The 53,546-nt window shown below is 69.8% G+C and carries 56 protein-coding genes and 1 riboswitch (1 of these 57 running past the window's edge); of the genes, 19 read left to right on the top strand and 37 right to left on the bottom strand.

All coding sequences use genetic code 11. The features are described from left to right. The 5 genes in view from BLP62_RS05905 to nadC are tightly spaced (at most 25 nt apart) and all read right to left on the bottom strand, a layout consistent with a single transcriptional unit that may run on beyond the window. Positions 1 to 279, bottom strand: the 5' end (the start) of a protein-coding gene (locus tag BLP62_RS05905) for an L-aspartate oxidase (RefSeq protein ID WP_093006825.1). It extends 1,203 nt beyond the left edge of the window; 279 of the gene's 1,482 nt are visible here — the first part of the coding sequence; it begins with the start codon at positions 277 to 279; its stop codon lies beyond the left edge, outside the window. After that, positions 279 to 1,202, bottom strand: a complete 924-nt coding sequence (nadA, locus tag BLP62_RS05900; RefSeq protein WP_420918352.1) for a quinolinate synthase NadA — start codon at positions 1,200 to 1,202, stop codon at positions 279 to 281. The genes BLP62_RS05905 and nadA overlap by 1 nt, the downstream gene beginning before the upstream one ends. 1 nt (position 1,203) lies before the next feature. Beyond that, positions 1,204 to 1,620 (bottom strand): type II toxin-antitoxin system VapC family toxin, encoded by a 417-nt coding sequence (locus BLP62_RS05895; RefSeq protein ID WP_093006821.1) that lies wholly within the window; start codon positions 1,618 to 1,620, stop codon positions 1,204 to 1,206. Continuing rightward, positions 1,604 to 1,852, bottom strand: coding sequence for a ribbon-helix-helix domain-containing protein (locus BLP62_RS05890; protein WP_093006819.1), 249 nt, complete (start codon positions 1,850 to 1,852; stop codon positions 1,604 to 1,606). The genes BLP62_RS05895 and BLP62_RS05890 overlap by 17 nt, the downstream gene beginning before the upstream one ends. Positions 1,853 to 1,877: 25 nt before the next feature. Then, complete coding sequence (gene nadC, locus BLP62_RS05885; RefSeq protein ID WP_093006817.1) at positions 1,878 to 2,726, bottom strand: carboxylating nicotinate-nucleotide diphosphorylase; 849 nt, start codon at positions 2,724 to 2,726, stop codon at positions 1,878 to 1,880. Between the two features lie 61 nt (positions 2,727 to 2,787). Between nadC and BLP62_RS05880 the strand changes: the two genes are divergently transcribed. Continuing rightward, positions 2,788 to 4,764, top strand: a complete 1,977-nt coding sequence (locus tag BLP62_RS05880; protein ID WP_093006815.1) for a thioredoxin domain-containing protein — start codon at positions 2,788 to 2,790, stop codon at positions 4,762 to 4,764. A gap of 298 nt (positions 4,765 to 5,062) precedes the next feature. Next, on the top strand, positions 5,063 to 5,815 hold the full coding sequence (locus BLP62_RS05875; protein WP_093006813.1) for a LamB/YcsF family protein: 753 nt from the start codon (positions 5,063 to 5,065) through the stop codon (positions 5,813 to 5,815). A 26-nt stretch (positions 5,816 to 5,841) separates the two neighbouring features. Here the strand turns inward: BLP62_RS05875 and thiD are convergent, their stop codons facing one another. The 7 genes from thiD to thiE are packed head-to-tail and all read right to left on the bottom strand — an operon-like array spanning position 5,842 to position 11,771. Next, positions 5,842 to 6,618 (bottom strand): bifunctional hydroxymethylpyrimidine kinase/phosphomethylpyrimidine kinase, encoded by a 777-nt coding sequence (thiD, locus tag BLP62_RS05870; RefSeq protein ID WP_093006811.1) that lies wholly within the window; start codon positions 6,616 to 6,618, stop codon positions 5,842 to 5,844. After that, positions 6,615 to 7,916, bottom strand: coding sequence for an MFS transporter (locus BLP62_RS05865; protein ID WP_093006809.1), 1,302 nt, complete (start codon positions 7,914 to 7,916; stop codon positions 6,615 to 6,617). Before BLP62_RS05865 ends, thiD begins: the two co-directional genes overlap by 4 nt. Before the next feature lie 4 nt (positions 7,917 to 7,920). After that, positions 7,921 to 9,228 carry a phosphomethylpyrimidine synthase ThiC gene (thiC, locus tag BLP62_RS05860; protein WP_093006807.1) on the bottom strand — a complete coding sequence of 436 codons (1,308 nt, stop codon included), beginning with the start codon at positions 9,226 to 9,228 and terminating at the stop codon, positions 7,921 to 7,923. Further along, complete coding sequence (locus BLP62_RS05855) at positions 9,215 to 10,153, bottom strand: NAD(P)/FAD-dependent oxidoreductase (RefSeq protein ID WP_093006805.1); 939 nt, start codon at positions 10,151 to 10,153, stop codon at positions 9,215 to 9,217. Before BLP62_RS05855 ends, thiC begins: the two co-directional genes overlap by 14 nt. 8 nt (positions 10,154 to 10,161) lie before the next feature. Continuing rightward, positions 10,162 to 10,968, bottom strand: coding sequence for a thiazole synthase (locus BLP62_RS05850; protein ID WP_093006803.1), 807 nt, complete (start codon positions 10,966 to 10,968; stop codon positions 10,162 to 10,164). A 1-nt stretch (position 10,969) separates the two neighbouring features. After that, the gene (thiS, locus tag BLP62_RS05845; RefSeq protein WP_093006801.1) at positions 10,970 to 11,164 is read right to left on the bottom strand and encodes a sulfur carrier protein ThiS; all 195 of its coding nucleotides are present in this window, start codon (positions 11,162 to 11,164) and stop codon (positions 10,970 to 10,972) included. Beyond that, positions 11,151 to 11,771 (bottom strand): thiamine phosphate synthase, encoded by a 621-nt coding sequence (gene thiE, locus BLP62_RS05840; protein ID WP_093006799.1) that lies wholly within the window; start codon positions 11,769 to 11,771, stop codon positions 11,151 to 11,153. Before thiE ends, thiS begins: the two co-directional genes overlap by 14 nt. A 70-nt stretch (positions 11,772 to 11,841) precedes the next feature. Then, a riboswitch (TPP riboswitch) is annotated at positions 11,842 to 11,951 on the bottom strand. A 244-nt stretch (positions 11,952 to 12,195) separates the two neighbouring features. Here thiE and BLP62_RS05835 point away from each other — a divergent pair. The 7 genes from BLP62_RS05835 to BLP62_RS05805 are packed head-to-tail and all read left to right on the top strand — an operon-like array spanning position 12,196 to position 18,537. Beyond that, positions 12,196 to 13,953, top strand: a complete 1,758-nt coding sequence (locus BLP62_RS05835; protein ID WP_093006797.1) for a nitrite/sulfite reductase — start codon at positions 12,196 to 12,198, stop codon at positions 13,951 to 13,953. An 11-nt stretch (positions 13,954 to 13,964) separates the two neighbouring features. Then, positions 13,965 to 14,726: a uroporphyrinogen-III synthase gene (locus BLP62_RS05830; RefSeq protein WP_093006851.1), complete on the top strand. Its 762-nt coding sequence runs from the start codon at positions 13,965 to 13,967 to the stop codon at positions 14,724 to 14,726. After that, a complete protein-coding gene (locus tag BLP62_RS05825; protein WP_093006795.1) occupies positions 14,723 to 15,373 on the top strand; it encodes a precorrin-2 dehydrogenase/sirohydrochlorin ferrochelatase family protein in 651 nt (216 codons plus the stop codon). The genes BLP62_RS05830 and BLP62_RS05825 overlap by 4 nt, the downstream gene beginning before the upstream one ends. After that, the gene (locus tag BLP62_RS05820) at positions 15,361 to 16,029 is read left to right on the top strand and encodes a phosphoadenylyl-sulfate reductase (protein ID WP_093006793.1); all 669 of its coding nucleotides are present in this window, start codon (positions 15,361 to 15,363) and stop codon (positions 16,027 to 16,029) included. The genes BLP62_RS05825 and BLP62_RS05820 overlap by 13 nt, the downstream gene beginning before the upstream one ends. Then, on the top strand, positions 16,030 to 16,770 hold the full coding sequence (locus tag BLP62_RS05815) for a sulfite exporter TauE/SafE family protein (RefSeq protein ID WP_093006791.1): 741 nt from the start codon (positions 16,030 to 16,032) through the stop codon (positions 16,768 to 16,770). It abuts the gene before it with no gap. Beyond that, positions 16,763 to 17,485, top strand: a complete 723-nt coding sequence (gene cobA, locus BLP62_RS05810; protein WP_093006789.1) for a uroporphyrinogen-III C-methyltransferase — start codon at positions 16,763 to 16,765, stop codon at positions 17,483 to 17,485. Before BLP62_RS05815 ends, cobA begins: the two co-directional genes overlap by 8 nt. 2 nt (positions 17,486 to 17,487) lie before the next feature. After that, the gene (locus BLP62_RS05805) at positions 17,488 to 18,537 is read left to right on the top strand and encodes a sulfate adenylyltransferase (protein WP_093006787.1); all 1,050 of its coding nucleotides are present in this window, start codon (positions 17,488 to 17,490) and stop codon (positions 18,535 to 18,537) included. On the opposite strand, the gene BLP62_RS05800 is transcribed toward BLP62_RS05805, so the two are convergent. Next, positions 18,515 to 19,555: an Atu2307/SP_0267 family LLM class monooxygenase gene (locus tag BLP62_RS05800; protein WP_093006785.1), complete on the bottom strand. Its 1,041-nt coding sequence runs from the start codon at positions 19,553 to 19,555 to the stop codon at positions 18,515 to 18,517. The genes BLP62_RS05805 and BLP62_RS05800 overlap by 23 nt on opposite strands. Positions 19,556 to 19,641: 86 nt before the next feature. Here BLP62_RS05800 and BLP62_RS05795 point away from each other — a divergent pair, with 86 nt between their 5' ends. Beyond that, a complete protein-coding gene (locus tag BLP62_RS05795; RefSeq protein WP_093006783.1) occupies positions 19,642 to 20,550 on the top strand; it encodes an NADPH:quinone oxidoreductase family protein in 909 nt (302 codons plus the stop codon). Here BLP62_RS05795 and ppdK read toward each other — a convergent pair. Both ppdK and BLP62_RS05785 read right to left on the bottom strand, forming a co-directional pair. Further along, positions 20,547 to 23,144, bottom strand: a complete 2,598-nt coding sequence (gene ppdK / locus BLP62_RS05790; RefSeq protein ID WP_093006781.1) for a pyruvate, phosphate dikinase — start codon at positions 23,142 to 23,144, stop codon at positions 20,547 to 20,549. The two genes, BLP62_RS05795 and ppdK, sit on opposite strands and share 4 nt — an antisense overlap. 67 nt (positions 23,145 to 23,211) lie before the next feature. Continuing rightward, a complete protein-coding gene (locus tag BLP62_RS05785; protein WP_093006779.1) occupies positions 23,212 to 23,688 on the bottom strand; it encodes a thioredoxin family protein in 477 nt (158 codons plus the stop codon). Between the two features lie 174 nt (positions 23,689 to 23,862). Between BLP62_RS05785 and BLP62_RS05780 the strand changes: the two genes are divergently transcribed. Beyond that, positions 23,863 to 25,023: an MFS transporter gene (locus tag BLP62_RS05780; protein WP_093006777.1), complete on the top strand. Its 1,161-nt coding sequence runs from the start codon at positions 23,863 to 23,865 to the stop codon at positions 25,021 to 25,023. A 22-nt stretch (positions 25,024 to 25,045) separates the two neighbouring features. Beyond that, a complete protein-coding gene (locus BLP62_RS05775) occupies positions 25,046 to 25,978 on the top strand; it encodes a DcrB/PsbP domain-containing protein (protein WP_093006775.1) in 933 nt (310 codons plus the stop codon). Here the strand turns inward: BLP62_RS05775 and BLP62_RS05770 are convergent. From BLP62_RS05770 to hpaI, 14 genes are all read right to left on the bottom strand, one after another. Further along, entirely contained in the window at positions 25,963 to 26,769 is an 807-nt protein-coding gene (locus BLP62_RS05770) for an SDR family NAD(P)-dependent oxidoreductase (protein ID WP_093006773.1), read from the bottom strand. The two genes, BLP62_RS05775 and BLP62_RS05770, sit on opposite strands and share 16 nt — an antisense overlap. A 28-nt stretch (positions 26,770 to 26,797) precedes the next feature. Continuing rightward, a complete protein-coding gene (locus BLP62_RS05765) occupies positions 26,798 to 27,220 on the bottom strand; it encodes a thioesterase family protein (protein ID WP_093006771.1) in 423 nt (140 codons plus the stop codon). Next, the gene (locus tag BLP62_RS05760) at positions 27,220 to 28,554 is read right to left on the bottom strand and encodes a phenylacetate--CoA ligase (RefSeq protein WP_176758153.1); all 1,335 of its coding nucleotides are present in this window, start codon (positions 28,552 to 28,554) and stop codon (positions 27,220 to 27,222) included. The genes BLP62_RS05765 and BLP62_RS05760 overlap by 1 nt, the downstream gene beginning before the upstream one ends. After that, positions 28,511 to 28,921, bottom strand: coding sequence for a hydroxyphenylacetyl-CoA thioesterase PaaI (gene paaI / locus BLP62_RS05755; protein ID WP_093006767.1), 411 nt, complete (start codon positions 28,919 to 28,921; stop codon positions 28,511 to 28,513). Before paaI ends, BLP62_RS05760 begins: the two co-directional genes overlap by 44 nt. Continuing rightward, positions 28,918 to 29,643, bottom strand: a complete 726-nt coding sequence (locus tag BLP62_RS05750; RefSeq protein WP_093006765.1) for an ABC transporter ATP-binding protein — start codon at positions 29,641 to 29,643, stop codon at positions 28,918 to 28,920. The genes paaI and BLP62_RS05750 overlap by 4 nt, the downstream gene beginning before the upstream one ends. Beyond that, positions 29,640 to 31,388, bottom strand: coding sequence for a branched-chain amino acid ABC transporter ATP-binding protein/permease (locus tag BLP62_RS05745; protein WP_093006762.1), 1,749 nt, complete (start codon positions 31,386 to 31,388; stop codon positions 29,640 to 29,642). The genes BLP62_RS05750 and BLP62_RS05745 overlap by 4 nt, the downstream gene beginning before the upstream one ends. Further along, complete coding sequence (locus BLP62_RS05740) at positions 31,388 to 32,365, bottom strand: branched-chain amino acid ABC transporter permease (RefSeq protein WP_093006760.1); 978 nt, start codon at positions 32,363 to 32,365, stop codon at positions 31,388 to 31,390. The genes BLP62_RS05745 and BLP62_RS05740 overlap by 1 nt, the downstream gene beginning before the upstream one ends. A gap of 3 nt (positions 32,366 to 32,368) precedes the next feature. Further along, on the bottom strand, positions 32,369 to 33,541 hold the full coding sequence (locus tag BLP62_RS05735) for an ABC transporter substrate-binding protein (protein ID WP_093006757.1): 1,173 nt from the start codon (positions 33,539 to 33,541) through the stop codon (positions 32,369 to 32,371). A gap of 129 nt (positions 33,542 to 33,670) precedes the next feature. After that, a complete protein-coding gene (gene hpaD, locus BLP62_RS05730; protein WP_093006755.1) occupies positions 33,671 to 34,627 on the bottom strand; it encodes a 3,4-dihydroxyphenylacetate 2,3-dioxygenase in 957 nt (318 codons plus the stop codon). Next, on the bottom strand, positions 34,615 to 35,079 hold the full coding sequence (hpaC, locus tag BLP62_RS05725; RefSeq protein WP_093006753.1) for a 4-hydroxyphenylacetate 3-monooxygenase reductase subunit: 465 nt from the start codon (positions 35,077 to 35,079) through the stop codon (positions 34,615 to 34,617). The genes hpaD and hpaC overlap by 13 nt, the downstream gene beginning before the upstream one ends. Continuing rightward, positions 35,076 to 36,527 carry a 4-hydroxyphenylacetate 3-monooxygenase, oxygenase component gene (gene hpaB, locus BLP62_RS05720; protein WP_093006751.1) on the bottom strand — a complete coding sequence of 484 codons (1,452 nt, stop codon included), beginning with the start codon at positions 36,525 to 36,527 and terminating at the stop codon, positions 35,076 to 35,078. The genes hpaC and hpaB overlap by 4 nt, the downstream gene beginning before the upstream one ends. 10 nt (positions 36,528 to 36,537) lie before the next feature. Continuing rightward, positions 36,538 to 38,085 (bottom strand): 5-carboxymethyl-2-hydroxymuconate semialdehyde dehydrogenase, encoded by a 1,548-nt coding sequence (gene hpaE, locus BLP62_RS05715; RefSeq protein WP_093006749.1) that lies wholly within the window; start codon positions 38,083 to 38,085, stop codon positions 36,538 to 36,540. Next, positions 38,082 to 38,822, bottom strand: coding sequence for a fumarylacetoacetate hydrolase family protein (locus BLP62_RS05710; RefSeq protein WP_093006747.1), 741 nt, complete (start codon positions 38,820 to 38,822; stop codon positions 38,082 to 38,084). The genes hpaE and BLP62_RS05710 overlap by 4 nt, the downstream gene beginning before the upstream one ends. Continuing rightward, positions 38,819 to 39,715, bottom strand: a complete 897-nt coding sequence (hpaI, locus tag BLP62_RS05705; RefSeq protein WP_093006849.1) for a 2,4-dihydroxyhept-2-ene-1,7-dioic acid aldolase — start codon at positions 39,713 to 39,715, stop codon at positions 38,819 to 38,821. Before hpaI ends, BLP62_RS05710 begins: the two co-directional genes overlap by 4 nt. Positions 39,716 to 39,861: 146 nt before the next feature. Here hpaI and BLP62_RS05700 point away from each other — a divergent pair, with 146 nt between their 5' ends. Together BLP62_RS05700 and BLP62_RS05695 are read left to right on the top strand one after the other, a co-directional pair. Next, positions 39,862 to 41,235, top strand: a complete 1,374-nt coding sequence (locus BLP62_RS05700) for a PucR family transcriptional regulator (RefSeq protein WP_093006745.1) — start codon at positions 39,862 to 39,864, stop codon at positions 41,233 to 41,235. Between the two features lie 22 nt (positions 41,236 to 41,257). Continuing rightward, on the top strand, positions 41,258 to 41,683 hold the full coding sequence (locus tag BLP62_RS05695) for a hypothetical protein (protein WP_093006743.1): 426 nt from the start codon (positions 41,258 to 41,260) through the stop codon (positions 41,681 to 41,683). Between the two features lie 27 nt (positions 41,684 to 41,710). Here the strand turns inward: BLP62_RS05695 and BLP62_RS05690 are convergent, their stop codons facing one another. The 7 genes from BLP62_RS05690 to serA form a co-directional block, all read right to left on the bottom strand. Continuing rightward, complete coding sequence (locus BLP62_RS05690) at positions 41,711 to 42,490, bottom strand: hypothetical protein (RefSeq protein WP_093006741.1); 780 nt, start codon at positions 42,488 to 42,490, stop codon at positions 41,711 to 41,713. Then, positions 42,487 to 43,170: an ABC transporter ATP-binding protein gene (locus tag BLP62_RS05685; protein ID WP_093006739.1), complete on the bottom strand. Its 684-nt coding sequence runs from the start codon at positions 43,168 to 43,170 to the stop codon at positions 42,487 to 42,489. The genes BLP62_RS05690 and BLP62_RS05685 overlap by 4 nt, the downstream gene beginning before the upstream one ends. A 10-nt stretch (positions 43,171 to 43,180) precedes the next feature. Further along, the gene (locus BLP62_RS05680) at positions 43,181 to 44,377 is read right to left on the bottom strand and encodes an ABC transporter permease (protein WP_093006737.1); all 1,197 of its coding nucleotides are present in this window, start codon (positions 44,375 to 44,377) and stop codon (positions 43,181 to 43,183) included. After that, positions 44,378 to 45,070 (bottom strand): outer membrane lipoprotein-sorting protein, encoded by a 693-nt coding sequence (locus BLP62_RS05675; RefSeq protein WP_093006735.1) that lies wholly within the window; start codon positions 45,068 to 45,070, stop codon positions 44,378 to 44,380. It lies immediately after the preceding gene. After that, complete coding sequence (locus BLP62_RS05670) at positions 45,071 to 46,255, bottom strand: ABC transporter permease (protein ID WP_093006733.1); 1,185 nt, start codon at positions 46,253 to 46,255, stop codon at positions 45,071 to 45,073. It abuts the gene before it with no gap. Next, positions 46,252 to 46,695 carry a GbsR/MarR family transcriptional regulator gene (locus tag BLP62_RS05665; protein ID WP_093006731.1) on the bottom strand — a complete coding sequence of 148 codons (444 nt, stop codon included), beginning with the start codon at positions 46,693 to 46,695 and terminating at the stop codon, positions 46,252 to 46,254. Before BLP62_RS05665 ends, BLP62_RS05670 begins: the two co-directional genes overlap by 4 nt. 93 nt (positions 46,696 to 46,788) lie before the next feature. After that, positions 46,789 to 48,354, bottom strand: coding sequence for a phosphoglycerate dehydrogenase (serA, locus tag BLP62_RS05660; RefSeq protein WP_093006729.1), 1,566 nt, complete (start codon positions 48,352 to 48,354; stop codon positions 46,789 to 46,791). Between the two features lie 98 nt (positions 48,355 to 48,452). On the opposite strand from serA, the gene BLP62_RS05655 reads away from it, so the two are divergent. The 4 genes from BLP62_RS05655 to BLP62_RS05640 all read left to right on the top strand — a co-directional run bounded on the left by BLP62_RS05655 (position 48,453) and on the right by BLP62_RS05640 (position 51,719). Continuing rightward, complete coding sequence (locus BLP62_RS05655) at positions 48,453 to 49,295, top strand: DegV family protein (protein WP_093006727.1); 843 nt, start codon at positions 48,453 to 48,455, stop codon at positions 49,293 to 49,295. Next, a complete protein-coding gene (locus tag BLP62_RS05650) occupies positions 49,270 to 50,121 on the top strand; it encodes a DegV family protein (protein WP_176758152.1) in 852 nt (283 codons plus the stop codon). The genes BLP62_RS05655 and BLP62_RS05650 overlap by 26 nt, the downstream gene beginning before the upstream one ends. A gap of 2 nt (positions 50,122 to 50,123) precedes the next feature. Then, complete coding sequence (gene dtd, locus BLP62_RS05645; RefSeq protein ID WP_093006723.1) at positions 50,124 to 50,582, top strand: D-aminoacyl-tRNA deacylase; 459 nt, start codon at positions 50,124 to 50,126, stop codon at positions 50,580 to 50,582. An 84-nt stretch (positions 50,583 to 50,666) separates the two neighbouring features. Further along, positions 50,667 to 51,719, top strand: coding sequence for a fatty acid desaturase (locus BLP62_RS05640; protein WP_093006721.1), 1,053 nt, complete (start codon positions 50,667 to 50,669; stop codon positions 51,717 to 51,719). Here BLP62_RS05640 and purH read toward each other — a convergent pair. Then, complete coding sequence (gene purH / locus BLP62_RS05635; RefSeq protein WP_176758151.1) at positions 51,691 to 53,181, bottom strand: bifunctional phosphoribosylaminoimidazolecarboxamide formyltransferase/IMP cyclohydrolase; 1,491 nt, start codon at positions 53,179 to 53,181, stop codon at positions 51,691 to 51,693. The two genes, BLP62_RS05640 and purH, sit on opposite strands and share 29 nt — an antisense overlap. A gap of 118 nt (positions 53,182 to 53,299) precedes the next feature. Between purH and BLP62_RS05630 the strand changes: the two genes are divergently transcribed. Continuing rightward, positions 53,300 to 53,546 (top strand): helix-turn-helix domain-containing protein (locus BLP62_RS05630; RefSeq protein WP_143004339.1); only part of this gene is annotated, 247 nt, incomplete at its 3' end.

The following is a 53,546-nucleotide window of genomic DNA, read 5'->3' as shown; positions in this document are numbered from 1 at the left end:
CCTCTCCAGGTGGCGGGGGGCCTCCTCCAGGATGGAGCGGGCCACCCCTTCCTCCACCAGGCCCCGGCCGGCCACGAGGGTGTCCCGGAGGTGGGCCTCGAGGTCCTCCTCCCCCACGGGGAAGGCCACCCCCCCTTGGGCCCAGGGGGTGGAGCCTGCAGGGAAAGGGTCCTTGCTCACGAGGAGGACCCGGGCCCCCCTCTCCTCCGCGGCCAAGGCGGCGTAGACCCCCGCCACCCCGGCGCCCAGGACGAGGAGGTCGGCGCTGCGGCGCTCCATCACCCCACGGCCACCATGGCCTCGAGGGCCCGGCGCGCCCTTCTCGCCACCTCCTCGGGCACCCGGACCACGTGGCGCATCTCCTTCAAGGAGAGGTAGACCTTCTCCAGGGTGATCCGCTTCATGTACTCGCACACGGCGTCGGGCTTCACCGGGAAGAAGGCTTTTTCCGGGGCCTCTTTCTTGAGGCGGTGGAGGATCCCCACCTCCGTGGCCACCACGAACTCCCGGGCCTCCGCCCCCTTGGCGTAGCGCACCATCCCCTCCGTGGAGAGCATCTTGGCGTCGGGCTTGAGGTAGAGGCATCCGCTGCCGCAGCCGCACTCCGGGTGGATGAGGAACTCCGCCCCCGGGTGGGCTTCCAGGAGGGCCTTCAGGTGCTCCTCCCGGATCCCCGCGTGCACGTGGCACTCCCCGGGGAAGAGGTCCAGCCTCCTCCCCGTGACCCGGGCCACGTGGGCCCCCAGGAACATGTCGGGGACGAAGTAGATGGGCCGGTCCTGGGGAAGCCGGGAGACCACCTCCACGGCGTTCGCGCTCGTCACGCAGACGTCCGCCAGGGCCTTGACCTCGGCCTTGGTGTTCACGTAGGCCACCACGATCCCGTCGGGGTGCTTTGCCTTCCAGGCCAGGACGTCCTCGGGCCGGAGGCTGTCAGCGAGGGAGCAGCCCGCCTCCAGGTCGGGCAGAAGCACCGTCTTCTCGGGGTTCAGGATGGCGGCGGTCTCCGCCATGAAGTGGACGCCGCAGAAGACGATGACCTCGGCCCGCGTCCTTTGGGCCTCCCGGGCGAGGCCTAGGGAGTCCCCCACGAAGTCCGCCACCTCCTGCACCTCGGGAAGCTGATAGGAGTGGGCCAGGATGACGGCGTTCCGCTCCCGCTTGAGCCTGAGGACCTCTTGCGCCAGGGCTTCCCCACGCATCCTACCCATTATGCAGGGCCTCCCCTACGGAGACGAAGCCCTGTTCCCAGAAGTGCTCGTCGTAGGCGAAGGCCTTTTCCAGCCGCCTTTCCCGCATGAAGAGGAAGCTCGTCCAGTCCACCAGGCTCACCTCCCGCCTGCCCGAGGCGAGGAGGGCCGTGAGGGCGGCGCGGTGTAGGGCCTCCTCCACGGGCGCTACCTCCACCACCCCCATGAGGTCGTGGACCAGGACCCGGACCGCCTCCACGCCGAGCCGCCTTTGGACCAGGGCCACGCTCTCCACCACCACGTAGGCGTGGGTTTTCAGCGGCCATCGGGCCTCGAGGAGCTCCCGGAAGGTCCGGGCGGCCTCCTGGTGGTGGGCGTCGTCCCGGTCCAGAAGGGCGTAGAGGGCCGAGGTGTCAAGGAAGACGGCCAAAAGCCTCCTCCAGATACCGGTCGTGGGCCTCGCTCACATCCCCTTGGCCGGAGGCGAAGCGGCCCAGGGCGAGGAGGGCCCGCCTGGCCTTGTCCTCGTAGCCCTCCTCCTCCTCCAAAAACCGCTCCACTGCCCGGCGCACCAGCTCCGCCAGGGAAACCCCTTCCGCGCGGGCCTTGGCCTTGAGCCGTGCCCACTGGGCCTCGGTGAGCTGCACCTGGGTGCGCACCATGCCATCATGGTAGCACATGTTGCCATCATGGACGCACCACCAGAAGGGAGAGGTCCAAGGCCTTGGCCGAGTGGGTGAGGGCCCCTACGGAGATGTAGTCCACCCCGGCCTCCGCCGCGGCCCGCGCCCGCTCCAGGGTCATGTTCCCGCTCGCCTCCAAGGGCACCCGCCCCCCCACGCGGCGCACCGCCTCCCTTAGGGCCTCGAGGGGGAAGTTGTCCAGGAGGATGAGGTCGGCCCCGGCCTCCAGGGCCTCCTCCAGCTCGGCGAGGTCCCGGACCTCCACCTCCACCTTGAGGTAGTGGGGGGCGCGGGCCTTGGCCCGCCGCACCGCCTCGCCCACGCTCCCCGCCGCCCGGACGTGGTTCTCCTTGAGGAGGATCCCGTCAAAGAGGCCATAGCGGTGGTTCCTCCCCCCGCCCACCCGCACGGCGTACTTCTCCAGGGCGCGAAGCCCCGGGGTGGTCTTGCGGGTGTCCAGGATCTGGGCCTTGGTGCCCGCCAGGGCCTCCACGTAGGCCCGGGTCAGGGTGGCGATCCCGGAGAGGCGTTGCAGGAGGTTGAGGGCGAGCCTCTCCCCGGCGAGGATGCCCCGCAAGGCCCCCCGGATCCGGGCCACCTCCGTTCCCTCCGCCACCCTCGCCCCCTCCGCCACCAGGGGGGTGAAGGCGGTGCGTGGGTCCGCGAGGGCGAAAACCCGCTCCGCCACCCCAAGCCCCGCGAGGACGCCCCCCTCCTTGGCGAGGATCACGGCCTCGCCCTCGAGGTCCTCCGGAACCACCAGGAGGCTCGTGAGGTCCCCGTGCCCCAAGTCCTCCTGGAGCCAGGCCTTTAGGGCTTCCTCCAAGCCGGTTTCCCAAAAGGCTTCGCCCATCACGCCCCCATTGTAAGAAAGGGGTCCTTCCCCTTGGCCCCCCCGCCTTAGCCTGAAGGGGATGGGAAACCGCCTAAAGGCCGCCCGCAGCCCCTACCTCCTCGCCCACGCGGAAGACCCCGTGGACTGGTACCCCTTCGGCGAGGAGGCCTTCCAAAAGGCGCAAAGGGAGAATAAGCCCATCTTCCTCTCCGTGGGCTACGCCGCCTGCCACTGGTGCCACGTGATGCACCGGGAAAGCTTCCAGGACGAGGAGGTGGCCCGCCTCCTCAACGCCCACTTCGTCCCGGTGAAGGTGGACCGGGAGGAGCGCCCCGACGTGGACGCCGCTTACATGCGGGCCCTCCTTAGCCTCACCGGCCAGGGGGGCTGGCCCATGAGCCTCTTCCTCACCCCCGAGGGCAAGCCCTTCTTCGGGGGCACCTACTTCCCCAAGGAGGACCGGATGGGCCTTCCCGGCTTCAGGCGGGTCCTTTTGGCCGTGGCCGAGGCCTGGGCGGGGAAGCGGGAGGCCGTCCTGGAAGAGGCGGAGCGGCTGACCCGGGCCCTCTGGAAAAGCCTCACCCCGCCCCCCGGCCCCCTTCCCGAGGGCGCGGAGGAGGAGGCCTTGGACCACTTGGAGCGGGCCTTTGACCCCGAGTGGGGAGGGTTTCTCCCCGCCCCCAAGTTCCCCCAGGGGCCCCTCCTCCTCTACCTCCTGGCCCGGGCCTGGGAGGGGGAGGAAAGGGCGGGGGCCATGCTCCGGAAGACCCTCCGAGCTATGGCCCTGGGGGGCCTCTATGACCAGGTGGGCGGGGGGTTCCACCGCTACAGCGTGGACCGCTTCTGGCGGCTACCCCACTTTGAGAAGATGCTCTACGACAACGCCCTCCTCGTCCGGGTCTACCTTGGAGCCTACAAGCTCTTTGGCGAGGACCTCTTCCTCCGGGTGGCCCGGGAGACCCTGGACTGGCTCCTTTCCATGCAGCGCCGGGAGGGCGGCTTCCACAGCGCCTTGGACGCGGAAAGCGAGGGGGAGGAGGGGCGCTACTACACCTGGACCGAGGCGGAGCTTAGGGAGGCCCTGGGGGAGGACTTCCCCCTGGCCCGGCGCTACTTCGCCCTGGGGGAGGACCTGGGAGAGAGGTCCGTCCTCACCGCCTGGGGCGAGGCCGAGGTGAGGCAAGCCCTGGGGGAGGGGTTTTTCGCCTGGCGGGAAGGGGTGCGGGCGAAGCTGCAAGGGGCCCGTAGGCGGCGCATGCCTCCCGCCTTGGACGACAAGGTCCTGGCCGACTGGTCCGCCCTGGCGGTTAGGGCCCTGGCGGAGGCGGGGAGGCTTTTGGGGAATGGAGCCTACCTGGAGGCCGCCCGGAAGGGAGCCCACTTCCTCCTGGAGAGGATGGCCAGGGAAGGCCTCCTCCGCCACGTCTGGCGGGAGGGGGACCTGGGGGAAGAAGCCTTCCTGAGCGACCAGGCCTTCGCCGCCTTGGCCCTTTTGGAGGTCTACGGGGCCACGGGGGAATGGCCCTACCTGGAGCAAGCCAGGCTCCTGGCGGAGAGGGCTTGGGAGGCTTTCGGCCCACACCGGGCCTCCCAGGGGCTTCCCCTCCCCGCCGCCGAGGTGGAGGAAGGGGCCATCCCCACGGGGGAAAGCGCCCTGGCCGAGGCCCTTTGGCGCCTGGCAGGCCCTTTGGCCGAGGAGCGGTACCGGGAGTGGGCGCGGGAGCTTCTAGAGGCCAAAGCGCTTTGGCTTTCCCGCCACCCCCATGCCCTGCCGGGCTTTCTCCTCTCCCGCCGCCTCTTGGAGGAGGGCTCCGAGCTCATCCTCCCCCTTCCCTCCGCCCTGGCGGGGGAGGCGCTAAGGCTTTACCTCCCCCTCACCCAGGTGGTCTTAGGGCCAGAGGAAGCCCTTCCCTCCTTAAAGGGCAAGGCCGCGGGGAAGGCGTACCTCTGCCTTCGCGGGGCTTGCCGGAGGCCGGTTGAGGACGTGGAGGGGCTTCTTGGGGAGCTGGGCTTGGTGTATGGAGGGGGACAATCTAGTGATTTTTTTCACGATTAAACCTGCTCGTGCCTTTTGTCCCCACAAACGCATTCAGAACCCCGGCCAAAAGAACACCGGCCGGCCCACACCCCCCAAAGTGCGTCCTTCCCATCCTCTTACTGGTCCTGGGCTCCATCTACCTGGGGATGGCCACCCCCACGGAGGCGGCGGCCATCGGGGTGGCGGGGGCGCCCTGAACCGGGAGCTTTCCCTGGACACCTTCCGCCAAAGCCTCCTCGGGGCAGAGCGAGGCCTGCCTGGAGGTCGCCCTTCCCCACGGGGCCAAGGTGGCGCTTAAACTTTGAAAGGAGGCGGTATGACGGTGGACCTGAACGCGGACGCGGGCGAGTCCTACGGGGCCTTCGCTTACGGGCACGACCGGGAGATCTTCCCCCTGGTCACCTCGGCGAACCTGGCCTGCGGCTTCCACGGGGGAAGCCCGGGCCGGATCCTGGAGGCGGTGCGCCTGGCCAAGGCCCACGGGGTGGCCGTGGGGGCGCACCCGGGCTTTCCCGACCTCGTGGGCTTCGGCCGAAGGGAGATGGCCCTTTCCCCGGAGGAAGTCTACGCCGACGTGCTCTACCAGATCGGGGCCCTCTCCGCCTTCCTCAGGGCGGAGGGCCTTTCCCTCCACCACGTGAAGCCCCACGGGGCGCTTTACCTCAAGGCCTGCCGCGACCGGGAGACGGCGAGGGCCATCGCCCTGGCGGTGAAGGCCTTTGACCCGGGGCTTCCCCTCGTGGTCCTCCCGGGGACGGTGTACGAGGAGGAGGCGCGGAAGGCGGGGCTAAGGGTGCTCCTCGAGGCCTTCCCTGAAAGGGCCTACCTGCGAAACGGCCAGCTCGCTCCCCGCTCCATGCCGGGTTCCTGGATCACCGACCCTGAGGAAGCGGCCCGGAGGGCCTTGCGCATGGTGCTGGAGGGGAAGGTGGAGGCCTTAGACGGCGGAGAGGTGGAGGTGCGGGCCGAGACGCTTTGCATCCACGGAGACAACCCCAACGCCCCCGAGGTGGCGAGGGCGGTGCGGAAGGCCCTGGAGGAGGCGGGGGTGGAGGTGCGGGCCTTCTGAGGCCACCCCGGGAAAACGCGGGGCGCTTAAGCCCAGTGGTCCAAAGGCCCGTGGCCCTGGCCCAGGGAAGGCGCCGTCTTCAGGGCCCGGGTGAGGTAGGCCTTGGCCTCGGCCACCGCCTCCGCCAAGGGCCTCCCCTTGGCGAGGAGGGCGGCGATGGCGGCGGAGAGGGTGCAACCGGTGCCGTGGGTGTTGCGGGTTTGGACCCGGGGGGCAGAGAAGCGCAAGACCCCTTCCCGAGTGGCCAAAAGGTCCACCGCCCTTTCCCCCTCCAGATGCCCCCCCTTGAGGAGGACAGCCTCGGGGCCCAGTCCCAGGAGGGCCTTGGCGGCCTCCTCCGCCTCCTCCAGGGTGCGGATGGAATGCCCCAGGAGGGCTTCGGCCTCGAGGCGGTTCGGGGTAATGAGGGCCGCCAGGGGGAAAAGCCTCTCCTTGAGCGCCCTCACCGCCTCCGGGGCGAGGAGGGGGTCCCCGCTTTTCGCCACCATCACCGGGTCCACCACCAAGGGCCGGACCCCGAAGCGCCCCACCGCCTCGGCCACGGCCTCCACGATGGCCACGTCCCCCAAGGCCCCCGTCTTGGCGGCGTGGAGGGGGAAGTCCTGGACCACGCTCTCTATCTGGGCGTAGACCACCTCGGGGGGCAGGAGGTGCACCCGTTGCACCCCCAGGGTGTTCTGGGCGGTGACCAGGGTGAGGGCGCTCGTCCCGTAGACCCCGAAGCGGAAGAAGACCTTGAGGTCCGCCTGCACCCCTGCCCCGCCCCCCGAGTCGGAGCCCGCGATGGTGAGGGCCACCCTCATGCTTCCTCCAAGGACCGGCCCCGGGTCTCCACCCCCACGGCGAAGGCGAAGACCCCGGCGAGGAGAAGAAGCCCCCCGTGGAGGGCCAAGACCCCGCCCGGACCCAAAAGGGGGAGGAGGGCTCCGGTGGCGTAGGGGGCGAGGATCCCCCCCACCCGGCCCACCGCCGCCACGAAGCCCGCCCCGCTTCCCCTAAGCGCCGTGGGGAAGAGCTCCGGGGTGTAGGCGTAGACCGCCCCCCAGGCCCCCAGGTTGAAGAAGGCGAGGAGCGCCCCGAAAAGGAGCACCTCCCCCGGGGAGGAAGCCCGGGAGAGGAGCCAGGCGAAGAGGGCGGAAAGGCCCAAAAACCCCACGAGCACGGGCCGCCTCCCCCAGCGCTCCACCAAGAAGGCCGCCGCGAGGTAGCCCGGCACCTGGGCCAAGGTGATGAGGAGGACGTACTCCAAGGAGCGCACCAGGGTGTAGCCCTGGGCCACGAGGAGGGAGGGGAGCCAGATGAAGGCCCCGTAGTAGCCCGCGTTCAGGGCGAACCAGGCGAGGGCGAGGAAGAGGGTGCGCCGGAGGAGGGGCGGGCGGAAGAGGGCCCCGTAGGGGAGGGGGCGCGGGGCGGGCTCGGGGCGAGGCTCGGGCAGGGGCCCGGGAAAGGCCCGCTCCCAGGAGGCCACCAGGGCCTCCGCCTCCGCCGCCCGGCCCCGGGCCACGAGCCAGCGGGGGGACTCAGGGAGGGAAAGCCTCAGGTAGGCGGCGTAAAGGGCGGGAAGGGCCCCGGCGAGGAAGGCGGCCCGCCAGCCGAAAGCGGGCACCAGGAGGTAGCCCATGAGGGCGGCGAGGAGCCACCCCACGGCCCAGAAAGCCTCGAGGAGGACCACCATCCGCCCCCGGTGGGCCTTGGGGCTAAACTCCCCCATGAGGCTTGCCGCCACGGGAAGCTCCGCTCCTAGCCCAAGCCCCGTGAAGAAGCGGAAAACGAAAACCCAAGGGAGGCTTGGGGCCAGAGCGGTGAGGAGGCTTCCCAGCCCGGCGAGGAAGAGGCTATACCCCACCACCGCCTTCCGGCCGAACCGGTCGGCGAGCCTTCCCCCGAGGAGGGCCCCAAAGAGCATCCCTAGAAGCCCCACGCTCCCCAAAAGCCCCGCCCCCACCGGGTCCAGGCCGAACTCCCGGGAAAGGGCGGGCAGGGTGAAGCTGATGAGCCCCACGTCCATGGCGTCCAGGGCCCAGCCGAACCCGAGGAGGAAGAGGAGCCTAAGGTGGGGCCTCCCCAAGGGCAGGCGTTCCAGACGGGCGAGGGCGTCCATGGCCTCAGGCTACCGGAAGCTCCATCCGCCCCTTCCCCTTGAGCACCGCCTCCACCAGGTTCATGGGGCAGAAGGGGCCGCACATGCTGCAGGCCTTGGTCTTGGAACCCCGTTCCTCCTTGAGGCGCCTCGCCTCCTCGGGGAAGAGGGCGAGGGCGAACTGGCCCTCCCAGTCCAACCGGTAGCGGGCCTCGGACATCCTCCGGTTCCTCTCCAGGGCCCTTTTGTTCCCCCGGGCCACGTCGGCGGCGTGGGCGGCGATCTTAAAGGCGATCACCCCTTGCTTCACGTGCTCAGGGGTGGGCAGGCCCAGGTGCTCCGCTGGGGTGAGGTAGCAGAGCATGTCCGCACCCCACCACCCCGCCAAGGCCCCGCCGATGGCCCCGGCGATGTGGTCAAACCCCGCGGCGGTGTCCACGGGAAGCATCCCCAGGATGTAGAAGGGGGCGTGCCCCGTGAGCTTCTTCTGGATCTGGACGTTGGCCGCCACCTCGTTCAAGGGGATGTGCCCGGGGCCTTCCACCATGGCCTGGACCCCAGCCCTCCTGGCCCTTTCCACGAGCTCGCCGATGGTGAGGAGCTCTGCGATCTGGGCCCGGTCGGTGCTGTCGGCGAGGGAGCCTGGCCTCAGGCCATCCCCTAGGGAGAGGGTCATGTCGTAGGTGCGGGCGATGGAGAGGAGGTCGTCAAAGCGGGCGTAGAGGGGGTTTTCCTCGCCGCGGTGGAGCATCCAGGCGGCCATGAGCCCCCCGCCCCGGCTCACGATGCCCGTGGTGCGGGGGCTATTCCGGTAGACCTCGAGGTTCCTCAGGGTCACCCCCACGTGCACGGTGATGTAGTCCACCCCCTCCTTGCCGTGCTCCTCAATCACCTGGAAGAGCTCGTCCGCCGACATGTCAAAGAAGTTCTTGCGCCTAGCCGCCCGAAACTCCGCCTCGTAGATGGGCACGGTGCCCAAGGGGACGGTGGCCACCTCCAGGATCCGCTTGCGGATCGCCTTGAGGTCTCCCCCGGTGGAGAGGTCCATGAGGGTGTCTGCCCCGTACCGGATGGCCACCCTGGCCTTCTCCACCTCCTCCTCCACGTCCACGTAGTCGTAGGAGGTGCCCAGGTTGGCGTTCACCTTGACGGAAAGCCCCTCCCCGATCCCCTTGAAGTCGGTGAGGGTCGTGTGGTTGGGGTTCCTGGGGATGACGATCCGGCCTGCCGCCACCCCTTCCCGCACGAACTCGGGGGAAACCCCCTCCTTCTCGGCCACGTAGGCCATCTCCTCGGTGATCTTCCCTTTCCTCGCCGCCTCAAGCTGCGTCATCTTCCACCCCCAAAAGCCCTAAGAGCCTCTTTGCCGTCCAAGGGGCGAGGAGGACCCCGTTCCTCCCGTGCCCCACGGCCGCGTACACGCCTTCCCCCACCTCGCCCACGAAGAGCTCCCCCACGGGTCTATACCCCCAGACCACCCCCCTAAAGCGGGCCCCTTCCAAGAGGGGAAAGCGCTCGTGGGCGTAGTCCGCAAGCCACCTGAGGCCGAAGAGGTCCACCCCCTCTTCCCACCCCTCCCTCTGCGTGGCCCCCACGTAGACCCCGCCCTCCCGGGAGAGGAGGTACCCCTCCCCGGCGAAAAGGGGCCCGGGCGGGGCCTCGCCCTCTAGGAGCAACGCCTCCCCCTTGAGGGGCCTGACCCTTAGGCCGAACCTCCCTCCCCAGGCCCCCACGGAGAGGAGGACGAAGCGGGCCCTAAGGGCCCCTTCCCCCCAATAGACCCTCCCCCCCTCCACCCCCTCCACCTCGGCCCGGAGGTAGGTGCCCCCTAGGTCCTGGAAGGCCTGGAGTAGGGCCTCCCGAAGCCTCCTGGGGTGGACGAACCCCCCGGGGAAGCGCCTCGCCCCCAAGGTCCCCCGGACCGGGTAGGGGGAGGGGGCCTCCGCCTCCCAGGCCTCCTTTTCCGAGGGGGTGAGGGCCGCCACCCAGGTGCCGGAAAAGGCCGCCTCCACCTCGAGGCCCCTTTCCTTAAGCTCGGCGAGGAGCTCGGGGTAGCGGGCGAGGCCGTATAGCCCCGCCTCCAGAAGCTCCCCCGAAAGCCCCTCGGGGTAAGGGGCGAGCATCCCCGCGCTCGCGAAGGTGGCGGCCCCGGGCCTCTCCGCGTCCAGGAGGGCCACGGCCACCCCCCGCTTGGCGAGCTCGTAGGCGGCGAGGACCCCGATGATCCCCGCCCCCACCACGGCCACGTCCGCCCTCATGGCTCCTCCTACTGGGGCCCCCGACCGGGCGCAAGCCCGGTCGGGGTAAAAGGCACCCCCTCCACCGGGCTAGAGGGGCTTGCCGCCTCCTTAGGCCGCATGGGCCCCGCGAGGTAGGCCTTCCTCCCCGCCTCCACCGCAAGCCGGAAGGCCTCGGCCATGGCGGGGGGGTCTTGGGCCTCGGCGATGGCGGTGTTCACCAAGACGGCGTCCAGGCCGAGCTCCATCACCTCGGCCGCGTGGGAGGGGAGGCCGAGCCCCGCGTCCACCACCACCGGGGGAAGGCTTGCCTTCTCCCGGGCGAAAAGCTCCAGAAGGGCCCTCGTCCGCACCCCCCAGCCCGAGCCGATGGGGGCGGCGAGGGGCATCACCGTGGCCGTGCCCAAGGCGGCGAGCCTTTTGGCGAGGACGAGGTCCGGCCCCATGTAGGGGAGGACGAGGAAATCCTCCTCCAAAAGCCTCTCCGCCGCCTTCAGGGTCTCCAGGGGATCGGGGAGGAGGTAGGTGGGGTCGGGGATGACCTCGAGCTTCACCCACCTCTCCCCGGTGAGGAGGCGGCCCAGCCGGGCGAGGCGCACCGCCTCCTCGGCCGTGCGGGCCCCGGCGGTGTTGGGGAGAAGCCTAACCCCCTCCAAAGCCTCCAGAAGCCCCACGTGCCCCGGGGCCTTGAGCTCCACCCGCCTCACGGAGACCGTGACCACCTCGGCCCCCGCGGCGGCGATGGCCTCCCGCATCACCCCGAAGTCCTTGTACTTGCCGGACCCCAGGATGAGGCGGCTTTTGAGCTCTACGGGACCCACCTTCCAGGTGTCCATGCTAGCCCCCCTGCATCAGGGCCACCACCTCCACCACGTCCCCGTCCCGCAAGGGGCGGTCCGGGGCCTCGAGGCCCAAGAAGGCCTCCCCGTTGAGGAGGACGGCGACCCCCTTAAGCTCCACGCCGAGCTCCTCCAAGACCTCCTTGAGGGTCTTTCCCTCCAAGGGCTTGGGCTCCCCGTTAAGCCACACCATAAAGCCTCTCCCTAAGGGCGCGGGCCGCCCGCTCGGGGTCAGGGGCATCCAGGATGGCCCGGACCACCACGATGCGCCTGGCCCCGGCCTCTAGGACCCGGTCCAGGTTCCCCAGGTCAATCCCCCCGATGGCGTACCAGGGCTTCTCCCCCAGGTTCTCCGCCGCCCAGCGCACGTAGGCGAGCCCCGCGGCGGGCCTGCCCGGCTTCGTGGGGGTCTCCCACACGGGGCCTACGGAGAGGTAGTCCACCCCCTCCTCCAGGGCCCGCAGGGCCTGCTCCGGGGCGTGGGTGGAGCGGCCCACCATCCCGCGGAAAAAGCGCCGCGCCTCCTCGGGGGTAAGGTCACCCTGCCCCAGGTGCACCCCGTCCGCCCCCAGGAGGGCGGCGAGGTCGGGGCGGTCGTTCAGGAAGAAGGGCACCCCGTGGCGCCGGGCGAGGGCGAGCATCCTCTCCCCGAGCTCCAAAGTAGGCCGCGCCTCCCAGTCCTTGGCCCTGAGCTGCAAAACCTCCACGCCGCCCGCCAAGGCCCTTTCCGTGCGGTCCAGGGTCTCCGCAAAGGTCCAACCGGGCCTTGGGGTCACCACCAGGTAGAGCCTTCCAAGCAACCTTTCACCCCCCCTAGGCCAGCGGGAAAGGCCCACGCGGCCCGAAGGGGGCTAGGTTTTGGGGGATTCGGGTCTTCCGCATAGGCTTCCCTCCGCCGGCATTACCCGGATCAGGTTCCAAGGGTTGCTGGGAGAAACCCAGCTCTCAGCCCTTCCATTCGGGCACCCCTAGCCTGCCCCCCCACTATAGCACGCCCCGAACCTGGGAAGGCAAGCCAGGCCACACTAAGCGTCCACGCCGCTGCCCTAGGGGACGGCGCACGGCGGGCCCTCCCGCTCCCGGGCGGCAGGGGCGCTGCTCCTGAGGGCCCTCCTCACCGCCAGCGGCCTCGCCAGGGGGCCTTATACCCTTGACTTTCATGTGCTCAATGGTATACCATTCCCACCAACCCCCTGGACCGGGGGTCGGAGTTGGAGGTGAGGGATGGCAGGGCCTGTGGAAAGGTTCAGCGGCGCGCGCCTGGACCCGGCGGCGGAGGCGGAGATCCGGTACCTGGAGGCCATGATCGCCCGCCTCGAGGCCGGGGAGGAGGACCCCGAGGACTTCCGGGTCTTCCGGCTCAAAAACGGCATCTACGGCATCCGGGGCCGCCCCGAGCACCACATGATCCGCATCAAGCTCCCCGTGGGGCGGATCACCCCCGAGGGCCTCAGGGTTCTCGCGGACGTGGCCGAGGGCTATGCGGAAAACCGCCTGGCCCACGTGACCACCCGCCAGGCGGTCCAGCTCCACCACGTCCACCGCCGGGACGTGCCCAAGGTCCTGAGGGCGGTGAACGCCGTGGGCCTCACCACCCGCGAGGCCTGCGGCCACTCCATCCGGGCCATCACCTGCTGCCCCTACGCCGGCGTCTCCCCCGAGGAACCCTTTGACGTGACCCCCTACGCCGAGGCCGCCTACCGCTACTTCCTCCGCCACCCCGTGGGGCAGAACCTCCCCCGGAAGTTCAAGATCGCCTTTGAGGGGTGCGCCACGGACCACGCCCGCACCCCCATCCACGACATCGGGGTGGTGGCGGCCTTGGAAGGGGGAAAACGGGGGTTCCGCGTCTACGTGGGCGGGGGCTTAGGGGCCGCCCCCATGAGCGCCGAGCTTTTGGAGCCTTTTACCCCCGAGGAGGACCTCCTCCCCACCATGCTGGCCATCGTCCGCCTCTTTGACCGCTACGGGAACCGCAAGGTCTTGACCCAGGCCCGGCTCAAGTTCCTGGTGAAGAAGTGGGGGATCGCCGCCTTCCGGGAGGCGGTGCGGGAGGAGAGGCGCCTCGTCAAGCTCACGGCCACGGGGGAGGACCTTAAGGCCTGGGCCCCGCCTCCAGAGCCCGAGCCTCCAAGGCTTCCCAGCCCGCCCAAAAAGCCCTTCTCCTTTGCCCCCGGCTTTGACGCCTGGCGGCGCACCAACCTCTTCAAGCAGAAGCAGGAGGGCTTTTACACCGTCACCGTCCGCCTCCCCTTGGGGGACATCACCCCGGAGGGGCTCCGGGCCCTGGCGGCCATCGCCGAGACCTACGCCGCCGAGGTCCGGAGCGCCATCAGCCAGAACCTCCTCCTCCGCTTCGTCCCCGAGGAGGCCCTGGGAGGGCTCTACGAGGCCCTTTTGGAGGCGGGGCTCGCCTGGCCTGAAGCCCACACCCTCCTGGACATCACCCGCTGCCCCGGGGCCGACACCTGCAACCTGGCCATCACCCGCTCCCGGGGGCTCGCCCAGGCCCTCGAGGCCCACCTCTCCGCCCTCCCCCTGGCCCAGGACCCGGGGGCCAAGGCCATCGGCGTCAAGATCTCCGGCTGCCCCAACTCCTGCGGCCAGCACCACATCGCCGACATCGGCTTCTACGGCTCAAGCCGCAAGGTGGGAGAGAGGGAGGTGCCCCACTACGTCCTCCTCCTGGGCGGGAGGACCCGGGAGGGGGAGGCCCGCTTCGGGCAGGTGGTGGGGAGGATCCCGGCGAGGCGGGTCCCCGAGGCGGTGGAGAGGATCCTAAAGCGCTACCTGGAGGAAAGGCAAAACGGGGAAAGCTTCCAGGCGTACCTGGACCGGGTGGGGGCGGCCTCCTTCAAGCCCCTCCTCCAGGACCTCCAGGAGGTCCCCCCCTACGAGGAGGCCCCCGAGTTCTACCAGGACCTGGGGGCGGAAGGAGAGGCCTTCAGCGTGCAGCTCGGGCGCGGGGAGTGCGCCGTTTAAAGGAGGACGCCGTGCGCGTGGCCTACGCGGGACTCAGGCGAAAGGACGCGTTTAAAGCCCTGGCGGAGAAGCTCGGCTTCACCCCCCTCCTCTTTCCCGTCCAGGCCACGGAGAAGGTCCCCGTCCCCGAGTACCGGGACCAGGTCCGGGCCCTCGCCCAAGGGGTGGACCTCTTCCTGGCCACCACCGGGGTGGGGGTGAGGGACCTCCTGGAGGCGGGCAAGGCCCTGGGTCTGGACCTGAAAAAGCCCCTGGAGGGGGCCCTCCGCCTGGCCCGGGGGGCCAAGGCGGCGCGGGCCCTCAAGGAGGCGGGCCTTCCCCCCCACGCCGTGGGGGACGGCACCTCCCAAAGCCTCCTCCCCCTCCTTCCCCAAGGAGGAGGCGTGGCCGCCCTCCAGCTTTACGGGAAGCCCATCCCCTTCCTGGAAAACGCCCTGGCGGAACGGGGCTACCGGGTCCTTCCCCTCATGCCCTACCGCCACCTCCCGGACCCCGAGGGCCTCCTCCGCCTCGAGGAGGCCGTCCTCGGAGGGGAGGTGGACGCCCTCGCCTTCGTGGCCGCCATTCAGGTGGAGTTCCTCTTTGAGGGGGCGAAGGACCCCGAGGCCCTGAGGGAAGCCCTCAACACCCGGGTCAAGGCCCTCGCCGTGGGCCGGGTCACCGCCGACGCCCTAAGGGAGTGGGGGGTCAAGCCCTTCTACGTGGACGAGGCCGAGCGGCTGGGAAGCCTGCTCCAGGGCTTCAAACGCGCCCTGCAGAAGGAGGTGGCGTGACCTACTTCCCCCTGATGCTGGACCTAAAGGGCCGCCCCGTCCTCCTCATCGCCGGGGGGCCCGAAACCCCCGTGAAGCTCAAGGCCCTCCTCGAGGCGGGGGCGCGCGTCACCGTCCTCGCCGAAGAGGACCCCTTCGGCCTGGAGGCGCTGGAACGGGAAGGCAAGATCCGCTGGCTCAGGCGGGGCTATCGGGAAGGGGACCTGGAAGGCCACTTCCTGGTGGTGAGCCACCCCAAGGACAAGGCCATCCACCCCAGGGTCAAGGCGGAGGCCGACCGGAGGGGCGTCTTCCTCGTGGCCGTGGACGACCCCCAGAACGCGAGCGCCATCCTCCCCGCCGTCCTCAGGCGCGGGGAGCTCTTGGTGGCCCTCTCCACCTCGGGGGCCGCCCCCGCCCTCGCCGTGCGGCTCAAGGAGCGCCTGGCGGGGCTTTTCCCCGAGGCCTACGGGGAGCTCGTGGCCTTCCTCCGCACCCTGAGGCCCAGGATCGCCCAAATCCCGAGCTTTGAGGAAAGGAAGCGCCTCTGGTACCGCATCGTGGACCAGGCCCTGGAGGAGCTGGACCTAGACCCCAGGGAGGGCCTAGGGAGAGCCAAGGAGAAGGCCGAGGAGGCCCTAAAGGAGGTGGCGGCATGGACAAGGTGAAGGCGGCCCGGAGCCTGATCCAAGAAGCCCTGGCCCAAAGCCGAAACCCCTGCTTCACCTGCAGCTTCCAGGCGGAGGACGTGGTGGTCCTCCACCTCCTCCTCAAGGAAAAGCCCGAGATCCCCGTCCTCTTCCTGGACACGGGCTACCACTTCCCCGAGGTCTACGCCTACCGGGACGAAATGCGAAAAAAGCTCGGCTTCCGCCTCCTCAACCTCACCCCAAGCCTCTCGCGGGAGGAGCAGGAAGCCCGCTACGGCAGGCTCTACGAGACCGACCCCGGCCGCTGCTGCGCCCTCCGCAAGGTGGAGCCCCTCTTCGCCGCCCTGGAGGCCTACGATACCTGGTTCACGGGGCTTAGGCGGGAGCAGTCCCCCACCCGCGCCCACCTCCAGCCCTTGGAAGAGGCTGTCCTCCCCTCGGGCCACCGCCTGAAGAAGGTGAACCCCCTCTACGACTGGACGTTTAAGGAGGTCTTCGCCTACCTGGCCGTGCAGGACCTCCCCTACCTCCCCCTCTACGACCAGGGCTACCTCTCCATCGGCTGCGCCCCCTGCACGGCGAAGCCCTTAGACCCCTCGGACCCCCGCTCGGGCCGCTGGGCGGGAAAGGGCAAGCTGGAGTGCGGCATCCACCTGCACGGCAAGGAGGGGTAGATGGCCTTTCTTCTGGGCTTTCTCATCGCCTTCGCCATCGGGGTCACGGGGGTGGGGGCGGGGACGGTTACGGCGCCCCTCCTCATCCTCGCCCTGGGGCTTCCCCCGGAGGTGGCCGTGGGCACGGCCCTCCTCTTCGGCTTCCTGGTGAAGATCCCCGCGGGAGGGGTCTACCTCCTCAAGGGGCAGGTGGACCCCAGGGCGCTTTTCCGGCTCCTTTTGGGCGGGGTCCCGGGGGTGCTTCTGGGAAGCCTCCTCCTCACGCAGCTCAAGGGGGCGAAGGACCTCGTCCTCCTCCTCGTGGGCCTCACCGTGGTCCTCTCGGCGGGGCTTGGGCTTTGGCGGGGCCTGAAGGGGGTCGGACGAGGGAGGGAAAGGCCTTGGCTTCTCCCCCCGGCGGCCTTCGGCATCGGCCTCGAGGTGGGCTTCTCCTCCGCCGGGGCCGGGGCCTTGGGGACCCTTCTCCTCCTCCACGCCACCCGGCTTTCCCCCCAGAAGGTGGTGGGCACCGACCTCCTCTTCGGCCTCGTCCTCGCCCTCCTGGGGGGCGGGGTCCACCTCGCCTTCGGCCAGGTGGCCCCAGGCCTCCTCCTCGCCCTGGCCTCGGGCGGGGTGGCGGGGGGGCTTCTCGGGGCCCTCTTCGCCACCCGGCTTCCCAAGGAGCCCTTAAGGCTCGCCCTCCTCCTCTGGCTCCTCTTCGTCGGAGGCCAGCTCATCTACCGGGGGGTGGCCCATGGGTAGGGTCTACCTGGTGGGGGCGGGCCCCGGGGACCCGGAGCTTTTGACCCTCAAGGCCTACCGCCTCCTCAAGGAGGCCCCCGTGGTCCTCTACGACCGGCTCGTGGACGAGAGGGTCCTCGCCCTCGCCCCCGGGGAAAAGGTCTACGTGGGCAAGGAGGAGGGGGAGAGCGCCAAGCAGGAAGGGATCCACCGCCTCCTCCTCCGCTACGCCCAGGCCCACCCCTTCGTGGTCCGCCTCAAAGGGGGCGACCCCATGGTCTTCGGCCGGGGCGGGGAGGAGGGGCTTTTCCTCCTCCGGCACGGCGTCCCCGTGGAGGTCGTCCCCGGGGTGACGAGCCTCCTCGCCTCCGGGCTTCCCCTCACCCACCGGGGCCTCGCCCACGGCTTCGCCGCGGTCTCGGGGGTCTTGGAGGGGGGAGGCTATCCGGACCTCAGGCCCTTCGCCCAGGTCCCCACCCTGGTGGTCCTCATGGGGGTGAAGCGGAGGGTCTGGATCGCCAAGGAGCTCCTCCGCCTGGGACGGGACCCTAGGGAGCCCACCCTCTTCGTGGAGCGGGCCTCCACCCCGAAGGAGCGCCGCGTCCTCGCCGCCCTCGAGGAGGTGGCCGGAGGAAAGGTGGCGGTGGAGGCCCCCGCCCTTTGGATCCTGGGCGAGGTGGTGCGCGTGTTCGCCGAGAAGGAAGCGCCTGTGGACGCTTTGGCCCTGGGAGGTTAGCCGTGGTGGAAACCCTTCCCGCTTTGGAGATCGGCGAGGACGAGAGGCTGGACCTGGAGAACCTGGCCACGGGGGCCTTCCTCCCCGTCAAGGGCTTCATGACCCGGGAGGAGGCCCTAAGCGTGGCCCACGAGATGCGCCTTCCCACGGGGGAGGTCTGGACGATCCCCCTCCTCCTCCAGTTCCGGGAAAGGCCCAGGGTAGGCCCGGGGGACACCGTGGCCCTCCTCCACAGGGGGGAACGGGTCGCCCTCCTCCACGTGGCCGAGGCCTACGAGCTGGACCTAAAGGCCCTCGCCCGGGCCGTCTTCGGCACGGAAAGCGAGGCCCACCCCGGGGTGGCCCGGCTCTACGGCAAGGGCCCCTACGCCCTGGCGGGCCGGGTGGAGGTCCTAAAGCCCAGGCCCCGCACCCCCCTGGAGAAGACCCCGGAGGAGGTGCGGGCCTTCTTCCGGGAAAGGGGCTGGCAGAAGGTGGTGGCCTTCCAGACGCGCAACGCCCCCCACCGGGCCCACGAGTACCTCATAAGGCTCGGCCTGGAGCTTGCCGACGGGGTCCTGGTCCACCCCATCCTCGGGAGCAAGAAGCCAGACGACTTCCCCACGGAGGTCATCGTGGAGGCCTACCGGGCCCTGATCAGGGACTTCCTTCCCCAGGAGCGGGTGGCCTTTTTCGGCCTCGCCACCCCCATGCGCTACGCCGGGCCCAAGGAGGCGGTCTTCCACGCCCTGGTGCGCAAGAACTTCGGGGCCACCCACTTCCTGGTGGGCCGGGACCACGCCGGGGTGGGGGACTTCTACGACCCCTACGCCGCCCACCGGATCTTTGACCGGCTTCCCCCCTTGGGGATTGAGATCGTCAAGGTGGGGGCGGTCTTCCACTGCCCCTTGTGTGGCGGCATCGCCTCGGAGAGGACCTGCCCCGAGGGCCACCGGGAGAAGCGCACGGCCATCAGCATGACCAAGGTCCGGGCCCTCCTCCGGGAGGGAAAGGCCCCGCCCCCGGAGCTCGTCCGGCCGGAGCTTTGGCCTATCCTCCGGCGGGGGGTCTGAGGGCCCGCTCCACCCGGGGCAGGACCTCGGTGCCCAAAAGCTCAATGGCCCTGAGCACCCGGGCGTGGGGCAGGGTGCCCACGGAAAGCTGCAGGAGAAGCCTTTCCGGCCGGAAGAGCTCGTGCCAGTAGAGGACCTTCTCCGCCACCCGCTCAGGGTCGCCGATGAAGTCGGCCCCCTCGAGGGTCCTGGACCAGGCGAAGTACTCCGGGGTGAGGGGCCGCCACCCCCTTTCCCGCCCGATCTTGTTCATCACCTGGAGGAAGGCGGGAAGGGCCAAGCGGAAGGCCTCCTCGTCGTCCTCGGCGAGAAAGCCGTGGGCCGCGAGGGCGAGCCTCGGGGTGTGGCCGTGCTCCCGGGCGGTCTTGCGGTAAAGCTCCACGAAGGGGAGGAAGCGCTTGGGGCTTCCGGCGATGATGCCGAGGACCAGGGGAAGCCCGAGCCTGCCCGCCCGCACCGCCGACTCCGGGCTTCCCCCCGCCGCCACCCAGAGGGGCAGGGGGTTCTGCTTGGGCCTGGGGTAGACCCCGAGGCCGGGGATGGGCTTGGTGAACCGCCCCCCGGGCCAGAAGACCTTCTCCTCCTCCCGGAGCTTGAGGAGGAGGGCGAGCTTCTCCTCAAAGAGGGCCTCGTAGTCCTCGAGGTTGTAGCCGAAGAGGGGGAAGGACTCCACGAAGGAGCCCCGGCCCACCCAAAGCTCCGCCCTTCCCCCCGAGAGGAGGTCCAGGGTGGCGAACTGCTGGAAGACGCGGATGGGGTCGTCGGAGGAGAGGACCACCACGGCGCTGGAGAGGCGGATCCGCTTCGTGCGGGCGGCGATGGCGGCGAGGACCACCGCCGGGGCCGAGACCACGTACTCCTCCCGGTGGTGCTCCCCCACGGCGTAGACCCCAAGCCCCACCCCTTCCGCCAGCTCCGCCTCCTCCAGAAGGCGCCTAAGCCGCTCCTCGGCCGTGGGGGGGCGGCCGAGGTCGGGGTCCAAGGTGCGCTCGCCAAAGGTGTAAAGCCCAAGCTCCATGGCCTAAGGGTAGGCCAGGGCTTTATTTCTTAAAGTATGTGGGGCCACCCTTCCCCCCCGGGCGCACGAAGGGGTAGACTCCCCCCATGAAGGCCTGGGTGCTAAAGCGGCTTGGCGGCCCCCTGGAGCTAACGGAACTGCCCGAGCCCGAGGCCAAGGAAGGGGAGGCGGTCCTTCGGGTGGAGGCGGTGGGCCTCAACTTCGCCGACCACCTGATGCGCCTTGGGGCCTACCTCACCCGGCTCCACCCCCCCTTCGTCCCGGGGATGGAGGTGGTGGGGGTGGTGGAGGGAAGGCGCTACGCCGCCCTCCTCCCCCAAGGCGGCCTCGCCGAGCGGGTCGCCGTCCCCAAGGGGGCCCTCCTCCCCCTGCCCGAGGGCCTCTCCCCCGAGGAGGCCGCCGCCTTTCCCGTCTCCTTCCTCACCGCCTACCTGGCCCTGAAGCGGGCCCAGGCCCGGCCCAGGGAAAAGGTCCTGGTCCAGGCGGCGGCGGGGGCCTTGGGGACGGCGGCGGTCCAGGTGGCCCGGGCCATGGGCCTCCGGGTCTTGGCCGCGGCCTCGAGGCCCGAGAAGCTCGCCCTCCCCCTCGCCCTGGGGGCCGAGGAGGCCGTGACCTACCCCGAGGTGCCGGAAAGGGCCAAGGCCTGGGGCGGGCTGGACCTGGTGCTGGAGGTGCGGGGCAAGGAGGTGGAGGAAAGCCTCGGCCTCCTCGCCCACGGGGGAAGGCTCGTCTACATCGGGGCCGCCGAGGGGGAGGTGGCCCCCATCCCGCCCCTCCGCCTCATGCGCCGCAACCTGGCCGTCTTTGGCTTCTGGCTCACCCCCCTCCTGCGGGAGGCCGCCCTGGTGGAGGAGGCCCTGGGCTTCCTCCTCCCCAGGCTTGGGCGGGAGCTTAGGCCCGTGGTGGGCCCCGTCTTCCCCTTCGCCGAGGCGGAGGCCGCCTTCCGGGCCCTCCTGGACCGGGGGCACACGGGGAAGGTGGTGGTGCGGCTCTAGGCGGGCTCGGGCGCCCGGGAAAGCCCCGCCTGGGCCGCGGCGAGGCGGGCGGTGAGGACCCGGAAGGGGCTCGCCGAGGTGTAGTCCAAGAGGTCCGCCACGAAGCGGACGCTCCCCGCCTCCCCCCCGTGCTCCCCGCAGAGGCCGAGCTTGAGCCTGGGGTTCGCCCGCCTCCCCTCCTCCGCCGCCATCCTGAGAAGCCGCCCCACCCCCTTCTCGTCCAGGCGCTCCGTGGGGTCAAAGGGGAAAAGCCCCTCCTCCACGTACCGGGGGAGGAACTTCCCCGCGTCGTCCCGGGAGAGGCCGAAGGCCATCTGGGTGAGGTCGTTGGTGCCGAAGCTGAAGAAGTCCACCAGGGGGGCGATCTCGGCGGCGAGGAGGGCGGCCCGGGGGGTTTCCACCATGGTGCCGAAGGGGATGGGGCCATACTTCCGGAAAAGCTCCTCGGCGAGGGCCCGCGCCCTCGCCACCTCCTTGGGGTCGGCCACCAGGGGGACCATGACCTCGGGCCTGGGGTCGTGCCCCGCCTCCTTGAGCTCCCTCGCGGCCTCGAGGAGGGCCCTAAGCTGCATGCGGAAGACGGCGGGCCTGAGGAGGAGGAGCCTCGCTCCCCGGAACCCCAGCATGGGGTTCGCCTCCTTTAGGGCCTCCGCCCGCTTGAGGAGGCGCCCCGCCTCCTCGTCCCCCTCCTCCGCCCGGCGGGCGAGCTCCTCCAGGGGGGGGAGGAACTCGTGAAGCGGCGGGTCCAGAAGGCGCACCGTGACGGGGAGGCCGTCCATGGCGAGGAGGATCCCCTTGAAGTCCTCCTTCTGGAAGTGGAAGAGGCGCTCCAGGGCCTCGGCCTCCTCCTCGGGGGTCTCCGCCAGGATGAGGCGGCGCACCCAGGGAAGGCGCTCTTCCTGGAAGAACATGTGCTCCGTGCGGCAAAGGCCGATGCCCTCAGCCCCGAAGGCCCTGGCCCTTCGGGCGTCCTCGGGGGTGTCGGCGTTGGCCCTGACCCCGAGGCGCCGATGGGGCTCGGCCCAGGCGAGGAGCTTTTCCAAAAGGGCCTCCCCTGCGGCCTCCACCAGGGGCACCGCCCCCAGGTACACCTCCCCCGTGCCCCCGTCCAGGGTGAGGAGGTCCCCCTCCCGGATCTCCACCCCTTCCGCTAGGGCCCGGCCCTCCTCGGGGAAGACCCTAAGGGCCTCCGCCCCCACCACCGCGGGCACCCCGAGGCCCCGGGCCACCACCGCCGCGTGGGAGGTGAGGCCGCCCCGGGCGGTGAGGATCCCCTTGGCGAGGTACATCCCGGTGATGTCCTCGGGGGTGGTCTCGGGGCGCACCAGGATGGCGGGAAGCCCCTGGGCGTGGAAGCGCTCCACGGCCTCGTTGGTGAAGGCGGCGTGGCCCACCGCGGCCCCGGGGCTTGCGGGGAGGCCCTTGAGGAGGGGCTTTGGGGCCTTGTCCCGGTCCACGCTGGGCCGGAGGAGGCCGGGGAGGGCGTTGGCCTCCACCCTCATGACCGCCTCCTCCCGGGAGATGAGCCCCTCCTCGGCCATCTCCACGGCGATCCGCACCGCCGCCTGGGCCGTGCGCTTGCCCGAGCGGGTCTGGAGGAGGAAAAGCCTTCCCCACTCCACGGTGAACTCAAAGTCCTGCATGTCCCGGAAGTGCCGCTCCAGCTTCTCCGCCACCTGCAGGAGTTCCCGGTAGAGCTCGGGGGCGTAGTCCTGGAGGCGGGCCAAGGGCTCGGGGGTGCGGAGGCCCGCCACCACGTCCTCCCCCTGGGCGTTCCTCAGGTACTCCCCGTAGAGGCCCTTCTCCCCGGTGGCGGGGTTGCGGGTGAAGCCCACCCCGGTGCCCGAGTCCTCCCCCAGGTTGCCGAAGACCATGGCCTGGACCACCACCGCCGTGCCCAGGTCCTCGGGGATGCCGTAGATGCGGCGGTAGGTCCTGGCCCTGGGGTTCAGCCAGCTTCTGAAGACGGCCTCTATGGCCCCTTGGAGCTGGGCCCAGGGGTCCAGGGGGAAGGGGATGCCGCGGGCCTCGAGGTGGCGGAGGTAGCGGAAGGCCAGCTCCTCCAGGTCCTCGGGCCCAAGGGCCGCGTCCGTCTCCACTCCCCTTTTCGCCTTGAGGGCGGAGAGCATCCCCTCAAAGACCTCGGGCCCCTCCCCCAAGACCACCTCCCCGTACATGGCGAGGAGCCTGCGGAAGCTGTCCCAGGCGAAGCGGGGGTTGCCCGTGGCCCGGGAGAGGGCCTCCACCCCCTCCAGGGTGAGGCCGAGGTTGAGCACGGTGTCCATCATCCCGGGCATGGAGACCGGGGCCCCGCTCCGCACGGAAACGAGGAGGGGAGGGGCCTTCCCCTCCCCTTGGCCAAAGCGCTTGCCCGTTAGGCCCTCGAGGGCCGCCATCCCCGCCCGTACCTCCTCCCAAAGCCCCGGCACCTCCCCCGCCTTCAGGTACTGGCGGCAGGCCTCCGTGGTGACGATGAAGGCCGGGGGGACGGGCAGGCCCGCCCCCGCCATCTCCGCAAGGCCATGGCCCTTGCCGCCCAGGAGGTCCCGGGAAAGCCCCCGGGCCTCGGAGAGCAAGTAGACGCGTTTCGCCATGCTCCCAGTCTGGCCCCACCCGTGGAAGCGTGGAAAGGTGTAGCCAAGGGAAAGCTACACCGTTCGCCTAAGGGGAAAGGAGGGCCCGCCACTCGGCGAGCATGGCCTCGGCGAAGCGGGGAAAGGCCCCGTGGTAGGCGAGGAGGAGGGCCTTCGGGGAAAGCCCCTCCGCCCTCTTCTCCCGCAGGAAGGCCCGGGCCGCCTCGGGGGGCCCGTGCCAGCGGGCGAGCTCCCCATAGGCCCCGTCCAGGAAGACCACGGTGGGGACGATGCGCTTCCCCTCCTTGGCGTAGGCCTCGGCGAGGTCGGGGTTCTCGTCCCGGAAGAAGAAGCGGACCTCGAGGGGAAGCCGGGCGAGAACGGGGATGGCCTGGACGGAGTCCGGGCACCAGTCCTCCACCAGGGCGAGGGCCCTTTGGGCCCTTGGAAGCGGCGCGAGGGGAGGAAGCCCGGCGTAGAAGGCCTCCACCTGGTCCCGGTTCCTCCGCAGGCGGGGAAGGAGCCCCTCGTAGGGGAGCCCCTCCAGGTAGCGGGCCTCGAGCATGGCCCCATCCTCCTGGGCCTAAGGGAAAGGCGCAAGGAGGCCCCTCACCCTGGAGGGGCTAAGTGCCCGCGCCTTGATTTCGCCACATGGGACGCCGGGGGTAGGGCTTTGCGAAGGCTCTTTTGGGGCCCCCGCTCTGGCGCAAGCCAGCGCGGGGTACTTAGACTGGCCCCCATGGACCGGAGGCTCCTCGCCCTCCTCTCCGGGGTCCTCCTCGGCACGGTGAGCGAAAGCAGCCTGGCCCCGGCCCTCCCCGTCCTGGAGCGGGCCTTCGGGGTGGGGCCGGAGGCGGCCCAGGGGGTGGTCTCCCTGGGGCTTTTGGGGGCGGCCCTGGCCTACCTCCCCCTGGCGGGCCTCGCCGGGCGGGTGGGGGCGGCGAGGCTCTTCCGCACCGGGCTAGTCCTCCACGCCCTCTTGGCCCTCCTCCTCGCCCTGGCCCCAAGCCTCTTGGCGCTCTACCTCCTCCGCCTCCTCCAGGGGGTGGCCACGGCCATGGTGGTGGGCCTGGTGCCTGGGCTTGCGGCGAACGCCTTCCCCAAGGCCCGGGGCTACGCCCTGGGCATGGTGGCGAGCACCGTGGCCGCGGGCACCCTCCTGGGCCCGGCCCTCGGGGGGCTCGCCGCGGGGTGGGGGCTTCCCTATGTCTTCCTCCTTCCCCTCCCCGCCGCCTTCCTCGCCCTCCTCCTCTCGGGGAACCTCCCAGAGCTTCCCAGGCAGGAGGGCACCCTCCCAGGCCTCCTCCGGGCGCCCGGGTTCCTCCCGGCCCTCCTCGCCACCGGCCTCTACTTCCTCCACACCCTGGGGACCACCGTGGCCCTCGCCTTCCACCTGGGAAAGGAGGGCTTCTCCCCGAGGGCCATCGGGGGCCTCCTCCTCCTCGGGCCCTTGGAGCTCCTCCTCCTCGGGGCCTGGGCGGGGCGGAGGGCGGACCGGATGGGCTACCGCCGGGTGGCCCTCCTCGGGGCCTACCTCCTCGTGGCCGCGGGCCTGGCCTTCGCCTTTCTACCCCTCCTCCACCCCTTTTGGGGAAGCGCCCTCGCCCTTCTCCTCCTCGGGGTGGGGCGGGCCCTCTTCCAGGCGGCGAACAACGCCCTCGTCCTCTCCCTCGCCCCCAGGGGGACGGAGGGCCTCGCCTCGGGGGCCCTCTCCGTGGCCCGGGCCCTGGGCCAGGCCCTGGGGAGCGCCCTCGCCGGGGGAAGCCTTGGCCTGTTCTACCGCCTCCTTCCCGGCCACGGCCTGGCCTTCGCCGCCACCGCGCTTCTCCTCACGGCCCTCATGGGGCTTGCCGCTTACGGAATGCGGGGGTTTAAGGAACCTGTAAGGCCCTCTTCCTAGGCTGAGGGTGAGGAGGCGAGGTATGGAAAAACCCCGCGTCCAAATCCTTTGGCCTAGGAGGGGACGGGACTGGCTTCTCCTCCTTTTGGGAACCGTTCTGGCGCTGGGCATTCTGGGAAAACTCCTTCCCGAAAGCCCCTCCGAGGTTCAGGTGGGGGTGGTTCGGCTTAAGGTGCCCGCGGGTTGGGAAGTCCGGGAGGTTCAAGGGGGTTATGCCCTCCTGAGCCCCTTGGAAGGAGGGGGGGACCGCTTCCGGGAAAACCTCACCCTTTTGCGGGAACCCCTTCCCAAGCCCCTTTCCACCCCGCAGTACGCCCAGGTGGTGGCCCAGCGCAACGCCCAAGGCCTCGAGGGGTTCGTCCCCGGAAAGCTAGCCCCGGTGCGGCTTGGAAACGCGCAGGCCGTGGCCTTCAGCGCCCGGGGAAGCTACCAGGGGCGGCCCCTGGAGTTCTTGGTTTACGCCTTCGTCCTGGGCCAAGAGGGATACCAGATCACCCTGACCGCAGAACCCGGGAAACTCACGGGCCTTTGGGACGCCGTCCAGGGGGCCCTGGCCACGGTCCAGCTACCCCCTGAAGCTCTGGCTCCCGGGAGCACCCCCTCCATGAGCCCAGGAAGCCCCTCCCCCATCCCAGCCCCCGGTTCCAATCCCTGGGAAGGCTACCCGGCGGGGCCAAACCCCCCTGGGATTCCAGGCCCAGAAACCCCCTTTTCTGTTCCAGCACCCGAGTCCTCCCCCTGGGGGGAGTACCCCGAAGGCCCCTACGGGCCTGCAGGGGACTTCTGGGAAAGCTGGCAGGAAGGGGAGAACTTCAACACCTGGATGGCGGAGGAGTGGAGCCAGCTCCTTTCTGGGGAAACCCCAGAACCCACGTACCAGGACGAGGCCGGAAACCTCTATTGGGAAGGCCCTTCAGGCCTCCTCCATGAGTGGGGGGACTATAGCAACGAGTAAACAAGCAAGTGGGCCATCCGCCGCTGGACGATCCGGGCAGCCAGGGCGGGGCTTAGGCGATGGAGGAGGTCCATGGTCTGGGCGTCCCGGCCCAGGAGCACCCGGAAGGCGTCCCGTTCCACGGCGTCCAGGAGGCGCTTGGCCGCCACCTCGGGCTCGAGGACAGGCACCTTCGCCCCCTCCGCCCTCGGGGCTTCCACCCCCGAGTGCTCGGCGATCCCCGTGCGCATGGCCCCGGGCAGGACCAGGGTGACGCGCACCGGGGTTCCCTGAAGCTCCGCCCAAAGGGCCTCGGTGAGGAGCATCACCGCCGCCTTGGAGGCCCCGTAAAGGGCCTGCCCCGGCACGGGCACGAAGGCCCCCATGCTGGAGACGTTCACCAGGTGGGCCTCGGGGCGCTTGAGGAGCCTGGGCAGAAAGGCCCGGGTCATGTGGAGGGTACCCCAGAAGTTCACCCGCATCACCCGCTCCATGGCCGCCTCGTCCAGGTCCAAGAGGCGCTTAAAGGGCTGGATGATGCCGGCGTTGTTGATGAGGCCGTCCACCTGGCCATGAGCCCTCTCCACCTCCTCGGGCAGGGCCGCCACCTTCTCCTTGTCGGTGATGTCCAGGGGGTGGAGGCTTAAGCCCTCCCCTAAGCTTCCCGCCTTGGCCCGGGTTTCTTGGAGGCCCTCCGCCCTGAGGTCCACCGCCGCCACCCTCGCCCCCCGCCTTAAAAGCTCCAAGGCCAGGGCCTGGCCCAGGCCGCTTCCCGCGCCGGTGACCACCACCACTTTCCCCGCCAGGCGCATGGCCTCAGTCTACACCGCGGGGGTAGGGCTAGGGCGACTGGAGGGCCTCCCAGCGCTCCTTCAGGCGGCGAAAGAGGGCCTCCACCTTGGCCTTGGGGAGGATCACCTGTTCCGTGCGCCCCACCCCGATGAGGTCCCCGAGCTCGTTGTAGGCTTCCACCCGCGCGTGGACCCGGTTCCCCTCGGTTTTCTCGTGGCGGGCCACGATCCTCACCCGCATCCCGGGGAGGGCGGAGGCCAGGTGCCGGGCCTCCACGTAGCTCCCGATCCCCTCCTCCCCCTCCTCCAGAAAGGGGAGGATGATCTTGCGCCCGGCGAGCTCCATGTGCTTGACCATCCAGTAGGTGGCGTAGACGGGGTGCACGGGGCCCAGCTCCTCAAAGCGCACCGTCATCTCGGGGGTGACCACGGTCTCAAAGACCGCCTCGTAGCCTTCGGGGATGGGACGCATCACTTCCTCAGGTCCAGGACCCGCCTGAGCTTCCCCCCCTCGCTCCTTGGGGCCTGGCCCGGGGGGAGGAGGGTGACCTTCATGGTGACGCCGATGTTGTCCTTGATCTTGCGGGCGATCCGCTCCCTTAGGGCGTGGAGCCGATGGTCCGCCTCAATGACCTCGTCGGAGAGGGCCTTCTGGCCGATCTCCCGGAAGAAGGCCTCGGAGACCTCCACCTTGAGCTCGGCCTCGTCCAGGGTGCCCTCCCGCCGCACCACGATCTGGTAGTAGGGCTCCACCTCGGGGATGTCCAAAAGCACCGCCTCCACCTGGGTGGGGTAGACGTTCACCCCCCGGATGATGAGCATGTCGTCGGTGCGGCCGAGGATGGGCCCCATGCGCACGTGGGTGCGGCCGCAGGTGCAGGCCTCGTAGGTGAGGAAGGTGAGGTCCCCGGTCCAGTAGCGGAGGAGGGGCATGGCCTCCTTGGTGAGGGTGGTGAAGACCAGAACCCCCACCTTCCCCTCGGGGAGGGGCTCTCCGGTTTCCGGGTCCACCACCTCGGGGAGGAAGTGGTCCTCCCAGATGTGGCTGCCCTGGCGCTCCTCCACGCACTCGTTGGAAACCCCGGGGCCGATGATCTCGGAGAGGCCGTAGATGTTGGTGCTCCTCACCCCAAGGCCCTCGTCCACCTGCTTCCTGATGGCCTCGGTCCAGGGCTCGGCGCCAAGGACGGCGTACTCCAGGGAAAGCTCCTCCGGGGAGACCCCCCGCTTTCGGAACTCCTCCGCCAGGGTCTGGGCGTAGGAGGGGGTGCAGGAGATCACCTCGGGGCGGAAGTCCTGGATGAGCATCACCTGCCTTTCCGTCATCCCCCCGGAGACCGGCACCACCGTCATCCCCAAGGCCTCCGCCCCCCCGTGGAGGCCGAGGCCCCCGGTGAAGAGGCCGTAGCCGTAGGCGTTGTGGAGCATCATCCCGGGCCTCGCCCCGGCCGCGGCCAAGGAGCGGGCCACCACCTCGGCGAAGACCTCGAGGTCGGCCCTGGTGTAGCCCACCACGGTGGGCTTGCCGGTGGTGCCGCTAGAAGCGTGGATCCTCGCCACCTCCTCCCGGGGCACGGCGAAGAGGCCGAAGGGGTAGTGGTCGCGGAGGTCCGTCTTCTTGGTGAAGGGGAGTTTGGGGAGGTCCTGAAGGCCCCTAAACCGCTTGGGGTCCACCCCGGCCTCGTCAAGTAGCCTCCGGTAGAAGGGAACCCGCTCGTAGACGTAGGCCACCACGCGGCGAAGCCTTTCTTCCTGAAGCGCCCTAAGCTTCTCCCTGGGCAGGGTTTCCAGTTCCGGCTGGTACATCATCCCCATCACCTCCCAAGCGAAAGACCGTTCCCGTGAAAAGGGCCACGAGCTTCCCTTCGGAGACCACCTCCACCCGGTAGGTGGCCGTGCGCCGGGAGAGGTTCACCTCCGCCGCCCTCGCCTCCACCCTCGCCCCCGCCCCAAGGGGCCGGAAGTAGTCCATGCGGCAGGAGAGGGCCACCGCAGGCCCCCGGGAGTTGCTGGCCAGGGCGAAGGCGCTGTCCGCCAGGGCGTAGAGGAAGCCCCCGTGGGCGGTGCCGTGGAGGTTCAGGTGGGCCTCCCCCACCTCCCCCGCCACCACCGCCTCCCCCGGGGCGAGGCGGAGGACCTTTAGGCCCAAGGCCTCCATGAAAGGGTCCCTCACCCCTCCTCCACCTCCCGCGCCAGGCCCAGGTAGGCCTCCACCACCCGGGGGTCTTGGCGAAGCTCCTCCGCCTTCCCCTCCAGCACCGCCTCCCCCGCCTCCACCACCAGCCCCCGGTCCGCCAAGGAAAGGGCCACCTTGGCGTTTTGCTCCACGAGGAGGAGGGTCACCCCCTCCCCCTTGAGCTCCCCCAGGATCCGGTAGATCTCCCGCACCATCAGGGGGGCGAGGCCCAAGGAGGGCTCGTCCAGGAGGAGGAGGCGGGGCCGGGCCATGAGGGCCCGGCCGATGGCGAGCATCTGCTGCTCCCCCCCGGAAAGCGTCCCCGCGGGCTGGCGCCTCCGCTCCAGAAGCCTCGGGAAAAGGCGGTAAACCCGCTCCAGATCCTCCCGGAGGCCCTTCCGCAGGCGGGTGAACCCCCCGAGGAGGAGGTTGTCCTCCACGGAAAGGCCGGGGAAGAGGGCCCGCCCCTCCGGGACGAGGACCACCCCCCGCTGGAGGAGAGCCTCGGGGGTCCTATGGGAGAGGGGCTCCCCCTGAAGGCGCACCTCCCCCTCGGCCCGGGCGAGGCCCAAGAGGCCCCGGAGGAGGCTCGTCTTCCCCGCCCCGTTGGGCCCGATGACGGCCAGGGCCTCTCCCGCCTCCAGGGCCAAGGAGACCCCCCGCACCGCCTCCAGGGCCCCGTAGCGCACCGTGAGGTTTCGCACCGCAAGAAGGCTCATGCCGCCTCCCCCAGGTAGGCCGCCCGCACCAAGGGGTTCCTCTGCACCTCCTCGGGCGTCCCCTCGGCGATCTTCTCCCCGTAGTTCATCACCACCACCCGGTCCGCCAGGCCCATGATGAGGTCCATGTCGTGGTCCACGATAAGCACGGTGTAGCCCTCCCGGGCGAGGGCCTTCAGGAGGCGGGCGAGCTCCCGCTTTTCCCCCGCCCTAAGCCCCGCCGCCGGCTCGTCCAGAAGGAGGACCTCCGCCCCCGAGGCGAGGAGGCGGGCGATCTCCAAGAGGCGCTGCTGCCCGGCGGTGAGCCTGGCCGCAGGCTCCAGGGCAAGCCCTTCCAGGCCCACCCGCTTCAGGGCCCGGTAGGCGGTGGCCAGGGCCCGCGCCTCCTCCTCCCCGTGGAGGCCCAGAAGCACCCGGGAAAACCCCGCCCGGGTCCGGGCGTAGGTGCCCAAGGCGGCGTTTTCCAGCACGGAGAGTTCGGGGAAGAGGTGGGGGTGCTGGAAGGTCCGCCCCAGGCCCAGGGGATGGATCCGGTGAGGGGGCAGGCCGGTGATCTCCTTCCCGAAGAGGAACACCCTCCCGCCGTCCGGGGGGATGGCCCCGGTGAGGAGGTTGAAGGTGGTGCTCTTCCCCGCCCCGTTGGGGCCGATGAGGGCGAGGATCTCCCCCCGCCTCAAGGCGAAGAACACGCCGTTCACCGCAAGGAGCCCTCCGAAGGCCTTCCTGAGGCCTTGGGCCTCCAAGACCACCTCCCCCCGGGCGCCGGAAGGGGCGGGAAGGGGTAGGGGCTCGGCCCGGGGAAGGCTTCCCTCCTTTCTGGGCAAAAAGCGGGCCAGGAGGGGGAAAAGCCCCTGGGGGGCGAGAAGGAGGATCCCCGCCAGCACCAGGCCGTAGGCGATGGTCTCGTAGTTCCCCTGGCGCCCAAGGAGGAGGGGCAGGAGGTCCTTGAGCCAGTCCTCCAGGCCCGTGAAGAGGGCCGCCCCCAGCAAAACCCCGGGGATCGTCCCCACGCCCCCGGCCACGGCCATCACCAGGTACTTGATGGAGGCCTCGAGGGAAAAGGGCGTGGGGTTCACGAAGCGCAGGAAGTGGGCGTAGAGGAAGCCCGCCAGGCCCGCCATGGCCCCCGCCAGGAGGAAGGCCTTGAGGCGCAGGGCCGCCGGGTCCACCCCGAAGCTCGCCGCCGCCAGGGCATCCCCCCGCAGGGCGAGAAGGGCCCGGCCCAGGCGGCTAAAGCGCAGGTTGTGGAGGGCGAGCACAGCGAGGACCAGGACCAAAAGGCTAAGCAGGCCGTAGCGGAAGGCGTTGTCCAGGGGAAACCCCAGGAGGACCAAGGGGGGGAGGTCCGTGAGCCCCGTGTGCCCCCCGGTAAGCCCCACCAGGTTCCCCGCCAGGATGTAGAGGGCCACCTGCCAGGCGATGGTGGAAAGGGGGAGGAAGTGCCCCTTAAGCCGCACGGTGAGCCCCCCGAGGACCAGGGCCAAAAGCAGGGAAAGGGCGAGCCCCGCCGCCAGGCCGAACCAGGGGGAAAGCCCCGCCTTCACCGTGAGGAGGGCGGTGGCGTAGGCCCCCATGCCCATGAAGGCCGCCTGGGCGAAGCTGGTCATGCCGGCGAGGCCCGTGAGGACGTAGAGGGAGAGGGCCACCAGGCCCGAGAGGGCGAAGAAGTTGAGGAGGGTCAGGTAGAAGGGAAAGGGGGCGAGGAGAAAGGGCAGAAGGAGCAGGAGAAACCAGCCGTAGCGCATCACTCCTCCACCGCCCGCGCCCTGAGGCTCTGGAAGAAGAGGGCGGGCACCAGGAGCAAGAAGACCAAGGCCTCCTTGTAGGCGCTGGCGTAGAAGCTGGTGAAGCTCTCAAAGAGACCCACCAAGAGCGCCCCCAGAAAGGCCACCGGATAGCTCAAAAGCCCCCCCAGAATCGCCGCCACAAAGCCCTTGAGCCCCAGCATGAAGCCCATGAAGTAGGCGGCGTTGATGAGGGGCGCGAGGAGAAGCCCCGCAAGGGCCGCAAGAAGGCTCGCGATGGCGAAGGCCACCATCCCCGCCTCCTCCGGACGGATGCCGCAAAGCCTCGCCCCGAGCCGGTTCTCCGCCGCCGCCAAGAGGGCCTTCCCAAAGAGGGAAAGGCGGAAGAAGAGGTAAAGCCCCCCCACGGCCAAAAGGGCGAAGAGGAGGACGAGCACCCCCTGCCAGGAGAGCCCCGCCAAGACCTCCCCCGAAAGGAGAGGCTCGGGGCGGTACTGCTCCGGCCCAAAGAAGACGAGGCCCAGGCCCTGGTAGGCCACGTGGAGCCCCACGGCCATGATGAGGTAGGCGAGCACCGTGGCCTCCCTAAGGGGTTGGAAGAAGACCCGGTAGCTGGCCACCCCGAGGTAGACCACGAGGAAAATGGCCGCGGGGTAGGCGAGGGCGGGGCTTCCCCGGGCGAGGAGGAAGAGAAGAAGAAGCCCCACCCCTCCCAGGAGAGGGAGCCCCCGGCCCCTTCCCCGCTCCAAAAGGGCCCAAAGGGCCCCCAGGGCCAGGGCGAGGCCCAGGGTCCCAGGAAGCTTCCCCCCTTGGAGCCAGACGAGGGAGAGGGGGGCGAACATCATGAGCTCCCCGATGGGCACCAGGATCACCCGGGTCACGGCGAAGACGAGGACCATGGCCACGGCCAGGAGGCCGTAGATCACCCCGTTTTGCAGGGCGTCCAGGAGGAGGAACCCGAGGATGGTGGCGTCCATGGCCTAGCGGAAGGTGCGGACGAGCTTCCAGCGGCCCCCTTCCACCTGCACCATCACCGCGGCGTCCTCAAAGCGGAGGCCCAGGTGGTCCTCCTTGCTGAAGGTGAAGACGCCGTGGGTGGCCACGAGGCCCTTGGTGGCCTCGAGCTCGTCGCGGAGGGCGGCGCGGAAGGCGGCGAGGTCGCGGCCGGGGTCGGCCTTCTTGAGGGCGCGCTCCAGGGCGGGCTTCAGGATGAGCCAGGCGTCCCAGGCGTGGGCGCCGAAGGTGGAGTAGCTGCCGATGCCGTACCGGGCCTCGTAGCGCTGGATGTAGTCCAGGGCGACCCGCTTGGAGGGGAAGGCGCTGGGAAGCTGCTCGGCCACCAGGATGGGCCCGGCGGGAAGGAGGGTCCCCTCCACGTCCTTGCCCCCCACCCGCAGGAAGTCGGGGTTGGCCACCCCGTGGGTCTGGTAGATGAGCCCAGGGTAGCCCCTCTCCTTCAGGGTGCGCTGGGGAAAGACCGCCGGGGTGCCGCTCGCGCCGATGAGCACGGCGTCGGGCCTGCGGGCGATGATCCTCAGGGCCTGGCCGGTGACGCTGGTGTCCGTGCGGTTGTAGCGCTCGCTCGCCACCACCTGGAGCCCCTTGGCCTTGGCCTCGGCCTCAAAGAAGCGGGCCCAGCCCTCCCCGTAGGCGTCGTTGAAGCCGATGTAGCCCACGGTCTTCACCCCGCGGGCCACCATGTCGGCCACGATGGCCCGGGCCATGAGCTCCTCCGTCTGGGGGGTCTTGAAGACCCAGAAGCGCTGGGCGTCCACGGGGTGGATGATGTCCTTGCTGGCGGCCAGGGAGATCATGGGCACCTTGGCCTCGGCCACCACGGGGATCATGCCCAAGGAGGCCGGGGTGGTGGTGGTGCCGACGACGGCCACCACGCCCTCCTCCACGAGCCTCCGGGTGTTCCGCACCGCCTGGGTGGTGTCGGAGGCGTCGTCCAGGATGACGAACTCCACCTTCCGCCCGGCCACGCCCCCCTGGCGGTCCAAAAGCTCCTGGAGCATGAGGAAGGTGTTCCGCTCGGGGATGCCCAAGGAGGCGGCGGGCCCCGTGGCCGAGACCACCACCCCCACCTTCAAGGTGCCCTGGGCCCACGCGGATAGGGCCAGGGCCAAAAGGGGTACCAACCAACGCCTCATCCTTTTCCTCCTTTCTCCCACCGGGCCTGGGCCCGGGTTGGGGCTAACGAACAGCCGTTTGGCTCGGCTTCCAGTCTAGGGAGGGACCTTTGTCCCGTCAAGGCCCGGGCTGGGACCGGGGCCTTCGGCTTAGGTCACGTGCTCGGGCAGGCCCTGAAGGGCCGGGGCCTCCGTGGGCACAAGGCGGTCCTCCAGGTCCAGGAGGGGGCTTCCCTCCAGGAACCAGCTCTTGGGGGTGCGGTGCCCCCAGAGGGTCTGGCGGCGGGGGTCGTTCAGGCTCCAGCGCACCGGGGGCAGGTCGGGGTCCACGGTGAGGTAGTCGGAGGTGTAGAGCTCTATGCGGTGCCCGTCGGGGTCCTTGAGGTAGAGGAACATGGCGTTGGAGATCCCGTGCCGCCCGGGGCCCCGTTCTATTTGGTCCGTGCGCATGGCCCCCGCCAGGATGTCCGCCGCCTTCAGCACGGCGAGGGGGTCGGGGAGCCAGTAGGCGAAGTGGTGGAGCCTGGGGCCTTCTCCGTTGGTGAAGGCGATGTCGTGGACGTTGCCCTTGCGGTGGAGCCAGCTCGCCCAAAGCCTCCCTTGGTCGTCCTCCGTGTACTCCGTGAGGCGGAAGCCGAAGACCTCCTGGTAGAACCGCGTGGCCTCCCCCACCCGGGGGGAGAAGACGTTGAGGTGGTCTATGCGCAGGATGCCGGGCCCCCGGTGCTCGTGGTAGTTCTGGAGGACCCGGGGGAGCTTCTCCGCCTTGAAGTAGAAGGCCAAGGGGTAGCCGAAGGGGTCCTGGAGGCGGAGGATTTCAGGCCTGCCCCAGTCGGACTCGAGGCGATAGGGAACGCCTTCCTGCCTGGCCCAGGCCAGGCCCTGCTCCAGGCCCTTCTCGTCCACCTTGAAGCCCAGGGCGCGCACCGCGGGGAAGGGGGCCTGGGTGAGCTTGAGGCTCCACTCCAGCTCTTCATAGCCCCGGAGGTAGGCCGCCCCTTCCTCCCGGTGCTCCAGGCGGAAGCCCAGAAGCCCCTGGTAGAACTCTAGGCTTTTCTCCAGGTCCCGCACCCAAAGCTCTATGAACCCCACCCTCACGATGGCCATACCAACCTCCTGTAGCCCCTTTGGAAGTAGACCAAAGGAGGCCCCTCCTCCCCGAGCTCTACCCCCTCCACCAGGCCCACCACGATCCGGTGGTCCCCCCCGGGGTAGAGGGCCTGGAGGCGGCAGCGGAGGACGGCGAGGGCCCCCTTCACCCGGCCCCCTTCTAGGAAGACCCCCTCCCTGGGCCTTCCCGCGAAGTGCTCGGAGACCGCCTCCTGCCCCTCGCGGAGAAGGCTCACGGTGAAGGCCCCCGCCCCCTCGAGGACGGGGAGGAGCTTGGCCCGCTCGCTCACCGCCAGGGCCACGAGGGGGGGCTCGAGGCTCAAGGACATGAAGGCCGTGGCCGTCATCCCCCGCTCCTCCTCCCCAAGCCTGGCCGCCACCACCGTGACCCCGCTGGCGAAGCGGGCGAGGGCCTCCTTGAAGGCCTTCTGGGGTTCCCCTGAGGTCACGCCCGGACCTCCTCAAAGACCTTGAGGCTTTCCTTGAGGAAAGCGCGGATCCTCTCCTTGTAGGGCTCCTTGTCGTAGACGCTGTAGAGGGTCTGGTACATGCGCACGGGGTCGCCGAAGAAGAAGCGCTCGTAGAGCTCCTGCCTCGCCCCAAAGCCGGAGAGGGTCATGTCCCAGGCCAGGCGGAAGAGGGCCACCCGCTCCTTGGCCTCGAGGGCCGCCCCCTGGAGGAACTTCTCCAAGAAGGGGCCGAGGGGCCCCTTGAAGTCCTTCTCCGAGGGGAGGGTGATGAGGCCGGAGGCCCCGATCTGCTCCAGGATCTCCCGGACCCTGGGGTAAAGCCTCGGGTAGAGGTTCCTGGCCCCGTCCAGGGCCCCCCGGTCCGGGACCAAGAGGCCGTAGGCGTTCTCCTTGGCCTCCTCCTCCGCCCTCGTCCAGAAGGCCCGCATGGCCTCGAGGTAGACGATGATCTCGGCGATCTTCTCCTGGACGTGGCCGTAGACGTCCGCCCCGATGCCCTCGGCCATGAGGGCGGCCACCCCAAGGAAGGCCTCGGTCTTCGCCGTCTTCAGGGCCACCACCTGGTGGGCCATGTGGTGGAGGGCCCCCGTGGCCGCGTAGGCGTTGTTGCAGAGCTCCACGTTCCCCAGGATGAAGACCCTCTCCCAGGGGACGAGGACGTCGTCAAAGACCACCAGGCAGTCCATCTCCTCGAGGCGGCTGGAGAGGGGGTGGTCAAAGGGGCTGTCCCCCCCCACCAGGCCCTCCCGGCAGACGAAGTGGAGGCCCGGGGTGGAGGTGGGCAGGGCGAAGGCGACGGCGTACTTCTCCGCCCCGGGGCCCTCCTTGAGGAGGGTGGAGGGGAAGATGAGGACCTCGTCCGCCAGGGGGAAGGTGGCCGTCATCCGGGCCCCCCGGACCACGATCCCCTTCTCCGTCTGCTTCACCACCCCCACGGGGATGTAGGGGTCGGGCTGGGCGGAGGGGGGCTTGGCCCGGTTCACCTGGGGGTTGGTGAGGGCGTGGGTGGTGGCGAGGTCCTGGTCCCGGAGGTAGCGGTAGTAGTTCCGGACGTTCTCGGCGAACTCCCCGAAGTAGGGGGCGCTCGCCGCGTAGGCCATGACCACGGCGTTGAGGTAGTCGGGGCTCCGCCCCATCATCCCCAGGTTCTGGTCGGCCCAGAGCTTGTAGGCCCGGCTTCGCCGCTTCAGGTCCTCCTTGGTCTTGGGGATGAGGAAGCTCATCCCGTGCCGCTTGCCCCCTTCCTCGTAGGTGAGGACCTCCCGGTAGCGGGGGTCGTGCTGCAGGTCGTAGAGGGCGGCCATGGTGCGCACGATCCCCCGGAAGACGGGGTGGGTGGTGGGGTCTTGCACCCTCTCCCCCTTGTACCAGAGGTTGGGGGGACGCTCCTTAAGGGCCTCCATGTACTCCGCTCCGGTCCTGGCCATACGGCACCTCCTACTTTCCGAACCTCGGCACGTGCGGGGGGCGGAGGGGAAGGGCGACGGTCTTGAGGTCGGTGTAGAAGTCCAGGGCGTAGGTGCCCCCCTCCCTCCGGTCCCCGCTTCCCTTCACCCCGCCGAAGGGCGTGGGCAGGTGGCGGACGTTGTGGCTATTCAGGTAGACCATCCCCGCCTCGAGCTCCAGGGCGAGCCGGTGGGCCCTTTCCAGGTCCCGGGTGAAGACGTAGGCGGCGAGGCCGTACTTGGTGTCGTTCGCCTTCCTCAAGGCCTCCTCCTCGTCCTTGAAGGGGATGGCCACGAGGACGGGCCCGAAGATCTCCTCCTGGGCGATTTTCATGTGGTTCTCCCCCACGAAGACCGTGGGGAGGAGGTAGTTCCCCCGGGAGAGGTCCTCCCCCCGGAAGGAGACCCTGGCCCGCTCCCCGCCCACGAGGAGCCTCGCCCCTTCCCGCTTCCCCGTTTCCACGTAGCCCAGGACCCTTTGAAGGTGCTCGGGGTGGATCAGGGGCCCCACCTCCGTCTCGGAGTCCAGGGGGTGGCCCACCCGGATGGCCCTGGCCCTTTCCGCCACCTTCCCCACAAAGTCCTCAAAGATCTTCTCCTCCACGAGGAGCCTGGAGCTTGCCGTGCACCTTTCCCCGTTGAAGGAGAAGATCTGGAAGACCACGGCGTCTAGGGCCCTCTCCAAATCGGCGTCGGCGAAGACCAGGGCGGGGCTTTTGCCGCCGAGCTCCGGGGAGAGGCGCTTGAGGTGGTCTGCGGCGTTGCGCATGACGATCTTCCCCGTCTCCGTCTCTCCGGTGAGGGTGAGGAGGGGGACGAGGGGGTGGGCCACCAGGGCCGCCCCCGCCTCCTCGCCATAGCCCTGGACCAGGTTGAAGACCCCCGGGGGAAGGTCCGCCTCCCTTAGGATCTCCGCGAGCTTCGTGGCGGTGAAGGGGCTCCACTCCGCGGGCTTCAGGACCACGGTGTTCCCGAAGGCGAGGGCGGGGGCGATGCGCCAGGTGGAGAGCATCAGGGGGGCGTTCCAAGGGGTGATGATTCCCACGGGGCCTGCGGGAACCCGCACGGTGTAGTAGAGCCAGTCCCGGTCCACGGGGAAGGTCCGGTCCTCCATGGCGTGCTCGGCGTACTCGGCGTAGAAGGCGAAGTTCTCCGCCGCCCGGGCCACCTGGGCCCGGACGATCCTCAAGACCTGCCCCGCGTCCAGGCACTCCATCACGGCGAGCTCGTCGGCGTGCTTCTCTATGAGCTCGGCGATCCTTAAGAGGTAGCGCTTCCTCTCCTTGGCCTTGGTGCGGCTCCACCTCCGGAAGGCCTCGTGGGCCGCCTTGGCCGCCCGGTCCACCTCCCTCTCCCCGCCCCTTGCCGCCACGCCCAGGACCTCGTTCGTGGCGGGGTCTAAGGAGGGAAAGGTCTCCCCGCTTTCCGAGGGGACGAACTCCCCGGCGATGAAGTGGAGGGCGGGCCTTTCCTTGAGGCGCCGGCGCACCTCCTCAATCGTCTCCCAGGAAATCCCGGCCACCCGGTCCGCGTACCTCATGGCTCCTCCTCTATGGGGTTCTCCAGGGCCCCAAGGCCCTCAATCTCCAAACGCATCACGTCCCCGGGCCGCACCTGGCTGATCCCCTTGGGGGTGCCGGTGAGGAGGACGTCGTAGGGCTCCAGGGTCATGAACTCGGAGATGAACTCCAATAGCTCCGCCACGGAGTAGAGCATCCTCGAGGTGTGCCCCTCCTGCCTAAGTTCCCCGTTCACGTAGGCCCGAAGCCAAAGGTCCTGGGGGTCTTCCACCTCCTCCACCACGAGGAAGGGCCCCAGGGGGAGGAAGGTGTCCCGCCCCTTGGCCCGGATGGGGGGGCGGAAGGTGTTGGTCACGTAGTCCCGGGCCACGAGGTCGTTGGCGATGGTGTAGCCCAGGACGTAGTCCAGGGCGTCCTTGGCCCTCACCCGCTTCATGGGGCGGCCCACCACCACGGCGAGCTCCACCTCGTAGTGGACGAACCTCGCCCCCTTGGGGTAGAGGACCACCCCCTTGTGGGGGAGGAGGCTGGAGTTGGGCTTCCAGAAGAGGGCGGGCTCCTCGGGGCGCGCTAGGCCAAGCTCCTCGGCGTGATCGGCGTAGTTCAAGGCCACGCCCAGGACCTTCCCCGGGGCGAAGGGGAGGAGCCAGGTGACGTCCTCGGGCCTGTGGGCCTCCCCCGCCTCGTCCAGGAGGAGGCCTTCCCGGTAGACCCCCTGGTGGACCCTTCCCTTGGCGAGAAACCGGGCGAGCTTCACGCCACCTCCTTCTGGGGGATGAGGCCGTAGCGCTCGGCCATCCGCCTAAGCCTCTCCTCCACCTCCGGGGTGGTGGAGCCCAAGGGGGGCCGCCACTCCTTTTCCAGTAGCCCCATCCAGGAGAGGACGGTCTTTAAGGGGATGGGGTTCGTGTCCCAGAAGATGGCCTCGTTGGCCTCGAGGAGGTAGAAGTGCATCTCCCGCGCCCCCTGGTAGTCCCCCGCCAACGCCCTTTCGCAGAGGAGGGCCACCTCCTTGGGGAGCCAGTTGGCGGTGGCGGCGATGGTCCCCACCGCCCCCAGGCTCATCATGGGGAGGGTGAGGCTTTCCAGGCCGCAGAAGACGAGAAAGTCCCGCCCCGCCTCCAAAAAGAGGTGGGAGAGGTACTCCAGGTCCTTGGAGGAGTGTTTGAGGCCCACGATGTTGGGGAAGTCCCGCCTCAAGCGCCCCACGGTCTTGGGGGCGATCTCCACCCCGGCCCTTCCCGGGATGTTGTAGATGAGGAGGGGAAAGTCGGGGACGGCCCTCGCCACCTCGGCGAAGTAGCGGTAAAGCCCCTCCTGGTTGGGCTTGACGTAGTAGGGGACGATGACCATGGCCCCCTGGGCCCCGGCCTCCTGGGCGAAGCGGGTGAGCTCCAGGGTCTCCTCCAGGCGAAGCGCCCCGGTCCCCGGGATCACGGGGACGCGGCCCGCCACCTGGTCCAGAACCACCTCCATGGCCCGCTTCCTCTCCTCCAGGGTCTGGGCGCCGGGCTCGCCCGTGGTGCCCCCCACGCTCACGCCGTGGGAGCCCCCCTGGACGGCCCGCTCCACGAGGCGCCTTAGGGCCTCCTCGTCCAACCGGCCTCGCCGAAAGGGTGTGGGTAGGGGCGGTATGGAGCCGCGGAACATGCTTCTCCTTTCGCCCTCCAGGATGCCCCGGGGGCGGAGGGGGGACAACTGGAGATTTAGACAACTCATCGGGATTTTTTGGACTTTATAACAAAGCAGGCCCCGCTTGCCGGGGAAAGGAGGGGAGTGTATTGTTTAAATACACAATGGCCGCGGGAGTTTTTGGAGAAACCCCCCTGGGCTTCACCGCCCTCTGCCGGGACCTGGGCCTAAAGGTCCTGGTGCCCTCGGAGAGGCCCGTCCTCTACCTCCTCCCCGAGGCGAGGCCCCTCCTCTCCCAGGAGGGGGCCCTCCTCCTCTTCCGCCCGGAGGGGGGGCTCTTCCGCCACCGCTCGGCCTCGGGCTTCCTCCTCCCCGGGCCCGACCCGGAGGTGGAGGCCTTCTGCCGAAGGGAAGGAATGGGCCTGGCCCTCTACCCGCCTTGGCTGCGGAAGGAGGAGGTGGAAAGCGCCTTGGCCTCGAGGCTCTTCGCCCTGGGTCCCGGGCTCGCCCTGGCGGGGCTTTTGGACCTCCTCCTGAAGCTTCCCCCAAGGCCCCTCCTGGAAGTGCTCCACCAGGCCACGGGCCTGGCCCTGGCCCAGGTGGCCTCCTGGGGGGAGGTCCTGGCCTTCGCCGGCCCCGTGCCCCCACAGCACCCCAAGGAGCCGGGGGATGGCCGGGGGTACCTGGCCCTGGAGGCGGGGGAAGGGGTCTTGGTGGCCTACGGGGAGGAGGGCCTTCTCCGGCGGGCCTTCGGGCTTTTGCAGGTGGCCTCCCACCTCCTCCGCCTAAGGGCCCTGGAGCGGGGCCTGGAGAGGATGCAGGAGGAGTCCTTGGGCGGGGCCCTTCTGGAAGGCCTCATCCTGGGGGAGGCCGAGCCCGAGCGCCTCTTCGCCTTCGGCTTCACCGAGGGGGTGGAGTGGGTCTTGGCCCTGGTGGAGCCCCCGGCCGTCCCCGGCCGCCACCGCCTGGCGGAGGAGAAGCGGCGGGAGGCCACCTTGGAGCTTCGCCGCCGGGCCGGGGCCTACCTGGACCGGCTCGGCGTCCCCTACCTCCTCACGGCCCGGGGGAACCGGGTGGCCGCCATGTGGCAGGTGCACAACCCGAGGCGGGAAGCGGAGGCCCTCCTCGAGGCCCTACCCCCGGGAAGCCGCCTGGGCTACTCGGCGGTGCACGCCGGCGGCGGGGTGCAGGAGGCCTACCGGGAGGCCCTCATCGCCCTCAAGGCCGCCCGCCCCGGCGAGGCCCTCTCCTTCACCGGCCTTGACCCCGTGGCCTTCGTGCTCCTCCAGCAGTCCCCCGAGGACCTCAAGGCCCTGGTGGAGCGGTACCTTCCCCTGCCCCCCAAGTGGGTGAAGACCCTCGAGGCCTACCTCCAGACCCGCACCCTGGAGGAGGCGGCCTCCCGCCTCAACGTCCACCCCAACACCCTGCGCTACCGCCTGAAGCGCATGGAGGCCCTCCTCGGCCCCCTCTCCCAGCCCGAGACCTTGGCCCGGGTCCACCTGGCCCTGAGGGCGCGGGAGCTCCTCCTGGGCTAAGGGCCCCCCGTAGAATGAGGGCATGAAAAAACCCTTGAGCCTGCTCCTGGTCCTTTGTATTGGGGCCGCCTTGGCCCAGACCCTGGTGGAGGCCACCGCCGTGGCCGCCCTGGCCTCGAGCTTGGACCCCGCCGTGCGCCTCCCCGCGGGAAGCTACAAGGCGAGGAGCCTCGAGCCCATCCTCCTCCGCTTCCCCGAGGCCAAGGGGTACGCCCTGGAGGCCTTCGCCGCCAAGGGAATCGCAAGCCGCCTCCACGCCGCCTTCGTGCAACAGGTCCTCACCCACTTGGCCGCCGCCGGCTACTTCCTGGAGGGCCAGGAGGAGAAGGTGGTGGGCGGGGAGGTCCGGACCAAGTACGTGCTCAAGGACGGACTCGGGAGGACGGCCTTGCTCCTGGTGGTGCGCAAGGGGGACGAGCTGGTGTACGCCTTCGGGAAAAGCAAGTGATTTATTTCACGATTTCACCCGCTTGTGCTAAAGCTCTCCCCATAAAGCCGCCCCCCAGAAGCCCACACCTCCCATCCTCCCCCAAAGGAACCGCCACCCCTCTCCCCCAAGCCCGAAGGCCAGGCCAAAGCCCATCCCCTCCCTATACAGGACCCTTCCGGAGAAGCCCAGGGCCTCGAGGGCGCCCTCCACCCCCAGGCCAAACCCCCAGGGGTAAACCCCCTCTAGGGTGAAGAGGAGGCCCCCCGCCGCCCAGGAGGCTCCAAGGAGCCCCGAAAACCCTCCCTCCCACCGCCCTTCCCCGTAGAAAAGCGCCTCTCCCAGGCGCCCCTCCGCGGCCACCCCCGCCCCGCCCCGGAAGAGGTAAGCCCGCACCCCCTGGCCCCGCACCTCGGCGAACCCTCCCCGCTCCCTCACCCAGCCCGCCCGCGCCACGACCCCTTCCCCGTACCAGGAAAGGGCCCCGCCCCACACCCCTTCCTCTCCCCCGGCCGGGGAGGGCCTGTTCCAGGTGTAGGGGTAAAGCCGCCCCTGCCCGAGGGAGAGGGGGAAGCGGCCGAGCTCCAGCCCCCAGGGCCCTTCCCAGAGGGTCAAGGAAAGGCGCTCCAAGCTGACCCCACCCTCCCCGCCGGGCAACCCCAGGTAGGGGACCAAGGAGAAGGCCACCCGCCCCCCCTCCCAGGAGGAAAGCCCGGCCAGGCGCAGGTAAAAGGCGGCCCTCCCCTCCCCACCCCAGACCCCAAGCTCCAGACCCTGGGCCAGGGCCAAGGAAAACCCCAAGAGGAAGCCCAAGGCCCTCCGGATCAAGCCCTCTCCTCCCCCACGACCCGCCCGTCCTCCAGGCGGACCACCCGCCGCACGTGGGCCAGAAGGCGGGGGTCGTGGGTGGAAAAGAGGAAGGTCACCCCCCGCTCCTCGTTCAGGGCCTTCATCCGCTCCACCAGGGCCAGGCCCGTGCGGGAGTCCAGGTTGGCCGTGGGCTCGTCGGCCAAGACGATGAGGGGCTCGGCGGCCAGGGCCCGGGCCACCGCCACCCTTTGCTGCTCCCCCCCGGAAAGCTGCCGGGGGTAGCGGTGGGCCTTGTCCTTCAGGCCCAGGGCCGCCAAGGCCTCCAGGGCCTTGGCCTCCCGCACCCGCCTCTCCACCCCCCGGGCCTCCAGGACGAAGGCGGCGTTTTCCAAGGCGGTGAGGACCGGGAGGAGGTTGTAGGCCTGGAAGACGAGCCCCACCTTCTCCAGCCGGAGCCGGGCCCGGGCGGCCCGGGAAAGCCGGTCCACCCGCACCCCGTCCAGGAAAACCTCCCCTTCCGTGGGCACGTCCAGCCCGGCGAGAAGGTGGAGGAGCGTGCTCTTGCCGCTTCCCGAAGGCCCCACCAAGGCGGTGAACTCCCCGGCCTCCACCTTCAGGTCCACCCCCCTCAGGGCCTCGGTCTCCACCCCGTCCCCCCGGTACACCTTGCGCACGCCTTTGGCCTCTAGGATGGGCATACTTCCTCCTTTAGGGCACGTAGCGCATGGCCTCCACGGGCTCCAGCCTCCGGGCGAGCCAGGCGGGCCACAAGGCCGCCCCCAAGGCCACCCCCACGCTGTAGCCCAGGGTGAGGAGAACCTCCTTCACCCCAAGGCGGCCGTAGAGCACCTCGGGCAAACCGAACTCCCGGTACTGCTCCAGGATCCACTGGGGAAAGGGAAGCCGGAAGCCCTCCTTGAGCTCCAGGTAGAGAAGAAGGCCGAGCCCAAGCCCCACCAGGGCCGCCCCTCCCACCAAAAGGAGGCTTTCCCAGAAGACGAGGGCCATGACCTGGGAGCCGCTAAGGCCAAGGGCGGCCATGAGCCCGAACTCCCGGACCCGCTCCACCAGGGAGAGGTACAGGGCGTTGAGGAGGATGAGGCCCGCCAGGACAAAGAAAAACCCCAGGTAGACCGCCATCACCACGTCGTAAAGGGGGAGGATGGCGGCGTAGGTGGGGTTGGCCTCCAGCCAGGTCTCCACGGAGAGGCCGGGAAGACCGGCCGCGAGCCTGGCCTTGAGCGCCTCCAGGGGGGCGAGCTGGTAAAGCCCCACCTCGGGAAGCCGCACCTCCAGCCGGGTCACCCGCCCCGGGGCCAGGAGGGCCTGGGCGTCGGCCAGGGGCAGGAGAAGGGTGCGGGCCTCCAAGGAGGTCTCGGGGAGGTCCAGCAACCCCACCACCCGGAGGGCCACGATCCCCAGGCCAAGCCCCCCGGGGGCGTAGACCACCACCTCCTCCCCCAGGCCCACCCGCAACGCCCGGGCCAGGGCCTCCCCCAAAAGGGCCTCCCCAGGACCTTGAGGAAGCCGGCCCGCCTTGAGGAGGCGCTTCTGCCTAAGAAAGCCCGGCTCCGTGAGGCCGGTGAGGGAGGCGGGGCGGCTCCGATCCCCGGCGATGACCAAGGCGACGCCCTCCAGCACCCCTTCCACCTGGGCCCCCGGGGGGAGGTCCAAAGCGGGGGGAACGAAGGCCAGGCGGTCCAGGTCCTCGAGGTCCCGGTAGCCCGCAACCCGCACCACCAGGTGCCCGGTGCGCTCCAGGAGGAGGCGGAAGAAGGCGTCCATCGCCCCCCCGTACACGGAGAGGAAGAGGATGGAAAGGAAGACCACCAGGGCCACCACGCCCCCCGTGGTCAGGCTCCGCCCGGGGGTGCGCAGGAGGTTGCGCCAGGCCAGGCGCAGCACCTAGCACCCCCTTTCCAGGTAAAGGGGCTGGAAGCACCGCTCGGGCACCGGGCCCACCTGGGCCTCGAGGACCTGGACCAAGGTGCGGTAGCCCGGGCGGAGGAGGTCCTTAAGCTCCATCTCCCGAGGCAAATGGGCCCCGTCCAGGCGCTGGTAGGCCCTAAGGAGAAGCTCCCGGACCGCCTCCCCCCGCTGATCGTAGTAGACCACCCGCTCCACCAACCCCTCCCGCAGGTACACCTCCACCTTGCCGTAGGGCGTGGGGGCCCCGGGCTTGGGGAAAAGGCGCAGCACCCCGCCCTCCTCCGCTACCTCAAAGAGGGCCTCCAGGTCCCGGCCCATGAGGTCCTGGTAGGTGAGGTCGGAGCCCAGAAACCGCTCCGACCGCCCCGTGGGAGGCAGGCGCAGGGTGCGGCCCAAGCGGGGGTCAAAGAGGTACAGGTCCTGGCCCAAGGACAAGTAGGCCTGCCCCGCCTCGCTCTTGGGCTCCAGCACCCGCACGTGGGCCCTTTCCCCGTCGGTGAAGACCTGGAGGCGGTAGGTTTTGCTAAAGCCAGGCCGCTCCACCTTCAGGACGTAGACCGCCCGGTGGGCCGGGCCCCTCAGGTGGTCCAGGGCCGCTTTCAGCTTCTCCAGGGGGCTTTGCCCCCAGGCCCAAGCCAAGAAGAGCAACGCCGCCAAGAGCCTCGCCATTCACACCTCCTTGAGGTAAGCGGAAACCTCCATCCGGAGCAAAAGCCGCCCGGGGAAGAGGAGGGCGAGGAGGGCGGAAAGCCCCACCACCAAAGCGGCCACCAGGGCGTAGCCGGGACGGACGGCGGTGTAAAGGTGCTCCGCCAGGCCCGCCTCGGGCAGAAGCTCCGCCGAGAGGCGCATCAGGGGGCCGAAGACGTCGTGGGTGGCGGTGTACCACAAAAGGGCGTAGCCCCCAAGGAGGCCCGCGGCGAGGCCAAGGCCGCTGGCCAAGGCGGCCTCCAGGGCCACCTGGCCGGCGAGCCGCCAAGGGGCGAGGCCCAGGCTTTCGGCCACGGCGAACTCCCTGAGCCGCTCCCGGACGCTCACGTAGGCGGTGCTGGCCACGGCGATGGCCGCCAGGAAGAGGAAGAGGCCCAGGAGGGGAAGGTAGAAGAGGCGGCTCGCCTCGTAGTCCGCGCGGATGGGCCCCATGAGGGACCAGATCCCCCGGGCCTCGAGGCCCGGGGGCAGGCGCCGGTTGAGCTCCTGGGCCAGGGCCTCCTCCTGCCCCCTCGGGGCCTCGAGGGCCAGGTGGGTGGCCCAGACCCCGGTGAGGCTCCGGGCGTCTTCCAGGTGGAGGTAGACCCCGGCGAAGTCCACGTTGGAAACCCCGGCCCTGAGGATCCCCACCACCCGAAGGCCCAAGGCCTTCCGGCCCGTCTCCACCACCAGCCGCTCGCCCAAACGCACGTCCAGCCTCTCCGCCAGGCGGTACCCCAGGACCACCTCCCCCGGCCCCGCAAGAAAACGCCCCTCGGCCACCTTGGAGGGCACCCGGGAAAGGGCCCGCTCGCCCCCCGGGTCCACCCCCAGCGCCTCTGCCCCATGGGCCTTGTAGGGGGAGCGGAGGAGGACGGGGAGGGCGAGCCTGGGGGTCTGGGCCAGGACCCCGGGGTGGTCCACCCGGAAGGGCGCCTTAAAGCCGCTTTGCGGGTCGGGGTCCTGCCACCAGGCCTTCGGGGCCACCACCACGGGGGCCTCCACGTACCGGGCGTAGCTTTCCACCAGGCTTTCCCCGTACCCGTCCAGAAAGCCCAGCATGAAAAGCACCGCTAAGGTGACGTAGCCCACCACCAGGGAAAGGAGGAGGGCGCGCCGCCTGTGGCGGAGCACGTTGCGCCAGGCGAGGCGAAGCAGGGTCATCCTTCCTCCCGAAAGCGCTCCAGGAGCTTGGGAAGCTCCTCCTCAAAGAAGGCGTAGAGGTCCCGCATGGCCCGAAGCCGCTCCCCCCTCCCCTCTCCCACGAGGGCCAGGCCCCTTTCCGCCTGCTCCCGAAAGAGGCCCAAGGCCTGCACCTTCTGCAAAAGGAGGCGCCGCCACGCCCCAGGGCGCACCGCGTAGCGGTCCGCCCGCTCCCCGGGGCGGCGTAGGCGCTCCGCCAAGCCCAGGCGCACCAGGAGGTGCAAGGCGGGGCTTAGGGCTCCCTTGCTTACCCCCAAGGCCTCCCCGATCTCCCTGGCGGTCTGCTCAGGGGGGTGGGCCACCAGGAGCCAGGCCAGCACCCGGCCCGCCATGCGGGGAAGCCCCGCGCCCTCAAAGAGGAGGGCGGTTTCCTCTACCCAGGCCTCGAGGGCGGGACGCATGGCCTTAGCCTACGGGGTTCGGAAAGTTTGGTCAAGCGTGAACTCCAAAAACCCAAGCCCCCCTCCCGCAAAGGAAGGTAGGCCCGGAGGGGGCTAAAGCTCCGCCACGTCCACCCGCTCCAGCACGGGAAGGGCCCTCAGGGCCTCCAGGACCTCGGGGGAGGGCTTCTGGTCCACGGTGAGCACGAAAAGGGCCCGGCCGCCGGGCACGTCCCGCCCGAGCTGCATCCCGGCGATGTTCACCCCGGCCTCCCCCAGGAGGGTCCCCACCTGGCCCACCACCCCGGGGCGGTCGTAGTTGACGCAGACCAGCATGTACCCCTCGGGCACCACCTCCAGGGCGTAGCCGTCAATGCCCACCAGGCGGGGCTTCCCCCCGATCACCACTCCCCGGGCCCGGCGCTCCTCCTGGTCCGTGGTGAGCCTCGCCTCCAGAAGCCTCGTGTACTCCCCCGCCTCCTCGGAGCGCAAGGTGGTGAGGGCGATGCCCCGGTCCTTGAGGAGGGGCCTCGCCGAGACCAGGTTCACCGCCCCCTCCCCCAGGACCCTGGAGAGAAGCCCTTTGGCCACGGCGCTGGCCACGGGCTCGGGGTCCTTTTCAAACCGGCCCAGGAAGCGCACCTCCAGGGCCTGGGGGCGGCCCCGGGTGATCTGGGCGAGGAGCTTGCCCAAGGCCTCCCCCAGGGGGAGGAAGCCCCGGAGGGCCTCCAGGGCCTCGGGGTCAAACCCGGTGTTCAGGGCGTAGGAGAGGTCCCCCTCCAGGGTGCGCACCACCCTCTCCAAGATGGCCTCCCCCACCCTTTCCTGGGCCTCGAGGGTGTTCGCCCCCAGGTGGGCGGTGTGGACCACCCTGGGGTGGTGGACGAGGGGGTGGTCCTTGGGCGGGGGCTCCTCGGCGAAGACGTCCAGGCCCGCGGCGAAGAGGTGGCCCTCCTCCAGGACCTCGAGGAGGGCCTTCTCGTCAATGATCCCGCCCCGGGCCGCGTTCACCACCACCGCCCCCCGGGGCAGGAGGTAAAGCTCCCTCCGGCCGATCATCCCCCGGGTCTCCTCCGTGAGGGGGGTGTGGACCGTGAGGAAGTGGCTCTGCCGAAGGAGGTCCTCCAGGTGCTCCAGAAGCTCCACCCCGAGGCTTTCCGCCCGGGTCTTGGGGATGTAGGGGTCGTAGGCCAAGACCCGCATCTCAAAGCCCTTGGCGAAGCGGGCCACTTGGCTGCCGATGCGGCCTAGGCCCACGATGCCCAGGGTCTTCCCCTTGAGCTCCAGACCCAAAAACTTCCGGTCCCACTCCCCGCTTCGGATCTTCCGGTCGGAAAGGGCGATGCCCCGGGCGGCGGCGAGGAGGAGGCCGAAGGCGAGCTCGGCGGCGGAACGGGTGTTGGCCTCGGGGACGTTCACCACCAGGATCCCGAGGCGGCTTGCCGCCTCGAGGTCCACGTTGTCCACCCCCACCCCGCCCCGGCCCACCACCTTGAGGCGCTTCCCCCGCCTCAGGAGCTCGGCGTCCACCTGGGTGCGGCTTCGGGTGATGAGGGCATCGTAAGCTGGGATGACCTCCAAAAGCTCCTCCCGCCCGATCCCCGGGCGGTAGTCCAGGACGACCCCCGGGTACCTCACGTCCCCAAGCCGCATGTCGTCGGAAACCAGCACCCGCCACATATACCCTTGACCCTAGCACGGGAAAAGGCCCTTGGGCAAGGGTTCCGGTACACTACACGGGGCCTTGTGGTATCCTGGCCCAGAGCAAAAGGAGGCCTATGAAGGTAGCCTTGGTAACCGACTCCACCGCCGACCTGCCCAAGCCCCTTCAGAGGGAACTGGGGGTCCGGGTGGTCCCCCTTTACGTGAACCTGGGGGGCCGGGTGTATCGGGACTGGGAGGAGATCACCCCCGAGGAGATCTTCCAAAGGGTGCGCTCCGGGGAGGCCTTCCCCAGCACCAGCCAGCCCTCCCCCGAGGACTTCGCCCGGGTCTACGAGGAGGCCCTGGGGGAAGCGGACCACGTCCTCTCCCTCCACATCTCCAGCCGGCTTTCCGGCACCCTGCAGTCGGCGGAGCTGGCCGCAAGCCGCTTCCCCGGCAGGATCACCCTCTTTGACAGCCGGGCGGCCTCCTTGGGCCTCGGCATGATGGTCCTCAGGGCCAAGGAGCTTCTGGACCAGGGCCAGGACCTCCAGGGCGTGGTGGCGGAGCTTGAGCGGATCCGGCAGGACCACTTCGTCCGCTTCACCGTGGCCACCCTGGAGTTCCTCAGGCGGGGAGGGCGCATCGGCGGGGCCCAGGCCCTCCTGGGCACCCTCCTCAACATCAAGCCCATCCTCACCCTCAAGGACGGCCGGGTGGAAACCGCGGGCCGGGCCCGGGGGGAGAGGAAGGCCCGGGAGGCGATCCTCGAGGACTTCCGCGCCTGGGGAAAGGGGCGGGGAAAAATCCGGGCCTTCTTCCTCTACAGCGCCGAGGAAGGGGCCGTGAAGGAGCTCAAGGAGATGGTCCTCGCCTCCGGGCTTCCCGTGGAAGAGGCCCTGGTGAGCGAGCTCGGGGCGGTGATCGCGAGCCACACGGGACCGGGAACCTATGGCTTCTACGCCTACAGCCTCTAGCGTGGCCTTCGTGGCCGACTCCACCCTGGGGCTTTCCCCGGAGGAGGCCCTGGCCCACGGCATCCACCTGGTGCCCCAGCAGGTGGTCCACGGGGGAAGGAGCTTCCGCGACCTCCTGGACATCTCCCCGGAGGAGGTGCTGGCCCTCCTGGCGAAGGGGGAAAGGCTCACCACCAGCCAGGTGGCCCCGGAGGACCTACGGGAAACCTACGAAAGGCTCCTCGCCACCCACGACCGGGTGGTCTCCGTGCACGTCTCCGGGAAGCTTTCCGGGACCGTGGCCACGGCCCAAGGGGTGGCCCGGGCCTTCGGTTCCCGGGTGAAGGTGCTGGACTCCTGGTCCTTGAACGGGGGGCTCTGGCTGGTCCTGGAGGAGGCCCGGCGGCTTTTGCGCTTTGGGGTGGCCTGGGAGCGGCTGGAGGAGGCCCTCGCCCCCTACCGCCAGAGGGTCAGGGGGTACGTCCTCCCCCAGACCCTCACCTACCTCCACCGCTCGGGGCGCATCGGGGGCCTGGCCCACTTCGTGGGGGGGCTCCTCCGGATCCTGCCCATCCTCACCTTTCGGGAAGGCCGGGTGGAGGCCGGGCGCAAGGTGCGGGGCTTCGGGGAGGGCCTGCGCAAGGTGGCCGAGCTTTTCCGACAAGAGTTCCCAGAAGGGGGCCTGGTCCACCTGGCCCACGCGGGAAACCCCGAAGGGGTGGAGGCCCTAAAGGCCCTGGTGCAGGCCGAGGGGGTGGAGGTCCTGGCCACCCTCCAGGCGGGGGCGGCGGTGAGCGTGCACGCGGGGCCCGGGACCGTGGCCCTCTTCGCCGGGCCCAGGAGGTAGGCGTGCGGGCGGTGGTGCAGCGGGTCTCCGAGGCCTTCGTGGAGGTGGAGGGGGAGGTGGTGGGGAGGATCGGGCTGGGCCTTCTGGTCCTCCTCGGGGTGGGGCAGAAGGACACCCTCGAGGACGCCCTCTACCTGGCCCGCAAAATCGTGGCCCTGCGGGTCTTCCCCGACGAGGCGGGGAAGATGAACCTCTCCCTCAAGGACGTGGGAGGGGAGGTGCTTCTGGTGAGCCAGTTCACCCTCTACGCCGACACCCGCAAGGGCAACCGCCCCTCCTTCGTCAAGGCCGCTCCCCCCGACCAGGGAAAAAGGCTCTACGAGGCGGCCATAGAGGCCTTCCTGCAACAAGGGGTGCACGTGGAAACGGGGGTCTACGGGGCCCACATGCGGGTGCACCTGGTGAACGACGGCCCCGTGACCCTCCTCTTGGACTCGGAGGAGCGGCTTAGACCCCGGTGACCCCCTGGGCCCCGGGAGGGCTCTCACCCGCCTCATGGGGAAAGGGCATAGGCTAAAGCGCGCCCTAAAAAGCGCGGGATAGGCATGAAAAAAGTAGAACCCAAAGACTGGATCCCCCTCATCAAGCCCTACACCAAGCCCCACCTCTCCCGAAGCCTCCGCCAGGTGGCGGATACCCTCCTGCCCCTCCTCCTCCTCTTCTACCTGGCCCACAAGGCCCTCGAGGTCTCCTTGCTCCTCACCCTGGCCCTGGACCTCCTGGCCGCCCTCTTCCTGGTGCGGCTTTTCATCCTCCAGCACGACGCCGGGCACGGCTCCTTCTTCCCCAAGAAGTGGATGAACGATGCCCTGGGCTTCTTCGCCGGGGTGCTGACCCTGGTCCCCTACCACCACTGGCAGCTCTCCCACGCCCGCCACCACGCCACGAGCGGCAACCTGGACAAGCGGGGCGTGGGGGACATCTACACCATGACCCTGGAGGAGTACCTCAAGGCCACCCCTTGGCAACGCCTGCAGTACCGCCTCTACCGCAACCCCTTCGTCATGTTCCTCCTGGGGCCCATCTACGTCTTCATGCTCTCCTACCGCCTGCCCCTGGGTTACGGCTCGGAAAAGCCCTCGGTGCGGAACTCCGTGGCCCTCACCAACCTCTTTTTGGTCCTGCTCTGGGTGGGCCTCTACCTGGCCTTCGGCCTCAAGACCCTCCTTTTGGTCTACCTCCCCATCCAGTACCTCGCCGGAATGGTGGGCATCTTCCTCTTCTACGTGCAGCACCAGTTTGAGGACGCCTACTGGGAGCACGACCCCCGCTGGGAGCACCTGAAGGCGGCCATGGAGGGGAGCACCTACCTGAAGCTCCCCAAGGTCCTCCAGTGGCTCACCGGGAACATCGGCTTCCACCACATCCACCACCTGGCCCCCAAGATCCCCAACTACCTCCTGCCCAAGGTGCAGGAGGAGGTGGACCTGGTGAAGGTGGCCCCCACCGTGACCCTGAAGGACGCCCTCAAGATGGCCTTCGCCGACCTTCACCTCCACGACGAGGAGAGCCGCAAGCTGGTGGGCTTTAAGGAGGCCCGAAGGCGCCTGCGGGAAAGGGAGAGGCTCGCTAGTGGCGGAAGTGGCGCACGCCCGTGAACACCATGGCCATCCCCGCCTCGTCCGCCGCCCGTATGGAATCCTCGTCCCGCACGCTTCCCCCGGGCTGGATGATGGCGGCGACGCCGTAGGAGGCGGCAAGGCGCACCACGTCGTCAAAGGGGAAGAAGGCGTCCGAGGCCAAGACGGCGCCCCTGGCCCTTTCCCCGGCGGCCTCGAGGGCGTGCCGGGCGGCGGCCAGGCGGTTCGTCTGCCCCACCCCGATGCCCAGGGTCTGGCCCTCCTTGGCCACCACGATGGCGTTGGAGCGGACGTGCTTCACCACCTTCCAGGCGAAGAGGAGGTCGGGCCACTCCTCTGGGGTGGGGGCCCTTTGCGTGACCACCTTAAGCGCCACGGGGTCCTCGGTGTCCGCGTCCTGGAGGAGGACCCCACCCCTTAGCCGCCTCAGGTCCAGGTAGGCCCCCTGGCCGGGGAAGGGCACCTGGAGGAGGCGAAGGTTCTTCTTCTTAGCGAAGACCGCCAGGGCCTCGGGGCTAAAGGAGGGGGCCAGGACCACCTCCAAGAAGACCTCCGCCATGGCCTCGGCCGTGGCCCCGTCCACGGGGCGGTTGAGGGCCACAATCCCCCCGAAGATGGAGACGGGGTCGGCCGCGTGGGCCTTGCGGTAGGCCTCCAGAGGGGTTTCCCCCAGGGCCACCCCGCAGGGGTTCTGGTGCTTCACGGCCACGCAGGCGGGCCCCTGGAACTCGGAGACCAGGTTCCAGGCGGCCTCCGCGTCCAGGTAGTTGTTGAAGCTCATGGCCTTGCCCTGAAGCACCTGGGCCTCGAGGAGAGGCCCCTCCTCCCCCGCCACCCGGTAAAGCGCCGCCTCCTGGTGGGGGTTTTCCCCGTAGCGCAAGGAGGCCTCCCGCTTGAGGACCAAAAACTTCTCCTCGGGGAACTTCTCCCCAGAAAGCCACTCGGCGATGGCGGCATCGTAGGCCGCGGTGTGGGCGAAGGCCTTGCGGGCGAGCGCCCGGCGGAACTCCGGGGAGGGCCCCGCCTTGAGCGCCTCCAGAACCCGGGGGTAGTCCTCGGGGTCGCACACGGGAAGCACCGCCAGGTGGTTCTTGGCCGCCGCCCGGAGCATGGCGGGCCCCCCGATGTCAATCTGCTCCAGGGCCTCCTCCAAAGAGGCCCCCCGGGCCACCGTCTCCCGGAAGGGGTAGAGGTTCACCGCCAAGACCCCGATGCGCTCCAACCCCAAGGCCTTAAGCTCCTCCTCCTGGTCGGGCCGGGCAAGGAGGGCGGCGTGGACCTTGGGGTGGAGGGTCTTGACCCTTCCCTCCAGAACCTCCGGGAAGCCCGTGAACTCGGAGATGTAGGTGACGGGAAGCCCCGCTTCCCGAAGGGCCTTATAGGTCCCCCCGGTGGCGAGGAGGCGGAAGCCCAGGGCGAGGAGCCCCCTGGCGAAGTCCACAAGCCCCCGCTTGTCCGAAACGGAAAGGAGCGCCCACATGAGAGGGATTGTACTCCCCTGGAAAGGCCTTCCGGGGAGGCTGAACCCGGACAGACACATGTGAGACTGGACGAGTAAAAATGTGGGGACCACTCCAGAAGAGAGGGGGTCCCCACGGATGCAGCTTACCACGGTTGGCAAAGAGGTTTTGCGGGGAGCGCGGAAGGCCCGGGAACTCCAAGAGGCCGGGGCCGGCGATCCCACGGTTCAGGACCGCTTACGGAAGCTCAAACAGGTGGAGGCGCTCAGGAAATACCGGATGGGCTGGCCCGAGATCCAGGAGCTTTTGGGGATCAGCCGGGCCACCTATTACCGCTGGCGGAAACGCCTCAAGGAAGAGGGCCTTGCCGGTCTTAAGCCTCGGT

It is taken from the genome of Thermus arciformis, assembly GCF_900102145.1.
GTDB lineage: Bacteria > Deinococcota > Deinococci > Deinococcales > Thermaceae > Thermus > Thermus arciformis.
This window is presented reverse-complemented; position numbering and strand designations above follow the sequence as displayed.

Bases quoted from the DNA above. Each gene is read 5' to 3' on its own strand.
- nadA (WP_420918352.1), bottom strand. From the start codon at position 1,202: ATGCGTGGGGAAGCCCTGGCGCAAGAGGTCCTCAGGCTCAAGCGGGAG.
- BLP62_RS05760 (WP_176758153.1), bottom strand. From the start codon at position 28,554: ATGTACCAGCCGGAACTGGAAACCCTGCCCAGGGAGAAGCTTAGGGCG.
- ppdK (WP_093006781.1), bottom strand. From the start codon at position 23,144: ATGGCGAAACGCGTCTACTTGCTCTCCGAGGCCCGGGGGCTTTCCCGG.
- BLP62_RS05740 (WP_093006760.1), bottom strand. From the start codon at position 32,365: ATGGACGCCACCATCCTCGGGTTCCTCCTCCTGGACGCCCTGCAAAAC.
- BLP62_RS05820 (WP_093006793.1), top strand. From the start codon at position 15,361: ATGGACAAGGTGAAGGCGGCCCGGAGCCTGATCCAAGAAGCCCTGGCC.
- BLP62_RS05655 (WP_093006727.1), top strand. From the start codon at position 48,453: ATGAAGGTAGCCTTGGTAACCGACTCCACCGCCGACCTGCCCAAGCCC.
- BLP62_RS05855 (WP_093006805.1), bottom strand. From the start codon at position 10,153: ATGAGGGCGGACGTGGCCGTGGTGGGGGCGGGGATCATCGGGGTCCTC.
- serA (WP_093006729.1), bottom strand. From the start codon at position 48,354: ATGTGGCGGGTGCTGGTTTCCGACGACATGCGGCTTGGGGACGTGAGG.
- BLP62_RS05890 (WP_093006819.1), bottom strand. From the start codon at position 1,852: ATGGTGCGCACCCAGGTGCAGCTCACCGAGGCCCAGTGGGCACGGCTC.
- hpaB (WP_093006751.1), bottom strand. From the start codon at position 36,527: ATGGCCAGGACCGGAGCGGAGTACATGGAGGCCCTTAAGGAGCGTCCC.
- BLP62_RS05875 (WP_093006813.1), top strand. From the start codon at position 5,063: ATGACGGTGGACCTGAACGCGGACGCGGGCGAGTCCTACGGGGCCTTC.
- BLP62_RS05815 (WP_093006791.1), top strand. From the start codon at position 16,030: ATGGCCTTTCTTCTGGGCTTTCTCATCGCCTTCGCCATCGGGGTCACG.
- hpaI (WP_093006849.1), bottom strand. From the start codon at position 39,715: ATGTTCCGCGGCTCCATACCGCCCCTACCCACACCCTTTCGGCGAGGC.
- BLP62_RS05880 (WP_093006815.1), top strand. From the start codon at position 2,788: ATGGGAAACCGCCTAAAGGCCGCCCGCAGCCCCTACCTCCTCGCCCAC.
- nadC (WP_093006817.1), bottom strand. From the start codon at position 2,726: ATGGGCGAAGCCTTTTGGGAAACCGGCTTGGAGGAAGCCCTAAAGGCC.
- BLP62_RS05640 (WP_093006721.1), top strand. From the start codon at position 50,667: ATGAAAAAAGTAGAACCCAAAGACTGGATCCCCCTCATCAAGCCCTAC.
- BLP62_RS05745 (WP_093006762.1), bottom strand. From the start codon at position 31,388: ATGCGCTACGGCTGGTTTCTCCTGCTCCTTCTGCCCTTTCTCCTCGCC.
- thiS (WP_093006801.1), bottom strand. From the start codon at position 11,164: ATGGTGTGGCTTAACGGGGAGCCCAAGCCCTTGGAGGGAAAGACCCTC.
- thiC (WP_093006807.1), bottom strand. From the start codon at position 9,228: ATGACGCAGCTTGAGGCGGCGAGGAAAGGGAAGATCACCGAGGAGATG.
- hpaD (WP_093006755.1), bottom strand. From the start codon at position 34,627: ATGGCCATCGTGAGGGTGGGGTTCATAGAGCTTTGGGTGCGGGACCTG.
- BLP62_RS05695 (WP_093006743.1), top strand. From the start codon at position 41,258: ATGAAAAAACCCTTGAGCCTGCTCCTGGTCCTTTGTATTGGGGCCGCC.
- BLP62_RS05850 (WP_093006803.1), bottom strand. From the start codon at position 10,968: ATGGACACCTGGAAGGTGGGTCCCGTAGAGCTCAAAAGCCGCCTCATC.
- BLP62_RS05650 (WP_176758152.1), top strand. From the start codon at position 49,270: ATGGCTTCTACGCCTACAGCCTCTAGCGTGGCCTTCGTGGCCGACTCC.
- BLP62_RS05835 (WP_093006797.1), top strand. From the start codon at position 12,196: ATGGCAGGGCCTGTGGAAAGGTTCAGCGGCGCGCGCCTGGACCCGGCG.
- cobA (WP_093006789.1), top strand. From the start codon at position 16,763: ATGGGTAGGGTCTACCTGGTGGGGGCGGGCCCCGGGGACCCGGAGCTT.
- BLP62_RS05785 (WP_093006779.1), bottom strand. From the start codon at position 23,688: ATGCTCGAGGCCCGCTACCTGGAGGGGCTCCCCTACGAGGGGCTCCTT.
- BLP62_RS05770 (WP_093006773.1), bottom strand. From the start codon at position 26,769: ATGCGCCTGGCGGGGAAAGTGGTGGTGGTCACCGGCGCGGGAAGCGGC.
- BLP62_RS05780 (WP_093006777.1), top strand. From the start codon at position 23,863: ATGGACCGGAGGCTCCTCGCCCTCCTCTCCGGGGTCCTCCTCGGCACG.
- BLP62_RS05765 (WP_093006771.1), bottom strand. From the start codon at position 27,220: ATGCGTCCCATCCCCGAAGGCTACGAGGCGGTCTTTGAGACCGTGGTC.
- BLP62_RS05675 (WP_093006735.1), bottom strand. From the start codon at position 45,070: ATGGCGAGGCTCTTGGCGGCGTTGCTCTTCTTGGCTTGGGCCTGGGGG.
- BLP62_RS05865 (WP_093006809.1), bottom strand. From the start codon at position 7,916: ATGGACGCCCTCGCCCGTCTGGAACGCCTGCCCTTGGGGAGGCCCCAC.
- BLP62_RS05750 (WP_093006765.1), bottom strand. From the start codon at position 29,643: ATGAGCCTTCTTGCGGTGCGAAACCTCACGGTGCGCTACGGGGCCCTG.
- BLP62_RS05800 (WP_093006785.1), bottom strand. From the start codon at position 19,555: ATGGAGCTTGGGCTTTACACCTTTGGCGAGCGCACCTTGGACCCCGAC.
- BLP62_RS05685 (WP_093006739.1), bottom strand. From the start codon at position 43,170: ATGCCCATCCTAGAGGCCAAAGGCGTGCGCAAGGTGTACCGGGGGGAC.
- thiD (WP_093006811.1), bottom strand. From the start codon at position 6,618: ATGAGGGTGGCCCTCACCATCGCGGGCTCCGACTCGGGGGGCGGGGCA.
- purH (WP_176758151.1), bottom strand. From the start codon at position 53,181: ATGTGGGCGCTCCTTTCCGTTTCGGACAAGCGGGGGCTTGTGGACTTC.
- hpaE (WP_093006749.1), bottom strand. From the start codon at position 38,085: ATGAGGTACGCGGACCGGGTGGCCGGGATTTCCTGGGAGACGATTGAG.
- BLP62_RS05665 (WP_093006731.1), bottom strand. From the start codon at position 46,695: ATGCGTCCCGCCCTCGAGGCCTGGGTAGAGGAAACCGCCCTCCTCTTT.
- BLP62_RS05670 (WP_093006733.1), bottom strand. From the start codon at position 46,255: ATGACCCTGCTTCGCCTCGCCTGGCGCAACGTGCTCCGCCACAGGCGG.
- BLP62_RS05795 (WP_093006783.1), top strand. From the start codon at position 19,642: ATGAAGGCCTGGGTGCTAAAGCGGCTTGGCGGCCCCCTGGAGCTAACG.
- BLP62_RS05775 (WP_093006775.1), top strand. From the start codon at position 25,046: ATGGAAAAACCCCGCGTCCAAATCCTTTGGCCTAGGAGGGGACGGGAC.
- BLP62_RS05735 (WP_093006757.1), bottom strand. From the start codon at position 33,541: ATGAGGCGTTGGTTGGTACCCCTTTTGGCCCTGGCCCTATCCGCGTGG.
- BLP62_RS05700 (WP_093006745.1), top strand. From the start codon at position 39,862: ATGGCCGCGGGAGTTTTTGGAGAAACCCCCCTGGGCTTCACCGCCCTC.